At 44.5% G+C, this 55,944-nt stretch carries 43 protein-coding genes and 1 pseudogene; 19 read left to right on the top strand and 25 right to left on the bottom strand.

From position 1 onward, the window contains the following. Window positions 1-102: 102 nt before the first annotated feature. Both GNF10_RS08730 and GNF10_RS08725 read right to left on the bottom strand, forming a co-directional pair. A pseudogene (locus GNF10_RS08730) lies at window positions 103-999 on the bottom strand (DUF4351 domain-containing protein). Between the two features lie 227 nt (window positions 1,000-1,226). After that, window positions 1,227-1,622: a hypothetical protein gene (locus GNF10_RS08725; RefSeq protein WP_185582933.1), complete on the bottom strand. Its 396-nt coding sequence runs from the start codon at window positions 1,620-1,622 to the stop codon at window positions 1,227-1,229. Window positions 1,623-2,107: 485 nt separating this feature from the next. Here GNF10_RS08725 and GNF10_RS08720 point away from each other — a divergent pair, with 485 nt between their 5' ends. From GNF10_RS08720 to GNF10_RS08705, 4 genes are all read left to right on the top strand, one after another. After that, window positions 2,108-2,308, top strand: a complete 201-nt coding sequence (locus GNF10_RS08720; RefSeq protein ID WP_260445995.1) for a transposase — start codon at window positions 2,108-2,110, stop codon at window positions 2,306-2,308. 100 nt (window positions 2,309-2,408) lie between these two features. Next, window positions 2,409-2,876, top strand: a complete 468-nt coding sequence (locus GNF10_RS08715) for a transposase (protein ID WP_260445994.1) — start codon at window positions 2,409-2,411, stop codon at window positions 2,874-2,876. 148 nt (window positions 2,877-3,024) lie between these two features. Continuing rightward, window positions 3,025-3,345 carry a 2Fe-2S iron-sulfur cluster-binding protein gene (locus GNF10_RS08710; RefSeq protein ID WP_114080152.1) on the top strand — a complete coding sequence of 107 codons (321 nt, stop codon included), beginning with the start codon at window positions 3,025-3,027 and terminating at the stop codon, window positions 3,343-3,345. Window positions 3,346-3,473: 128 nt separating this feature from the next. Continuing rightward, window positions 3,474-3,653, top strand: coding sequence for a hypothetical protein (locus tag GNF10_RS08705; protein WP_094351499.1), 180 nt, complete (start codon window positions 3,474-3,476; stop codon window positions 3,651-3,653). 229 nt (window positions 3,654-3,882) lie between these two features. On the opposite strand, the gene GNF10_RS08700 is transcribed toward GNF10_RS08705, so the two are convergent. From GNF10_RS08700 to GNF10_RS08665, 8 genes are all read right to left on the bottom strand, one after another. Beyond that, complete coding sequence (locus tag GNF10_RS08700) at window positions 3,883-5,856, bottom strand: response regulator (RefSeq protein WP_185582931.1); 1,974 nt, start codon at window positions 5,854-5,856, stop codon at window positions 3,883-3,885. Continuing rightward, window positions 5,849-8,068, bottom strand: coding sequence for an ATP-binding protein (locus GNF10_RS08695; protein WP_185582928.1), 2,220 nt, complete (start codon window positions 8,066-8,068; stop codon window positions 5,849-5,851). The genes GNF10_RS08700 and GNF10_RS08695 overlap by 8 nt, the downstream gene beginning before the upstream one ends. Window positions 8,069-8,184: 116 nt before the next feature. Next, window positions 8,185-9,195 carry a SpoIIE family protein phosphatase gene (locus GNF10_RS08690; RefSeq protein WP_185582926.1) on the bottom strand — a complete coding sequence of 337 codons (1,011 nt, stop codon included), beginning with the start codon at window positions 9,193-9,195 and terminating at the stop codon, window positions 8,185-8,187. A gap of 1 nt (window position 9,196) precedes the next feature. Beyond that, window positions 9,197-9,595, bottom strand: coding sequence for an anti-sigma regulatory factor (locus tag GNF10_RS08685; protein ID WP_185582924.1), 399 nt, complete (start codon window positions 9,593-9,595; stop codon window positions 9,197-9,199). Continuing rightward, window positions 9,582-9,995, bottom strand: coding sequence for an STAS domain-containing protein (locus tag GNF10_RS08680; RefSeq protein WP_185582922.1), 414 nt, complete (start codon window positions 9,993-9,995; stop codon window positions 9,582-9,584). Before GNF10_RS08680 ends, GNF10_RS08685 begins: the two co-directional genes overlap by 14 nt. Before the next feature lie 10 nt (window positions 9,996-10,005). Then, a complete protein-coding gene (locus GNF10_RS08675; RefSeq protein ID WP_185582920.1) occupies window positions 10,006-10,857 on the bottom strand; it encodes an STAS domain-containing protein in 852 nt (283 codons plus the stop codon). Between the two features lie 85 nt (window positions 10,858-10,942). Continuing rightward, window positions 10,943-14,386, bottom strand: coding sequence for a PAS domain S-box protein (locus GNF10_RS08670; RefSeq protein WP_185607140.1), 3,444 nt, complete (start codon window positions 14,384-14,386; stop codon window positions 10,943-10,945). A 492-nt stretch (window positions 14,387-14,878) separates the two neighbouring features. Further along, window positions 14,879-15,061, bottom strand: coding sequence for a hypothetical protein (locus GNF10_RS08665; protein ID WP_185593226.1), 183 nt, complete (start codon window positions 15,059-15,061; stop codon window positions 14,879-14,881). On the opposite strand from GNF10_RS08665, the gene GNF10_RS08660 reads away from it, so the two are divergent. Continuing rightward, the gene (locus GNF10_RS08660; protein WP_185593229.1) at window positions 15,060-15,653 is read left to right on the top strand and encodes a PAS domain-containing protein; all 594 of its coding nucleotides are present in this window, start codon (window positions 15,060-15,062) and stop codon (window positions 15,651-15,653) included. The genes GNF10_RS08665 and GNF10_RS08660 overlap by 2 nt on opposite strands. Window positions 15,654-15,668: 15 nt before the next feature. Here GNF10_RS08660 and GNF10_RS08655 read toward each other — a convergent pair whose 3' ends face one another. Further along, window positions 15,669-16,376, bottom strand: coding sequence for a Crp/Fnr family transcriptional regulator (locus GNF10_RS08655; RefSeq protein WP_185582914.1), 708 nt, complete (start codon window positions 16,374-16,376; stop codon window positions 15,669-15,671). 528 nt (window positions 16,377-16,904) lie between these two features. Between GNF10_RS08655 and GNF10_RS08650 the strand changes: the two genes are divergently transcribed. The 3 genes from GNF10_RS08650 to GNF10_RS08640 all read left to right on the top strand — a co-directional run bounded on the left by GNF10_RS08650 (window position 16,905) and on the right by GNF10_RS08640 (window position 22,687). Next, window positions 16,905-20,147 carry a PAS domain S-box protein gene (locus GNF10_RS08650; protein WP_185582912.1) on the top strand — a complete coding sequence of 1,081 codons (3,243 nt, stop codon included), beginning with the start codon at window positions 16,905-16,907 and terminating at the stop codon, window positions 20,145-20,147. 339 nt (window positions 20,148-20,486) lie between these two features. After that, on the top strand, window positions 20,487-21,305 hold the full coding sequence (locus tag GNF10_RS08645; protein ID WP_185582910.1) for a carbonic anhydrase: 819 nt from the start codon (window positions 20,487-20,489) through the stop codon (window positions 21,303-21,305). Window positions 21,306-22,150: 845 nt separating this feature from the next. After that, window positions 22,151-22,687 carry a DUF1772 domain-containing protein gene (locus GNF10_RS08640; protein WP_185580272.1) on the top strand — a complete coding sequence of 179 codons (537 nt, stop codon included), beginning with the start codon at window positions 22,151-22,153 and terminating at the stop codon, window positions 22,685-22,687. On the opposite strand, the gene GNF10_RS38440 is transcribed toward GNF10_RS08640, so the two are convergent. From GNF10_RS38440 to GNF10_RS08630, 3 genes are all read right to left on the bottom strand, one after another. Then, window positions 22,680-22,808, bottom strand: coding sequence for a hypothetical protein (locus tag GNF10_RS38440; protein ID WP_260445909.1), 129 nt, complete (start codon window positions 22,806-22,808; stop codon window positions 22,680-22,682). The genes GNF10_RS08640 and GNF10_RS38440 overlap by 8 nt on opposite strands. A gap of 63 nt (window positions 22,809-22,871) precedes the next feature. Next, complete coding sequence (locus GNF10_RS08635) at window positions 22,872-23,483, bottom strand: HEAT repeat domain-containing protein (RefSeq protein ID WP_185580273.1); 612 nt, start codon at window positions 23,481-23,483, stop codon at window positions 22,872-22,874. Between the two features lie 62 nt (window positions 23,484-23,545). Next, window positions 23,546-25,525 carry a DUF4157 domain-containing protein gene (locus GNF10_RS08630; RefSeq protein ID WP_185580274.1) on the bottom strand — a complete coding sequence of 660 codons (1,980 nt, stop codon included), beginning with the start codon at window positions 25,523-25,525 and terminating at the stop codon, window positions 23,546-23,548. Between the two features lie 249 nt (window positions 25,526-25,774). On the opposite strand from GNF10_RS08630, the gene GNF10_RS08625 reads away from it, so the two are divergent. Further along, a complete protein-coding gene (locus GNF10_RS08625) occupies window positions 25,775-25,951 on the top strand; it encodes a hypothetical protein (RefSeq protein ID WP_185580275.1) in 177 nt (58 codons plus the stop codon). Here GNF10_RS08625 and GNF10_RS08620 read toward each other — a convergent pair. Beyond that, a complete protein-coding gene (locus tag GNF10_RS08620; protein ID WP_185607139.1) occupies window positions 25,938-27,725 on the bottom strand; it encodes a hypothetical protein in 1,788 nt (595 codons plus the stop codon). The genes GNF10_RS08625 and GNF10_RS08620 overlap by 14 nt on opposite strands. Window positions 27,726-27,880: 155 nt before the next feature. On the opposite strand from GNF10_RS08620, the gene GNF10_RS08615 reads away from it, so the two are divergent. After that, window positions 27,881-28,033 carry a hypothetical protein gene (locus tag GNF10_RS08615; RefSeq protein ID WP_185580277.1) on the top strand — a complete coding sequence of 51 codons (153 nt, stop codon included), beginning with the start codon at window positions 27,881-27,883 and terminating at the stop codon, window positions 28,031-28,033. On the opposite strand, the gene GNF10_RS08610 is transcribed toward GNF10_RS08615, so the two are convergent. Next, window positions 28,030-30,990 (bottom strand): DUF4157 domain-containing protein, encoded by a 2,961-nt coding sequence (locus tag GNF10_RS08610; RefSeq protein ID WP_185580278.1) that lies wholly within the window; start codon window positions 30,988-30,990, stop codon window positions 28,030-28,032. The two genes, GNF10_RS08615 and GNF10_RS08610, sit on opposite strands and share 4 nt — an antisense overlap. 258 nt (window positions 30,991-31,248) lie before the next feature. Here GNF10_RS08610 and GNF10_RS08605 point away from each other — a divergent pair, with 258 nt between their 5' ends. Beyond that, the gene (locus GNF10_RS08605; protein WP_185580279.1) at window positions 31,249-31,905 is read left to right on the top strand and encodes a DUF2301 domain-containing membrane protein; all 657 of its coding nucleotides are present in this window, start codon (window positions 31,249-31,251) and stop codon (window positions 31,903-31,905) included. Further along, window positions 31,905-32,594 carry an ElyC/SanA/YdcF family protein gene (locus GNF10_RS08600; protein ID WP_185580280.1) on the top strand — a complete coding sequence of 230 codons (690 nt, stop codon included), beginning with the start codon at window positions 31,905-31,907 and terminating at the stop codon, window positions 32,592-32,594. Before GNF10_RS08605 ends, GNF10_RS08600 begins: the two co-directional genes overlap by 1 nt. Window positions 32,595-32,708: 114 nt before the next feature. On the opposite strand, the gene GNF10_RS08595 is transcribed toward GNF10_RS08600, so the two are convergent. Next, entirely contained in the window at window positions 32,709-33,788 is a 1,080-nt protein-coding gene (locus GNF10_RS08595) for an alpha/beta hydrolase (RefSeq protein WP_311774139.1), read from the bottom strand. 379 nt (window positions 33,789-34,167) lie between these two features. Here GNF10_RS08595 and dprA point away from each other — a divergent pair, with 379 nt between their 5' ends. Beyond that, window positions 34,168-35,283, top strand: a complete 1,116-nt coding sequence (gene dprA / locus GNF10_RS08590) for a DNA-processing protein DprA (protein ID WP_185580284.1) — start codon at window positions 34,168-34,170, stop codon at window positions 35,281-35,283. Window positions 35,284-35,355: 72 nt separating this feature from the next. On the opposite strand, the gene GNF10_RS08585 is transcribed toward dprA, so the two are convergent. Continuing rightward, window positions 35,356-35,502, bottom strand: a complete 147-nt coding sequence (locus GNF10_RS08585; protein WP_185580282.1) for a hypothetical protein — start codon at window positions 35,500-35,502, stop codon at window positions 35,356-35,358. Between the two features lie 272 nt (window positions 35,503-35,774). Here GNF10_RS08585 and GNF10_RS08580 point away from each other — a divergent pair, with 272 nt between their 5' ends. After that, entirely contained in the window at window positions 35,775-36,032 is a 258-nt protein-coding gene (locus GNF10_RS08580; RefSeq protein WP_185592119.1) for a hypothetical protein, read from the top strand. Window positions 36,033-36,201: 169 nt separating this feature from the next. Here GNF10_RS08580 and GNF10_RS08575 read toward each other — a convergent pair whose 3' ends face one another. Together GNF10_RS08575 and GNF10_RS08570 are read right to left on the bottom strand one after the other, a co-directional pair. Next, complete coding sequence (locus GNF10_RS08575) at window positions 36,202-37,767, bottom strand: serine hydrolase (RefSeq protein WP_185580283.1); 1,566 nt, start codon at window positions 37,765-37,767, stop codon at window positions 36,202-36,204. A 336-nt stretch (window positions 37,768-38,103) separates the two neighbouring features. Further along, the gene (locus GNF10_RS08570; RefSeq protein WP_185583021.1) at window positions 38,104-38,844 is read right to left on the bottom strand and encodes an RNA methyltransferase; all 741 of its coding nucleotides are present in this window, start codon (window positions 38,842-38,844) and stop codon (window positions 38,104-38,106) included. A 173-nt stretch (window positions 38,845-39,017) separates the two neighbouring features. Between GNF10_RS08570 and thrB the strand changes: the two genes are divergently transcribed. Further along, a complete protein-coding gene (gene thrB / locus GNF10_RS08565; RefSeq protein ID WP_185583023.1) occupies window positions 39,018-39,932 on the top strand; it encodes a homoserine kinase in 915 nt (304 codons plus the stop codon). Window positions 39,933-39,961: 29 nt separating this feature from the next. After that, window positions 39,962-40,471 carry a hypothetical protein gene (locus tag GNF10_RS08560; RefSeq protein WP_185583025.1) on the top strand — a complete coding sequence of 170 codons (510 nt, stop codon included), beginning with the start codon at window positions 39,962-39,964 and terminating at the stop codon, window positions 40,469-40,471. A 348-nt stretch (window positions 40,472-40,819) separates the two neighbouring features. Here GNF10_RS08560 and GNF10_RS08555 read toward each other — a convergent pair whose 3' ends face one another. The 5 genes from GNF10_RS08555 to GNF10_RS08535 all read right to left on the bottom strand — a co-directional run bounded on the left by GNF10_RS08555 (window position 40,820) and on the right by GNF10_RS08535 (window position 53,276). Further along, on the bottom strand, window positions 40,820-43,510 hold the full coding sequence (locus tag GNF10_RS08555; protein WP_260445939.1) for an S-layer family protein: 2,691 nt from the start codon (window positions 43,508-43,510) through the stop codon (window positions 40,820-40,822). 185 nt (window positions 43,511-43,695) lie between these two features. Beyond that, the gene (locus GNF10_RS08550; protein WP_185583028.1) at window positions 43,696-46,191 is read right to left on the bottom strand and encodes an S-layer family protein; all 2,496 of its coding nucleotides are present in this window, start codon (window positions 46,189-46,191) and stop codon (window positions 43,696-43,698) included. A 65-nt stretch (window positions 46,192-46,256) separates the two neighbouring features. Further along, on the bottom strand, window positions 46,257-48,689 hold the full coding sequence (locus GNF10_RS08545) for an S-layer family protein (protein WP_260445938.1): 2,433 nt from the start codon (window positions 48,687-48,689) through the stop codon (window positions 46,257-46,259). A 129-nt stretch (window positions 48,690-48,818) separates the two neighbouring features. Beyond that, a complete protein-coding gene (locus GNF10_RS08540) occupies window positions 48,819-51,242 on the bottom strand; it encodes an S-layer family protein (protein ID WP_185583048.1) in 2,424 nt (807 codons plus the stop codon). A gap of 231 nt (window positions 51,243-51,473) precedes the next feature. Continuing rightward, complete coding sequence (locus tag GNF10_RS08535) at window positions 51,474-53,276, bottom strand: ShlB/FhaC/HecB family hemolysin secretion/activation protein (protein WP_185583032.1); 1,803 nt, start codon at window positions 53,274-53,276, stop codon at window positions 51,474-51,476. Window positions 53,277-53,736: 460 nt separating this feature from the next. Here GNF10_RS08535 and GNF10_RS08530 point away from each other — a divergent pair, with 460 nt between their 5' ends. From GNF10_RS08530 to GNF10_RS08520, 3 genes are all read left to right on the top strand, one after another. Then, window positions 53,737-54,297: a Uma2 family endonuclease gene (locus tag GNF10_RS08530; protein ID WP_185583034.1), complete on the top strand. Its 561-nt coding sequence runs from the start codon at window positions 53,737-53,739 to the stop codon at window positions 54,295-54,297. A gap of 119 nt (window positions 54,298-54,416) precedes the next feature. After that, on the top strand, window positions 54,417-54,608 hold the full coding sequence (locus GNF10_RS08525) for a hypothetical protein (RefSeq protein WP_174708011.1): 192 nt from the start codon (window positions 54,417-54,419) through the stop codon (window positions 54,606-54,608). Between the two features lie 90 nt (window positions 54,609-54,698). Next, on the top strand, window positions 54,699-55,835 hold the full coding sequence (locus tag GNF10_RS08520) for an AI-2E family transporter (RefSeq protein ID WP_185583036.1): 1,137 nt from the start codon (window positions 54,699-54,701) through the stop codon (window positions 55,833-55,835). Window positions 55,836-55,944 lie beyond the last annotated feature (109 nt).

Raw genomic sequence — 55,944 nt, 5'->3', positions numbered from 1 at the left:
ACCCTAACCCTCCCCTTATAAAGGTGAGGGAACCGGATTTTATTGTTTCCCCCCTTTATAAGGGGGGTAATAATTCGATTTCTCAGGTGTAGTAATAATGAATTAGATTGATTGTTGGTTTAACCAAGTTTCTAAATCAGCGACGTTAGAAAAGTCTAATAATGCTTCTCCTAAATTCTCTAATTGTTCAATCGATAAACCTTGAATTCGCTCGATTAATGACGTATCAATTTCACCAATACGGCGATTGAGTTGACGTGTAATTAAACGTTGTTCTCCTTGTTTATTTCCTTCCTGTACAGCTTGTTCTCTGTCTCTTTGATAAAGTGGTTCTAATCGCATAATTAACTCCCTATCATCTGCTTCTAATTCTTGGTTTACTCTCAAGTTTTCGCGCAAGTTGTAAACTAATTCAAGAGTTGCTTTTTAGTATGGATGATCTAATGGTAACGCTTGCAACTCGATAATCGCTTGTGACTGAACGCTTCCCCTACCTAAAAGCCTCAACCATAATGTCTCTGGTGTTTGGGGTAGTTGGTGTATCGCTACAATTGCTGTTCGCAACGCATCTGGCAGAAAATGCACTCCTGATAACCAACCTGCTTTTTGCATAGTTCCAAAGCTAGACAATCTAGTTTCAGATATGGTAGGTGTAAGAACCCACAATTTGGGAATTTCGGAGTCCTGAAGTTTGGTTTTATTGGCTTTAGCTTCTCGTCGTAAGAAAGCCTTAATTTCTAATAATTTGAGAATACAGTCGCAGATTTCATCGGTAGAAGCTGGATTGCGGTAGGGTTCTATAATTGCAGGCTGTTCGGCAAATCTTCCTAGCAAACCCAGTATTTGTATATTAGAGCTTTGCTGTTTGGCAGGAGTGAATAAAACATCTATTTCTTTAATCTCTCCTGAGACTTTTTCTGATGCCTTGACTTCTCCGTAATTTTTTAATAATTCTTCTAGATAGTCTTTGGCAAATTTATCATGGATAAACCTGGTCATTCAATTTTAATATTTCGGAAGTTCTGGGTTAATGTAAAGTCTTATTATATAGCAGTCCTGAATCATTCCTGATGAAATAGATCCCCGACTCCTTTGAGAAGTCGGGGATCTGCTAGACACCTTTAATTTTCACGGATACCATTTTAAAAAAGTTAAAAGCAGATTTTATAAGCCTTTTGACACTTCGACTTCGCTCAGTGTTAACTTTTGACTTTCGCCTTGCGGTACTAGGCGGTTATTGCATTTTCCAGTGATGTTTTATCTGTATTAGATTTCAAACGTGTCAATCTGCTTTTACGGATACGTTCGCTGTCTCTAACGCCGCCTGCAAGTTCATATTCCTTGCTGTTTTTGCCGTACTTGAAACCAACCCCAGTCAGCATTTTGTCTGAAACCTGACTTAAGGTTTTTTCCATCTCATCCAGCTTGTTTCTAGAAGAGTCAATCATAGCTATAGCAGCGTTATACTCATCAAGCATATTGTGAAAATTGTCTATTAATTGAGTCAGGTTTTGCAAGTTGTGAGTATCATCAAAATTGATCTTTGGATCGATAGCTTTTAGCCCGGCAACTCTAAACTCAGCTTTTTCTAAAATCCGGGAACTACGTTTTCTTCGAGACATAAATTTGCACCTTTAATAGCTTTACACAGCTATTGTGTCTCAATTAACCTGGATTCTAGTTCAGCAAAAAGCGCATTTTTTTTAGTAAAAGTTTTTATTTATGTCCGTGATTTCTCGGAATTTAATCATCAAAGGTTGATTTTCAGTTAAGCATTGCTGTGCCGTTACAAATAGTCTGTATTCTATGTCAACTGCGATCGCTTTAACTTTAAGCCTTAATGTTGTAAGCTTAAGCCTTTATGTTCTAGCTCTAAGCCTTAATGTTATAAGCTTAAGCCTTTATGTTCTAGCTCTAAGCCTTAATGTTATAAGCTTAAGCCTTAATGTTATAACTTTAAGCCTTAATGTTATAACCTTAAGCCTTAATGTTCTAGCTCTAAGGCTTAATGCTGTAACCTTAAGAGTCAACCTTATAACATTGATGACTAAAGTTTGTTGGTGAGTGCATTATATATAGCAAGCGTGGTATTTTAACGATTTTTTTCATGTCTCGCCCAAAACGCAATTTACAATCAGGTCTTTGCTATCACATCACGGCTCGCTGCAATAACCGCGAATTTCGCCTAACGCGCTTAGAATACCGCGAAGTCTTTCTGTATGCCATCAAGAAGGCACAGGAGAAATATCAATTTAAGCTTTATGCTTTGTGCATTATGAGAGGATGTTTTAAAAGTGGTCGGCTATAATTTTAGGTACTTCTAGATCCCCCCTAACCCCCCTTCAAAAGGGGGGAACCGGAATCAAAGTCCCCCTTAAAAAGGGGGATTTAGGGGGATCTAAAACGTTTTGCTACCGACCAAAGAACTTTTAAAACATCCTCTGAGCAATCATGTGCATTATCTGCTGGAACCCAAACAGCCAGAAGATTTACCGAAAATTATGCACTGGTTGAATTGGTATACTGCTATGTGTTTTAACCGAATGCTCAACCGCACGGGGCATGGTTCGACTTCGCTCACCACAAGTTTTTGGGAAAAACGCTATCACAGTACAGGTTTTGCCAATACAGACCAACGTCGGGCGTTAAATACTCTGCGATATATCCACGCTAACCCGAAAGCAGCAGGAATACAGCAGGGATTTTTCTACGACTTCAGCAATTATGGCACTCATGACCGTTTGAGTAATGATGGTATCACTCAATGGCATTCAGCGTTTTTGCTATTGGGGAGAACCTTGGAAGAGTGCGCTGCTAGATATCGCCAGTTTTGTAAGAAATATCGACCGAAGTCCAAGCCTGAAACAAGGGTATAGTAAATAATGTTACTAATCTATAACTTATTCACAATTAGTTGCTATAATTTTTTCTCTTTAACCTAAACTTTTATAGTAACATCTGGATATTTTTAACTAATTCAGATAAACTAATACATTTGTCCGTTGCATCACGCTTCTTTTGTATATGCCCAAAACTTACACCGTAGAAATTGATCACCAAGGCAAAATTCATACCTTGCAAGTTCCTGAAAATGAAACCATCTTATCAGTTGCCGAGGCTGCTGGTTTGGAATTGCCGAGTTCTTGCAATGCAGGTGTTTGTACAACTTGCGCCGGTCAACTATCTGAGGGAACTGTAGATCAAACTGATGGTATGGGCGTTAGTCCAGATTTACAAAAGCAAGGTTATGTATTGCTTTGTGTTGCCAAACCCCTTTCTGATTTAAAACTTCAGACAGAAAAGGAAGATGTAGTTTATCAGTTACAATTTGGCAAAGGCAAATAATCAGCGAACAGTTATTCATAACTGAATAACTGTTCGCTCAGATTACCAAATCTGATAAGTTACATAAGTATTTCATCGCCGATGAAGTCAGCTATTATAGAAACTACAAATTAACAGGATTTACCAAAATGACAACTCATTTTATTACCGCAGAAATTGATTTACAAGAAACTCCCGCAGAGTTACTAGAAGTAATTGAAACAGAGTTAAAGAAACAAGGCGAACCTCTGCGTTGGGCAGTTACTTCTGTGGATGCTGACGAACAAAAAGCTACAGTTGAAGCCGTTGTCACGACAGTTAAGAGTTAGAGGATGTTTGAAAAGTCCTCTTGTCGGTAGCAAAAATTTTAGATACCCCTAAATTCCCCGATAAATGAGGGGATTCTGCTTCCCCTCTTTGTGGGTGTAAAAACTAAAAGCTCGGAAGTAGAAGAGTGAAACCACCCGAAAAACTGACTTGTTTCACTTAGGTCTGTTTGGATGCGATCGCAAGTGTGAAGTTGAGGTAGAGATAGCTGGAATTTTTCACCAATCGTTGCTATACCCTGACTATAGTCAAAATAGCCTGCATTAGTACCTCTAGCTCAATTGGTTTAGAAATATGCTGTTGAAATCCGGCTGCTAGTGCCAATTGTTGATCGATCTCTCCTGCATAAGCGGTAAGGGCGATCGCTGGAATTTCTCCGCCTTGGTCAGACGGCTGCTTTCTAATTTGACGAATTAGTGTGTAGCCATCCATATCGGGCATACCAATATCACTGATTAGCAAATCAAATTTTGCTTGCTCCAAAGTACTTAAAGCTTCATGTGCTGATTCAGCTTCAGTCACTTGCGCCCCATACTGTTCTAGCAGAAAGGCGATGAATTCTCGTGAATCTCTGTCATCATCTACAAGCAGCGCTTGCAATCCATTCAGATTGAAGTCTGAGCCATTATAAAATGCAGTATCATCTTGATTCAGTTTTTCCGCAGCGATTGGTGGAAACTTGACTGTAAAAGTTGCTCCTTGACCTTCTCCAGGGCTTGTTACCTGAACGGTTCCGCCATGCAATTCAACCAAATGATGCACGATCGCTAACCCTAATCCCAATCCTCCAAATCTTCGGGTTGTTGTCCCATCGGCTTGGCGGAAGTAATCAAAGACATAAGGCAGAAAGTCAGCAGAGATTCCCATACCAGTGTCGCTGACAGAGATTTGAGTGTATTCCGAAGGATGAGTATCTAGTTCATTCTTGATCCTTTCTAACCGCACCTCTACTTGACCACCCTGTGAGGTAAATTTAATCGCGTTGGAAAGTAGATTCCAAACAACCTGTTGGAGACGACCAGAATCACCCAACACTTGCCCAACGTTCGGTTCAAATACTGTTTTAATCTGAATAGATTTAGCTTCAGCAGCTAGCCGCACGGTTTCCAGAGCAGCTTTGATGGTAAAAGTTAGACCAACTGGAACTGTATGCAAACTCAACTTGCCTTGGAGAATACGCGATACATCGAGCAAATCTTCAATTAGTTGCGCTTGCAGTTTAGCGTTACGCTCGATCGTTTCGAGTGCATACTGAGTTTTGGCTGCGTCCTGCTGACTCGTTTGCAAAATTTTTGCCCATCCCAAAATCGGATTCAGGGGCGATCGCAATTCATGAGACAGTACTGCCAGAAACTCATCTTTAATCCGATTGGCTTGCTGTGCTTGTTCAGTTTGTTGCTGCAAAGAAATCATTAGCTGATTGAGGCGATCGTTCTGTTCTTGCAGCAACGCTGATGCTCGTTTTCGTTCGGTGATATCGGACAGGATGAAAACGGCACCTGTGAGAGTCCCATGCCCATCAAATACTGGGTCGATGGTTTTGGCAAACCAGCGTTCTGTGGACTGAAATTCTAGAATTTGCCGTTGGTGAGTTTCTTTCGCCCGACGAAAGCAAGCACCATCACCAATTCCCAATTCTGCGCCCATCAACTCATAGTGAACACAACCTAATATTTGGTGGGAGGGCTTGCAAAAAAGCTGCGTCATCGCTAGATTACAGCGCAGAATTATACCTTCTGTGTCTACCAGACATACGCTGTCCTTGATAGAGTCAAAGGTAGTTTGCCACTCTCGTGCTGAGGAGAAAGCAGCTTCCTCGGCTTGTCGAATTCGCAGCAGCGATCGCACTGTTGCCAGCAGTTCAATGGGTTCAACAGGTTGCACCAGATAAGCATCGGCTCCACTGTCTAAGCCCTCTGCTTTATCCTGGCTTTGGACAAAACTTGCAGAAAGGTGTAGCACGGGAATAAAAGCAGTTTCGGGATTTGCCTTAATTTGGCGACAGACTTCAAAGCCGTTAATATCTGGTAATTTGACATCCAAAATCACCAGAGCCGGTTGATGTTCATTAGCTGCCTTTAATCCTGCTACTCCCGTTGCCGCTTCCATGACGGTAAAGCCTGCATTTTGCAAAATCCGGGTGACGATGTAACGATTGGCTTCGTTATCGTCAACATGCAGGATGATAACCCGTGGCTCAGACATGACTTTGCCCAGAATGATCTAGAACAAGCCCAGCTTTGATCAGTGCATCTTGAAGTTGGGCGTTCGCCGTACCCGGAGTGTTCTGCAAAAAAGGCGAAGCATAGCCCATCGTTGCGGTTTGAGAGCCTGTTTCTTTGGAAAGAATGGCGATGCTTTTTTTTGCTAATCGGCTCTGAGTTTCTGCATCAAGTTGTGCTGATGAGTAGATGATTACAGGAATCGACTGAGTGACAGGATTGCTTTTAAGCTGGTTGAGTACATCAAACCCACTCAACTCTGGCATCTCCAAGTCAAGGACGATCGCAGTCGGTTGCTCGCGTTGTGCTAAATTTAATCCTTCCCATCCGTTCATGGCTTCTAAAATACTCAATTGTGTATTTATTAACAACTGCTTCACCAAATACCGATAGGCAGGGTCATCATCAATTAACAAGATTTTTTGAGGCTTGTTCTGATTAATTAGCGTATTAAGTTTATTCAACAACTGCAATCTGTCTACCGGCTTAATTAAAAAACCGTTGGCTCCTAGCGCTAGTGCTTGCTTTTCGTTATCAATGATCGTAATAACTAGTACAGGTATGCTGCGGGTGGTTTCATCTCCTTTGATTTCTCGCAAGAACGTCCAGCCGTTTTGCCCTTCTAGCATAATATCGAGCATAATCGCCGCCGGTTGAAGCTGTTGTAAAGCAAGCCTAGCCTGAGCTAAAGTGCGGGTAGCAATTAATTGATAGGCTGACTCCTGAAGGTGCTTTTCGTAAATAAATAGTGTTTCCCGATGATCTTCAACTGCCAGAATTGGCAGGCGAGTTGGTTCAAGTGATATGATGGTCTCCGACCGACCGTCAGTCATCGGTTGCAGTAGGGTAGGAAATTCGGTTGCATAAGGGTAGACAATCGGAATCAATGCCGTAAATGTAGAACCTTCACCCAGCTTACTTGTAACTGAAATGCTGCCGCCCAGTAGCTCCGTTAGCTTGTGCGATAACGGTAATCCTAACCCGGTTCCCTTCACCTGCTTTTGCAGAGAAGACTCAATTTGGACAAAATCCTCAAAAATGCGCTCCACATCGTCTGGAGCAATGCCAATGCCCGTATCAGACACGGAGAAAGTCACGGTATGACCCCTTTGCACAGCGGTTACACGCACTTCTCCCTGCTCGGTAAATTTGAGGGCATTGGAGATAAAGTTTCTCAGAATTTGCGCGACTTTGCCCTCATCGCTATATATCTGCCCAATGCCTTCAGGTTCCTCGACAATTAGTGCGACAGAGGAGTCTTGAACCAATAATGGGCGCAGCATTCCCCGCAGTGTGGCAAACAAATCACTAACTTCAAAGAAACTGGGACGCACTTCAATTTTTCCAGCTTCCACCTTTGCCAAATCCAGCAAATCGTTGACCAGTTCTGATAATCCGCTCGCCCCCTTTTGAATAAATGTTACCTGCTTTTCTTGCTCGACCGTCAAATCACCATCCATCCGGGCCAGCAGCATCCGAGATAGGGACAGAATCGAGTTAAGCGGTGTACGAAACTCATGGCTCATGTTCGAGAGAAAGCGGGTTTTTAGCTCGTTTGCTTTTTGCAGAGAGTCTGCTTTTTCATCCAATTCTGCATAGAGGGCAACCACACCGCGATTGGTATCTTCCAGTTCTCGGTTTAGCTGGGTCAGTTCTTCCTCCCGCTTCCGTAACTCTGCCATTGCCCGCAGTAACTCCTGATTTTGTCGCTGGATCTCTTGATATGGATTTTGGGGCGATCGCTCCATTACACTTTCTCGAATCTGCTGCAATTGCAAATCAGTGAAATTAGGTGTGCGCTTTGACAACCTTTTACTCATCACCACCGTTGTTCCCTGTCCCGGCAGCGATTCCATCTCAAAGAAATCCATCAGCTTGCGGCTACCCATGATGCCTAGCCCCATCCCGGTGTTAGAGGTGTAGCGTCCTGCCAAAACGTCTTCCAGATGAGGAATGCCACTACCCGAATCCTGAATCTGAATCAGAAACGCTTGAGGCTCTCCTGCCACAGAAAATTCAACGGTTCCACCTCTGGCATACTGAAAGGCGTTACGGGCAATTTCTGAAACTGCCGTTGCCAATCGTGCCTGATCTTGGGCATCAAAGCCCAATTGCTCGGCGATCTCACGAGTTCGCTGCCGAGCTTGCACAACATCCTGTTCGTACTGGATTTCGAGGGTGAAAATAGTTGTCAAGTCGCTTCCCTCCAATTCAAAATTGCACTTTCTTTCGTATCTTTAATTACGAATTACATTAGCGACGCAGGAGCGTCATTACGAATTACGAACTTGTGCCGAGCGAAGTCGAGGTATTACGAATTATTTCCCATTCCTTTAGCCACTAACACTGTCACATCGTCCCGGTCTCGATTAAAATCTCGGTATAAGACACCTGCAATCAGACTGGGATGTTTTTGACTCAAGCCTGGATAGCGATCGAGCTGCCACTTAGTTTCTAATCCGTCAGAATGCATAATTAAAAGTCCGTTGGCATACCAGGGATAGCTAAACTCTTGAATTTTGCGGATTTCATGTCCCACTGTACCGTTGTTAGATATCAGATGGTGGCGTTCAGTAAAGGAGAAAATGCTGGCAGCGATATTACCAATGCCGGCAAAGCGGACAGACTGTTGTTCAAAGTCAATTTCAGCAATGGCGAGTGCTGCTCCTCGCGTACTTCGCAAGGCGGCGTGGGTAGCTTCGACGATCGCAGCAGGAGAGCGATTGTGTTCTTGAAAAATTCTTACGGCTTTTGAGGAAGCAGTAGCTGCCGCAGGCCCATGCCCTAAGCCATCGGCTACTAGCAACAGGCTGCGGCAACGATCAACTTGATATGCCCAGGCATCTCCTGAAACCTCCTCGCCTCGTTTGGGCAAACAAATCGTCCCAATTTCTAAGGTCTTATCCGGCGGATGGGGTGTTGAGTCTGACCAGAGGTGAGCAAGGAGCGCTGTCCCTTGGTTACGAATGGAGTAAATTTCTAATAAACCAGAGAGGCGAGAAATTGCGCCCAGTCCATTGCCTAAAGTTCCGCCTGTGGAAAAGCCATCTTGCAAACACTCATCCACATCAACCATTCCCCGTCCTTTATCTAGCGATAAGACTTCAATACCGATTGCTGAATCGTGTTCGAGCAATCTTAGCAACAACACTCCACCCTGACCGTGCTGGATCAGATTGTTCGCAATCTCTGTCACCACAATGCCAACCTTGCCCCGTTGCGTTTCCTGAAAGCCGAGCCGAGTTGCCAAAGCGATCGCTACCCGTCGCGCTTCCCCGGTCTGGCTAGATTCAGTAATTGTAATGGCGACAGATTCTCTCATTTTATTTCCATCGTACAATTATTACCCGTGTTCCTTCTCCCACCGCAGACTGAATCTCAAACTCGTTAGCAAGTCGTTTAGCACCGCTCAATCCCATACCCAATCCGCTACCCGTGGTAAACCCATCCTTCAGCGCCAGTTCAATATCGGCAATGCCCGGTCCCCAATCTTCAAAGGTCAGCCGGAGTCCTCTTCGTCTCCCTTCCTGAAGCGTTTCTAGTTTTACTGTGCCACCTTCCCCATAGTCTAGGGTATTGCGGGCTAACTCACTGGCGGCGGTCACAATTTTAGTTTGGTCTACTAAGCCAAAGCCAATCTCCACGGCCAACTGGCGCACGGCTTGCCGAACTAAGACTACATCACCAGAAGATTGAATGTTGATTGTTTCAGTCTTCTGCATCGCCATCTGCACTCCATTTGGTGGCAGCGACCTGATTTGTGGTTTCATTGAGTGGCGATCGCAACAATGCCATTCCTTTTTCTACATTTAAGGCAGTGCGAATGCCCGTCAGCGACAGCCCCAATTCTACCAGCGTAATTGCCACAGCAGGCTGCATCCCAACAACAACTGTTTGGGCATCCAGCACCTGTGACATTCTGGCAATGTTGCCTAAAACCCTACCAATGAAGGAATCAACAATATCTAATGCAGAAATATCGATCAAGACACCGTGAGCGTGAGTTTGAACGATGCGGTTAGTCAAGTCATCCTGTAGCGTCATGGCAAGGCGATCGTGCATATCCACTTGGATCGTCACCAGCAGGAAATTACCCATTTTGAGTATAGGAATGTGTTCCATTGGTTCCTACCTATTTGGGTTGAGAGCGGGTAATGGTCGCTCCCAAACGTTTTAACGCTGTGAGAAAGGCATCGGCTAAGGTTGCCTTCGTTGTGATATTAGTCAAATCAATGCCGAGATAAACGATCGTTTGGGCAATTTGAGGACGAATACCACTAATCATACAATCGGCTCCCATAAGACGGGCAGCAGTAACGGTCTTGAGCAGATGTTGAGCGGTGAGGGTATCCACGGTGGGAACCCCGGTAATGTCAATAATGGCAATTTCTGACCCGGTTTCAACAATTTTCTGCAACAACGACTCCATCATCATTTGCGTGCGGGCACTATCCAGGGTGCCGATAATGGGTAATGCTAAAATTCCGTCCCAGAGTTTAATCACTGGGGTAGACAGCTCCATCAACTCTTCCTGCTGTCGCAAAATCACCTCTTCCCGCGCTTTTTGATATACTTCAACTGTTAGCAATCCCAGCTGATCCAGTAAGTTGGTGGCTAACCAAATCTCTTCACCCAACTCAATGGGGTCTTGCAATTGCTGACGCATTCGGTTGAAGAGGGGTTGCTTGAAGGAAAAGACGAATGTAGCTGTTTCTGCTGGTGTGAAGCCTTTTTGCGATCGCGATCGAGAAATGCTACTTAGTATTTCCCGCATCTCTTGCCACGCCGCTGCCTGAATATTGGTCAACTTGCCATGCCCAAGAGCGATCCGAAACAAGCTCAGGAATTCCCGGCACTCCTCCTTTAGCTCGGCTTCTTTAATCAAGCCTCTGCGAATATTGATAGTGGCTAACTCCTGAGTCCACTCTGATAGCAAGTCGACTTCGAAGGTTTCCAGGATCTCTGGTATCTTACTTTCGCTCATTGTTCCTATTAAGGGCAACCACTTTGATTAGTCCAAAATCAGTGTATGCTGATTCCGACCAACGCGAAAGTCGTTCGTTGGCAGCTTAGATTAAACTAGCGATCGCTTCTACTAGTTCTTCGGGATCAATCGGTTTGGATAAGTGTCTTTGAAAACCTGCTGCGAGAGCCTGTTTTTGATCGGATTCTCCAGCATAAGCTGTCAGTGCGATCGCTTTTATCTGTCCACCTTGTTCTTTTGGCCAACTTCTTACTTGACGAATGAGCATATATCCGTCCATCTCTGGCATGGCAATATCGCAGATGAGAATATCTGGCTGAGATTGTTTTAATATCTTTAATGCCTCACGACCGGATGCGGCGGCTGTCACTTCTGCACCATACTGCCCAATCATGAATACCAGTAGTTCTCGTGTATCTTGCTCATCCTCTACTGTCAGCACCCGCACACCGCGCAAATTTAACGAGATTTTAGGTAAATTTTGATTTTGATTTGGTTGTAAAACTGTAGTGATGAGTGGTAATTTAACTGTAAAGGTTGCTCCTTGGTCTTCTCCTTTGCTGTTTGCGTAAACTGTACCAGCGTGCATTTCTACAATGTGCCGGACAATTGCTAATCCTAATCCCAAGCCGCCAAACTTGCGTGTTGTGGCACTATCAGCTTGGCGGAATGTTTCAAACACGTAAGGTAAAAAGTCTGGTGTAATGCCCTTGCCTGTATCGCTAACTTGAATCTGAGTGCAAGTATTAGTAGACTCTAATTTGATTTTTACCTCGCCGCCAGTTGGGGTAAACTTCACCGCATTAGTCAGCAAATTCCACACCACTTGTTGCAGGCGACTAGCATCACCCATAAAAAGCTGGACATCTGGTGCAATCTCAGTGTGAATTTGAATCGATTTAGCTTCTGCTGCTAAAGCGACTGTTTCATTGGCAGCTGCAATAGTTGCCGCTAAATCAACTGAAGAAATGTTCAGCGTTAATTTGCCTTGCAGAATGCGGGATACATCTAATAAATCAGCAATCAGTTGAGTTTGTAATTTAGCATTGCGTTCGATTGTTTCTAAAGCGATCGCTTTTTTCTCCTCACTTAATTGGCGAGTCCGCAGCAATGTTATCCAGCCGAGTATCGGATTTAGCGGCGTTCGCAATTCATGAGACAACACCGCCAAAAATTCATCTTTAATGCGGTTGGCATTTTCGGCTGCTTCTCGTGCAGCTTGTTCGCGTAGCAGTAATTCTTCGCGTTCTTCTTCGGCTCGCCTGCGATTGCTAATGTCAATGTTGACTCCTAAAAACCGCTCGGCTTGTCCGTCTGCATCTCGGATAATTTGCCCTTTCGATGCTACCCAAATAACTGTATTATCTCTGCGGACAATGCGGAATTCGTCGTAATATTCCTTACCTTCAGCTAATACTTTTTCTACTCCTTCCATGACCTGTGGGCGATCGTCAGGATGGATAAAATCAACCCAAGGTTTCACGCCAGGTTCTTCTGTACCTATTTCCAACCCCAAAATCTCCCAGATTCCTTCCGACCAAGATACCTCACCAGTAGTTACATCCCACTCCCAAGTCCCAATTTTTCCTGCTCTTTGTGCCATTCTGAGGCGTTGTTCGCTTTGTTGCAGTGCTTGTTCTGTTTGCTTGCGATCGCTAATATCACGAGATATAGCAATTACACCTGCGATCGCTTGCTCAGGATTATATAAAGGAGCCAAAATATATTCGTAACAATGTATTCCATCAGCAGTGTTATATTCAATCTCGGCTCTGATGGGTTGCCCGGTTGTCATTACTGTTTTTCGTTCGCTGTCTACCCGACGCATCGTCGCAAACGTTTCTGGGGCAAAATCAAGTTCTTGCCAAGCTTTACTGACTATATCCTCTGGCCGATAACCTAAAACCGCAGCGCCGCCTTTACTGACATACTGATAACGACCATCCTGATCAAAAATATAAATATGATCCACTGAGGCAGAGAGAATTGCATTTAAGATATTGGCTTGATGTTGCACCTGACTCATCAACTTACGGGTGCGTTCTTCTGTCTGCTTGCGTTCAGTAATATTCAAAAATGCAGCTACCGCTCCTCTGGGATTACCCTGCTCATCAACTAGGGGAGCAGCATAACCAAATAAATTAAATATACTGCCATCACCGCGAACAATATCAACTTCTGTGCCTTTGACTTCTATATTGTGAATAGCTGCATAGCGTAGCGGATATTCTTCTGGTGAGAGTTCCTTTCCCTGCCGCAAAATTTTGTAAGATGGACGCGGGGCATTAACGGGAGTAGAGGAAAGATTAACTCCAGGCGAGATACCTAAAATCTCAGCAAGTGCTGGGTTAGATTTTACTTCCTTAAATCCCATATCTTCCGTGATCAGAATGCCAATGGGAATTAACTCAAATAAAGTTTGCATATTTTGGCTCAAAGAAGCGATCGCCATTTCCCGTGCTTCTAGTGCTGCGGCCATTTCGTCAATCGCTTGCGCCAGTTGACCAAGTTCTCCCGATGTATAAGAAATTCCAGTACGTGTGTTGAGTTGACCACCACCCAAGGTCTTGGCTGTTTGCACTAAAGATTGTATTTGGTTGAGAAAAAATACATCTCCACCTACCCAAGCAGCTGCGATCGCTAAAAAAGTAACTGCACCTAAACTAATTAAGTTTCTGAATAATAAACTATCAGCATTAGCAAAAACTTCAGACTTGGGAATACCAATTCTGATATATCCATCGGGGTTGACTGGATTATCGCCCAAAGGAATAAAGGCAAAGATTCGCGGCACACCATCAAAGCTAGTCACTTCATCAATTCCCTCAACCTGAGCGATTTTCATTCTGGCGAAAGCATCTGGTGATAAAGATTTGCCTACCCAATTTTGCGTATTGGGATAGCGGACTAAAAGTGTTCCTTTCTTGTCAACCAAACTCAGCACCGAGCCTTGGGGCATTTTTACTTGCGCCGCCAACTGATTTAACTGAGCTAAATCAAGTGCAGCTACAACTAAAGTTTGCACTCGCCCTGCCTTGTCTAAAATTGGGTAAGCAAAATTCAGGGTAGCTTTTTTAGTGACGCGATCTATTTGATAATCACCAACCACAAATTTCCGGGTTTGCAAAGCACGTTGGAAATAACTGCGGTCTCTGAGATTCACAGAGCCAGAGTAGGCAATCCCAGTACAAATCGGGTTTCCTTGACCATCAAGTACGGCAAAATTCGCATAAGCTGAATGTTGTTTCAGCATATCGGTCAGCAATTGATTACACTCTGCTGAATTCCCCTGACGGACAACTGGCAGCTGTGCCAATATGATCAGCAGTTGACGGGTTCCTTCTACAACCTGTTTTTGGTTATTAGCCGCCAATCTCGCCAGCCGTAGTGTCTGTTCTTGTGCTTCTGCTGTAGCGGTACGCCGTTGTTCGGAAGCAGTATACAGAATTAATCCTAGTGCTGGAACAACAGCTAAAAGGACGAGAAATACTAAGCGAATGCGAAGTGTACTGTTTAACCAAGAACGCATTATGATTTAGTTCGGCTTGCTACACATAATTTTGAACCAAAATCTAAAATCTGAAACTGTTATTAAACCTCATCTACCTTGAGAACCGTAGTTTTGTAGGTTGGGTGCAGCGATCGCGTAACCCAACATAAAATTTGGTGGTAATGTTGGGTTACGTTTCACTCCACCCAACCTACATAAATATATCTTTTAAAAAACTCTAGGTTTCAACATAGATGAGGTTTAACTGAAGCAATGAGCAAAATCAAGGCTTTGGACAAGGGGTATAGGTCAAAAAACTCTTATAATCTTATAACCTTACACCCAATCTCGACAGACAGTTTTTCTGCGTATTTTTATTGGTGTAGTCTTTCAAGACGCGATAAATCGCGTTTCTACATGAGGATTTTGGGCTTATCTTAACTGTATTGGGTTTTAGCCTAGTTCATTTTTTTACAAAACGACGCGATACACTTTTCGCTGCGGTATTTATAGTAATTCAGCCAGACTGACTTAATTGTTGCGATCGCGGTTTTTTTTGTTGAGCTTTGGTAAAAGCATTATGCTTATACGCTCAATAGGTACGGTATCGGACGGACTCTCAACGTCAAATAACCCATTATAAATTGAGTAATTTTTCTTGTATTCAGGAATTTCAACTTGGATGTCACCTGAATTGAGCGTGAACCTAGACATGTTTACCCAGCAATTACAGTCATTACAAGGGTGTTTAGCTAATTTGTACCAAGATACGAACACCGCAGTACAGCCAGAAGCTGATTTGCTGTTAGCAGCCTTGAAGGAACTTGAGGCTACTTCAAAAACCTTAGAAATAGCTACAGAGAAACTGTCCGAGCAAACTCAAAAATTGGTAAATGTACAAGCGCGGCTGAGAGAGGAATACAAGCGCTACCAAGACCTATTCGAGTTTATCCCAAATGCTTATTTAGTGAGTGACACACAAGGGAAAATTCAGTCAGCTAATCATGCCGCTGCCATACTGTTCAATCTTCAACAGCGATTTTTGGTAAACAAGCTGTTAGTCTGTTTCATCGCAATAGAAGAACGTCAAGCGTTTCGTTGTCTACTAAGCCAGATGCACGAGTGTGAATGTGACTATGTACAAGAGTTGATATTACACATACAGCCCCGTAAATGTGAGCCTTTTGAGGCTGCTATGACTGTAGCTCGTATCCGCGACGTTAAAGGTAAGTTAACAGGCTTGCGCTGGATGGTGCGCGACATCCATCATGTATCGCAACAGCCTTTATTAGGGTTAGAAAGGTGAGAAAAACTTTATCCATTATTTCTCTAGCTTAAAGTTTAGCAAGCGATCGTATTCCTGTTTGATTACCCCATAACACTCGCAGGAAGTCTCTTCTAGTCCTTGCCGATCAATGGTTTTGATTTGATTTCGGCTGTATTGAATTAGACCTTTGTCTTGTAAATGACTGGCGGTTTCGCTGATACTAGCGCGGCGCACGCCCAGCATGTGAGAGAGGAACTCATGCGATAGGAACAGTTGATCTGAGTTGAGACGATCGCTGGATTCGAGCAGCCAACGGGCCATGCGTTGTTCTATAGTATGAAGGCGGTTGCAGGCAACGTTCTGCGAGATTTGCGCCATATAAGCCTGCGTGTATTTCAGCATCACATCGCGCAGCGACTTATTGGTATCGAACTCATTGAGCAGCAAATCTGCTTTCATTCTTACCGCTTTTCCCGGTACCTGGACAATATACTCAGTCTGCGTCGTTTCCCGACCGCCCATGAAGGCGTTGATTCCGACCATCTCACGGCTTCCGACCACTCCGGCTTCAACTGTCATGCCATCCATCATGGTGATGGTGACTGAGATCAGGCAGGTGAGAGGGAAGTAGACTTCTTCTATGGTTTCGCCAGGTCGGTTGAGGATCTCGCCGTATGAAAGCTCGACCTGCTGCATATTTTTTTCGAGCTGCTTGTACAAATCAGGGGGCAAGGCGGCAAGTAGAATGTTTTCAGTAGTCATATTTATGTTTAAGTTTGTTTCTTACCTATTGTTGATCCTCCTAACTTTCACAATAAATAATGCAGCAACTTCCGTTACACTATCCGGCGTGGGATTTCATCGAATATGCTTTAGGTGAAGGGGAAAAACCTTTTATATATCATGCCTTCCACTCCTTTTCCCTTTAACCTAGCAGTATTGAAGAGGCAATAGGTAATAGGAAAGAAGGCTTTTTGAGTTGTACTGAGTTTTTTCACGCAATCAAATAAATATACTGCACTCCTATGCAATCGCGTCAAATCTCGCCACGTTTTGGTTAGCCGAATAGTTCATACACCTTCTCCCGGATTTCTCATGCATAGTGTGCGGAGTGTGCGGGGTCAGATTTCTTCCCCATCCTCCCACACCTCCCACACTCCTTGATTTCTCACTTGTGAGAAATCAAGGCTTCTGCCCCCCTGGGCTTCATAAAATCTACATGTAGGGTGGCCCAAACCAAAATGGCGGTAAGCAATTTTGGGTAGAAATCCGCTACTATAGTTATTTATTATGGAGCAAATGCGTTTGTGTGAAGCAGATCCTCCTTTAAAATCGCAAAGCTTCCCAGCCGTGAACACTCAGGAAGATGGCGATGTAGCATCGCCATCTGAAGAAGCCTTTTTCTTTGAGCGATCGCTCGATCTGCTGTCGGTCATTGGACTGGATGGCTACTTTAAACGGATCAACTCTGTCTTTACTCAAACCCTCGGTTACTCAGAAGCAGAATTCTTAGCCAGTCCTTTTCTGGACTTCGTGCATCCAGATGACCACTCTGCCACACTGCGAGAAATGGAGAAGTTGAATACGGGAGTACCAACGCTCTATTTTGAGAATCGTTACCGGACGAAGAATGGTAGCTACCGATGGCTGGCATGGACAGCATCACCGCAGATTGACCGAGGAGTGATGTACTGCGTTGCCCGTGACATGACCCAGCAAAAAGAGACGGAAGCCGCCCTACAACGCGCTAACCAAGAACTAGAACAGCGCGTTGCCGAACGAACTGCCCAGTTAGAGCAGGTAAATACAGCACTGCGGGAGAGCGAAGAGCGCAACCAATTGGCAATGGAAGTTGCCTGGATGTTTACCTTTGAGTGGCAGCCAAACCTCGATGTGGTCAAGCGATCGCCTCAATCTGCTTCCATCCTGGGGTTAAGGTCGTCATCGGCACAACAGGACACAGGTACTAATTATTTTCAACGAGTCCATCCTGACGATCGCGATCGCCTTTTGGCAGGCTTACAGGCACTTGCACCTGAGAACAGTACTTACAAAATCACCTATCGATTCGTGCGCCCGGATGGTCAAATCGTAATATTGGAGGAAAGCGGACGTGCGCTGTTTGACCAGCAGGGGCAGTTAACCCGATTGATTGGGATGACAGCAGATATCACAGAACGTCAGCAACTGGAAGCCGAATTAGAAGAAAGTCGGACAACCTTGCACAGACAACTGGCTGAAATTGAAACCATCTACCAGTCTGCTCCAATCGGGTTGAACGTTCTCGATACCGACTTGCGCTTTGTGCGGATTAACCAGCGATTGGCAGAAATCAATGGATTTTCCGTAGAGGAACACATTGGGCGAACAATTCGAGAGTTGCTACCTAACATCGCAGATACTGCCGAAGAGTTGCTGCGCCCGATCTTAGAAACGGGAGAAGCACTACTAAACGTCGAAATTCGGGGGGAAACTCCAGCACAACCAGGAGTACAGCGTGTCTGGCTAGAAAGCTTCTTGCCGTTAAAGGATGGCGATCGCGTAATTGGCATTAATACCGTCTGTGAAGATATCACCGAACAGATTCAAGTCGAGGAAGCCCTACGCCAGAGTGAAGAACGATTCCGCAGTATGGCAGATAATGCACCTGTAATGGTTTGGGTCACGGATGCCACCGGATACTGCACCTACCTTAGTCAAAGCTGGTACGAATTCACAGGGCAAACCGAAGCAACGGGACTGGGTTTTGGTTGGCTGGACGCGTTGCATCCAGAGGATTGTGCATTTGCTAAAGAAACATTTGTAAGCTCTAATACTCGTCACGAAGCCTTTCGAGCAGAATACCGTTTACGCCGTCAGGACGGAGAGTATCGGTGGGCGATCGATGCAGCAAGTCCCTGGTTTGGGGCGGATCGTCATTATAAAGGCTACATCGGGTCAGTTATTGACATCACCGATCGCAAACAGGCAGAAGAAGCCCTGCGGGAGAATGAAGACCGTTTGCGTATGGCAATCACCTCCGCCCAATTGGGAACCTGGGATTGGAATCTCATTACAGGAGAATTGAAATGGGATACAGGCTGCAAAGCCATGTTTGGGCTATCGCCCGATGGTGAGAGTAGCATTGAGTTATTTTTTGAGGGCTTACATCCCGATGACCGCGATCGCCTTCAGGAAATTGTTCAAGCGGCGCTCAATCCAGTATCAGGTGGCTTTTATGACACTGAGTATCGGACGATCGGCATTGAGGATAAAGCTGAACGCTGGCTTCGGGCAAAAGGGCAAGCCTACTATGATGCAATGGGAAAACCACTACGCTTCAGTGGCACGGTATTGAATATTACGCAACAAAAACAAGCCGAAGCCCAACGGGAACAGCTACTTCGGCAAGAGCAAGCCGCACGGGAAGCAGCAGAACGTGCCAACCGTATGAAAGATGAATTTCTGGCTGTTCTCTCCCACGAACTACGAACACCGCTTAACCCGATTTTGGGCTGGGCAAAACTACTACAATCACCCCTTGTCAATTCCGACAAACTCCAGCAGGGGTTAAGCGCGATCGAGCGCAATGCCAAGCAACAGGCACAACTAGTTGAGGATCTCCTCGATATCTCTCGGATAATTCGTGGCAAACTCGTCCTTAGCTTTGGAGCTATCGATTTATCTGAGCCGATTGCGGCGGCTTTAGAAACTGTTCGTTTAGCCGCAGAAGCAAAAGCGATTCAGCTTGAGGTGTTGCTTGACCCATCGGTAGGGCAGGTGAGAGGAGATGCAGACAGGCTGCAACAGGTGGTTTGGAATTTACTATCGAATGCGATTAAATTCAACTCTACAGGGGGACGGGTGACGGTGCAACTCACCTCTGTCGATCGCTATGCTCAAATTCAAGTTAGTGATACCGGAAAGGGCATCCAACCCGGATTTTTGCCCCATGTATTTGAGTTATTCCAACAGCAAGACAGTTCTACGACTCGTTCTTTTGGCGGATTGGGCTTAGGGCTGGCGATCGCTCGTCAGGTGGTCGAAGCGCATGGCGGCACCATTACGGCTGTAAGTACCGGCGAAGGGCTTGGGGCAACCTTTACGGTGCAGTTGCCATTAATGCCTATACCAAGTCCCGATGCTCCTGATTACCTCAACAATCAAACGCCGAATTTAGAGAATCTGCGAGCGATAGTGGTAGATGATGAGGCAGATTCTCTAGAACTGGTTAAGGTTGTACTGGAGCAGGAAGGCGCGACCGTGCGGGCAGTCTCCTCTGCTACCGAAGCCCTACGGTTACTGACCCAAGCTCAATTCGATCTGCTGATCAGCGATATTGGGATGCCAGAAATGGATGGCTACACCTTCATTCGTCAGGTTCGCGCTTTACCGCCTCAATTCAACCGGGATATTCCCGCGATCGCCCTGACCGCCTATGCCGGTGACACAAATCGACAGAAAATCCTCGTTGCTGGATTTCAAGCGCATCTGGCAAAACCGCTCTACCCGCAATGCCTGCTGGATGCGATCGCAACGGTTATCATCCCATGACAACTTATCCTGCTCTCTTCGGTGAAATTTCCGCAGTGAGCGATCGCTTGTGTAGATAGAGAATGTGAAATTAGATGAGTGGAAGGATAAAAATACCAAATTTATGACTAATTGTAGATATATTTCACATTAAAAATGTGGCTAAAGAGAGTAGTTTTATAAGACTGCTTAAACGACACTAGAATGAATCCCACCTTTTTACTAAGCCGATAGTGCAATGGCAAAAGCCTATCAATTAAGCCAATCTGTTTATATATAGAACCCGTCCCTACTTCCTTAATTTTAGAATTCAATTTTCATCAAAACTTCCAAGTATTACTTGTTTATTTAGGTACTTCTATGAAAAAATTGATTAAAGGTTTGCGCGAATTCAAAAGTAGCTATTTTTCCGCCAATGAAGAACTATTTGAACAACTTTCTCATGGTCAAAAGCCCAGAGTCTTATTTATTACCTGTTCAGATTCGCGTATCGATCCAAACCTTATTACACAAGCCGGCTTAGGCGAATTGTTCGTTATCCGTAATGCAGGCAACATTATTCCACCATTTGGTGCGACTAATGGGGGTGAAGGGGCAACAATTGAATATGCTATTCAAGCATTAGATATTCAGCAAATTATTGTCTGTGGCCACTCCCATTGTGGTGCTATGAAAGGGTTAATGAAGTTAGACAGTTTGCGGGTAGAAATGCCGCTTGTACATGACTGGCTCAAGTATGCAGAGGCAACCCGGCGGCTGGTGAAAGACAATTATAGCCAGTACGAAGGGGAAGAACTATTAGAAATAATTATTGCTGAGAATGTACTCACCCAAATAGAAAATTTGCGGACTTATCCGGTGATCCGCTCTAAGCTTCACCAAGGTCAACTCAGCATTTATGCTTGGATTTATCAAATCGAGACGGGAGAAATTTTGGCATACGATCCACAAAAACATGCCTATGTCTTGCCCCAAAATCAGCTTCCTCCATCGGAAATAGATGAGACATCACTTGGCCAACCTTTAACTAGCAATGTGGAAATACATTTCACTAAAACTCAACAACGACCGTTTCAATCCTCCCAAGAACTCCCTATTTCTACACATGAATGGTTTCCAATGACAGTTCTTTCTCCAGAGCAAATGGAGCGAATTTATCGAGGCTCGGCAACAAAGTAAAATGTATTGTATGGGGTTAAAATCAACATCTCTGTCAAACCTAGACACTTGCAAATGGACAAACTGAAGATGGTAGTATTATGAAGTTCTTCACAATATTATTGAAATCATCAGTAAACTACATTATCTGGACAATTTATTCCAGATAATGTAGCTTTAAAAATATCTGTTTTTGGCATTTTATCTTTAGATAAACCTTGATTTATAAGTATCAAGATCATCGAAAAATAAAAACAAATTACAAGTAGCACAACAATAGGAGAAATCGAGAGAATTTACTACAGATGACTTCACAAAAAATAGTAGAGGAATAAAATTTCCTGTAGAAAAGAGGTTATTTTAAAAAATCGTTAACATAAAATACTCCGTTATAAAACAATTTACAAAATCTCAGAGGATGTTTGGAAAGTAGTTGGCTGTGATTTTAGGCACTTATTGATCCCCCCTAACCCCCCTTAAAAAGGGGGGAACCGGAATCAAAGTCCCCCTTTTTAAGGGGGATTTAGGGGGATCTAAAACGTTTTGCTACCGACAAGAGGACTTTTCAAACATCCTCTCAGAGGATGTTCTAAAACTATGGGGATATCGTAATAAATATCACAGGTGTTATGCTGCTATTTGTAGACAAAATCATATCCGAATGATCTAATCGGGAACAGTGAGAATTAGTTACTGGCCTGTTTCCAAAAGCAAAATCCAGTGGTCGTCCTGGAACTAGAGCGATTCTAAAGAATACCAAATTTATTTGGTATCAGTATTACAACAAAGTCTTTAGAAAGTAGCTGGCATTTAACAAAAGCCGTCCTGGAAGGACGGGGCTTCATACCCATTTTTTCGGTGAGGCGATGCTGCAACATCTGATAACTCAACAATATTATTTCGCATTAAAGCTTTTGTCGGTACTGGGCTGCGGGCTGATAGCCGGAGTCTTCTTCGCCTTCTCGACTTTCGTGATGAACGCCCTTGCTCGGCTGAAACCACCGCAGGGCATTGCCGCTATGCAATCCATCAATATCGCGGTAATCAATCCATTTTTTATGACAGCGTTTTTGGGAACTGCTGCGGCTTGTATCTTTCTTTTAATATCCTCGCTATTAAAGTGGCATCAACCCGGTGCCGCCTACTTGCTTCTCGGCAGTTTGCTCTACCTCGTTGGTACATTAGGCGTGACAATAGTTTTCAATGTGCCGCTCAACGAAGCTCTAGCGAAAGTCGAGCCAGACAGCACTGAAGGTGCGAGCTTATGGTTTAGCTATTTGACCAACTGGACAATCTGGAATCACATTCGGACGGTAGCGGCGCTAGCAGCAGCGGCATCGCTCACCATCGCCCTTTGTTTAGGTTCAAGAATCGTCGGGGGACTCGATAATACGGTTAGGTAATTCCGCTACTAATGGGTAAGTAGGTCGGCGAAATTAAAGCTAACTGGCTAAGGGGCTGTCCTTTGTCACTTGTACTGAGCGTAGTCGTTCGCGTAGCGTCTCGCAGAGAAGTATTGGTCATTAGTAAGGGTTTTAAGTTTATTTACATTTCGTAACATACTTAGTTTTTTTGTGAATAATTCAATTATTTGCTCAACCATTCCTGCCATTGTTGAGCAGCCTTGTCACGTTCTGCTTTTTGGCCTGCGGGATCATAACTTCCCAAACTCTGCCACAACTGATTCCAGTCTTGCCCTTGGGGTAGCTTACTCACTACAGCCTTAACAATCAAAAAAGCCCGCTCACGAGTGAGATCGTTTGGTGCTTGCAAAAGAGGAATTACCAAAGGTAAAACTTCTTTTCCGCCTCGCATTAAAGGATACATCGAAGCTGTGTAGGGATTGTGCAGAATGTCAGGGTAATCATCAAGGGTAGCGACCAAAGCGGACAATGAGCGTTTATCTCCTAATTGGTGTAGGGCAGTGGCAGCACGGGCACGCACTTCTGGATTAGTATCATGGGTGGCTTGGAACAAAGCATCGGCACTAGCGGGATCGGCAATTTCGCTCAGTCCCTCGGCTGCAAGCCGACGGGTACGGGGGTTGGGGTTAGTCAAGGCTTCCAACAAAATCGGGGTAGCTTTTTTGCCTAAACGGATCAATTCACCCAGGGCTAAAGCGCTAGTGTCTTGATCTGTAGAGTAGAGACGTGCTTTGATCTGCTCCATAGGTGTCGCGGTAGCGTCTTGATTATTCATATACAAATTTCCTCCAATGGCCAGCATCACAACTATCACGAATATTCCTATTGTTCTCAAGATCAAGGTGTCCCTCCTCCCCCTGCTGGTGCTGCTGGTGCTGCTGCTGGCACATGCTGAAAGCTCAAGACAACCCGGCGATTACCCCGACGATTCGCTTCTGTATCTTGGTTAGTTGTGGCATCAGGGGTAAAGTCTTCGGTTGAACCAGAGCCGATAGTAACAGCACTAATTTGAGCTTCAGCTACACCCTTAGCACGCAGGGCTGCTCCCACTGCCTGCGCTCTGCGTAAAGATAGATCCAGATTATGCCCAGATGCGCCGCCGCGCCTGTCGGCGAAGCCTTCGGGAGTTACTTTGACATCAGGGAATCGCCGCAAGTAATCTAAGAATGTATCAATCTTGCCTGTTTCGCTGGAACTCAGTTGATCGCTGTCGAAATCATAGTAAAAAATGACTGGTTCGTGTACGTAAAAATCCTGATGCTTCTGCAAAGCTGCATCGAAGGTGGCGGATTGACCATCCTGTGCTGAGGCGCGATCATTCTCAACTTTGCCAGCACGGATTTGGAAGCCCCAATGAAGCGCTCCGTAAGTTGTCATGGTGTCTTCTCCTTTAGCCACCGTCTGAAAGTCGAAGTTGAACTCACCAGCGCCTCCGGGAGCATCGGTTAGTTCTGCTGCTTTGATATCAGTGGGGTCATCGGAGCGTTTGTAACCAATAGTGGCTCCGCTTGCACCACTAGAAGAGGGTCGTGAAAGTCCAGGGATTGCGGGATTGGGTTGGGCTGGGTCGTTGCCAAAGGGGTACTGGGCAGGTAATGCACTTCCGGCTGCGGCATTGGTTCCTGTACCACCGTGGGCAGGTGCATCATTATGCAGCGCATCAGTGAAATATCCGCCCTCAACTCCCGTGGTGGCATCAGCAGTGGTACGGAGGCTAGCACCACTAGCAGCAGGTAAAGACTGAGGTTCGACATTTGTACCTGTAGCATTTGTCAGACGCACAATCTGAATTAGTCCAATCTGGTTAGAGTAGGGAGCGGTGGTTTTGGGTTTGAAACGAATAGTAATCGGTAGACTCGCGCCGTTTGGTGTGGCATTTACTTCAAAAGTACCGTGTGTCAGGTCGTATGTGGGGTTAATTGCCCGTTGAATCAATTTTCTCTGGGCTGTTCCTGTCTGCTGCACCACATGAGTCAGTTCATGGGCGGTTAATGCATCATTACCTGGTGACTTACCCGCACCAAAGAAAATGTTTTGCTGGTGGGTAAATGCCTGAGCATTTAAATCCTGATTCATTTGCACCGATTGAGTGCCTGTATGTACCCGTACTTGACTAAAATCTGTACCAAAACGTGGTTCCATGAAAGAACGCACAGTATCTGGTAACGGGCTTCCTCCACTTTCACTGCTGTTTAGGCGACTCTCAAAGTTATCCCCAGTTTGGAAGCTGTCATTGGTAGCGAGTTGTAGCGATCGCTTCGTTTGTAATTCTTCTTCCGGTAAAATCTCTCTTTGGATAGGTGCATTAATAAGTTTAGTTTGTAGTTCCTCTTCCTCTTCTGGCATTGCCTCCCGTTGCACTAAGGGAGTTATGGCAGAGGCTAGAGGCTTAGTTTGCAATTGGTCTTGAGTCTGTGTATTCTGCAAACCTATTGGCTCTGGTTCAGTCATTCGCATAACCTGATCGGCAACTTGATCGGCTTCCTGCTCATAATGGTCGTCTGCCGCACCAACTGTGAGTTTTGCCTGGGGACGATGCAAAGATATGCGACTAATATCATGACCAAGGGGCTGTATGACCGCTTCTGGTTCCAAGAATTGCTCATCAACACACTGCGCTTCTTGAAGGTCAGTTGATGCCTCAGTTAGTCTTTGGATTGGAAGATTATTTGTTTGTAAACCAAAGCCACGCATTGGAGAAGCCAGTGTGGGAATAGTTGATGAGGTAAGGGACGGATTTAGAACAGTGGATATACCTGTTTTCTGGCGCTGAACTATGCGTAGATGCCCAGAAGCTTGTTGTCCGTCATTGCTCATATCACCCTTCCTTCATTTATGGCTCAACCAAGGCATATTGATAACACACATCATAAAATTTATCTAATTGCGATCACTATGGACTTAAGTGGAAATTATCTCGCCTAACCTTGAGGGATAGTTAACGTTTGTAACCACAGCTTAAGCTCTATTAATAACAACTTAAGCGTAACTTATAAGAACTTGAACGTTTATACCTACAGTTTCTTCTGTGGTAACTAAATAATTTTTTGAGGGAAAGTCTTTAGTGTGGTGACAAATTATCATCCAATACTAACAATAGTTGCTCATGAAATCGTCATTCTCTCTAAAAGCGATCTGCTCTCCCGATTTTTGTCGAAAAACTTGATTGCTCTTTATTTAAAATATCAAGAGCGATCGCAACGATGTGTTACACGGTTAGGCACTAGCGTTAGCGCTGCATAGTTAGACCCAACGAGTTCGATAGCACAGAGCGCATACCCTGTACCGTCTGACGCATCTGCTGTAGCTCCTCTATTGTCTGGTGAACGATCGGATTCGCTGCCCCCTGTCCACCGTATGCGCTGCCAGGTATCCGCCCCACAGTGATGAAGTAGATTTGGTTCGGTGATGCTTTGTACACAAGCCCACCTGAACGTCCAAAGTTGGCAAGCTGGAAGGTCTGATACGGAATGTAGTAGGTGACACCACCCTCACGCTGACCCGACTTCTGGTTGCGCCTGCCCTCAACGCGCTCTCGTGCTTGAGTAGCATGTCCAGCTGCCTCCTCTTCCGTTCGTCCCAATCCGATGGTGGTGTCGATTTGCACGGTGAGCACATCTACATCGCCCAGTAAACCTGCGATGATTGAGTAACCCTGTCCGCCTTTCTGACGGTCGGCAGCAGCGCCTAACTGGTCTAGCGAGTTGCGTAGTGTGTCGCGAGCCTGTAGATACTCTCTCATTTTGGCTTCAAGGATCTGTAGCGCGTTGAACATCGCCGTTTGCGCTCCGCGCAGTTGGGATACATTGACGCTGATCGCGGCCTCGCGAGTCTGGGCATTTGCCTGAGCGATCTGGGACTCTATCTGGTTGGTTTCCTCACGGTACCACTCTTGGCTGATTGCTGTGGCGATGGAATCCGGGCTAATGGTGTCCAGTGCCTGCTGCCCCAAACTAGTCAACCCTTGACCTAAGGTATTACTGGCAGCCGCCGTTGCTGCTGTACCCATCCCTGCTACACCGCCGATTGCTGACAACACCTTTAGTCCGGTTGACAGTCGGCTCTGCATTGTCGAGACCCTGGCCGAGATGGCGCTCCGCTGGGCAGCTAATTCCGGGTTCGCCTCGCGTGGGATGATGCCGGAGTTAAGGTTACTCAATGCAGAATTCAGCTCGTGTACAGCTTGCCTAGCATTACCCTGAGCAGCATTGAAATCGTTGCCTTTCTGTATCAGGGTGTCGTGATTCTGCTGTACATCTAAACGCATTGTTTCAGCGTTGCCTCTGACTCCCCCTGCCGACTCCTGAGCGCTTCTAGCACCAGTGGCCGCACCGACAATCTGCTCGGCACGGTAGGACGCTGACTGGTTAGGGTCTACAACCCCCATAGCTTCAAGGTGAATCATTTGCCCTTCAACGCGACCATAGTCTAATCGGACTTGCTGCAACTGTTGCTGAAAGGTCGAGAGCGTCCGGCCCTGCTCGCCGATATTGACAAGGTAGTCCGATAGCGCCGCGATCGCTGTTTCATTGGCGGAGATTTCGTCCCCGGAGACGGTACCAGTGCGCCCGCCGTTCTGCATGTTCTGGCGGTATCCTTCGATCTCGGTCATTTTGCTTTGTGCAGCGCTTCCGTCTGAGATATTGTTGACCTGCATCGCTGGCGGTGGTTGCTGCTGCATCTGCTCACGTTGGTCTTGCTCACCAAAGTCGGCGAAATCCCTCAGGTCTTCGGCCTGATCGCGCTGGATACTATACCCCTTCTGCTGCACTACATGAGTTAACTCATTATTTTCTGGTGACTTCCCTGACCCAAAGTAAATATCACTTTGAGTCTGTTCTTTTGGTAAAATCTCCCGTTGCACAGCAGAATCAGGCATCGACATGACTTGATTTGCCATCATCTCAGCTTCTTGCTCATACTGGTCTCCTGGTTCTCCAACCGTGAGTTTTGCCTGTGGACGACGCAACGGTATGCTACTAATGTCGTGACTAAGGGGCTTTTCTTTGAGCGCCAAGGATTGCTCATCCGCAGATTGCACCTCTTGAAGGTCTGGTGCTACCTCAGTTACTGTTTGGGGCACAGTAGTATTGATTTGTGAACCAAAGCCGCGGATTGGATTCGCTAGTGTCGGAGTATCTTGCGAGGCAAGGGAAGGATTCGTAAAACTAGATGCGGCTGATTTCTTACGCCCAATTATGCGATCGCTCATCTCACTCTACCTTGGATATCACAAGGCTTGTTTTTGAAGCAAATTATACACTTTATCTAATTGCGATCGCTATGGACTTAAGTAGAGATTATTTTGTAATGCGATCGCACTAATAATTTCCTAGCTTTCCTTTGACTGCACCACCGATGCGGGCTGTTTTTAACTGTGCTTTAAAGTAGCTTCGCCAATAGTCACAATCTGCGGGGTGAGCAAAATACTGCTCCACAACTTTATCAATTTCGGCAAGTTGTTGTGTCGAGGGCGTACCGCCAGCATCAACGACATCCCAAGATGCCGCAACTTTCTGCCCAATAGCAATTGAGGCTTGCTTTGCTAGTCCGGTTGCCAGAGGTGCTAAGTAAGTGGAGATGTGGTTGTGTCCGTGTTCATCATCAGTATGATCGTGATCGCCATCTTTGCGATCGTGATCGAGTCCTTCATCTGGGTTGTCAGCTTTACTATCTTTAACCGGATTTTTGATATCGTCATGGTCTTTAGCTATTTCTGTATGGCTCGGTGGTGTATAGCTCTTTGGTGCAATTCCTTCCTTGGGGCCGTTTTCATCATACAGGTCACTCACACCGCCTAATTTGCCAGGTGTACCTGTACCGGACTGTTTCTTCTTTTTCTGGATGTTAGTTTCTTCACGAATTTTCGCGATTACTTTATTGATCTTGGCGACGATTCTGGTAACTGCTGCATTCCAAGCTGCACCTAGGGTGTCTTCTAGGAGTTTATTAATTTCCTCTTCCAGGCTTTCGATTGCAGCAGCTATCTTTTCACCAATTACCGGAATCTTCTTGGCAGCTGCCTTAATCAGCTTCAAGGGGTTATTTTCGTAAGCCCACTGATATGCTGTTCGCAAAATATGACTCTTACCCTCGAAAGCTTTAGCAGCCGCTTCCAACTGAGTGTTAATATTGCGAATGCCTTCAGCTAAACTATCGGCTGTCCCTTGAATTTCACCCGCGGCCGTTTTACCTGCTCCTTCTAGTGCTTTTTTGTCACTATCAAAATAGTCCTTATCGCCGCCTAATTTCTCGTTGGCGCTATTGAGTACATCTAAAACCCCAGAACCCAAAGAAGCCCCTTTTTTGACTGCACTAGCACCCAAATCGCCTGCTTTTTCTGCGATCGTGGCGGCAGTAGGTGCTAGGGCTGAAATGGTAGGAATTGCTTTGTTAATCAATGAGCTGACTGTCTTTCCTAAAGCCGAGAAATCTGCTGGATTGGCTTCATCCATTTCCATATAATCGAGACAAGCCATAATCATTTCGTTGGGGCCTTTCTTCGATTTGTCAAAGGGATTCATCTCTTTGACTTTATCAGCCACTTCTTCTAAAACACTAGCAGCTGTATCTGTCAGGTTGAAAGAACCAGTGGTCATCACTTCCCGCACTTGTTTCTCACCACTTTTACTAGTTGCATTGGGATTTACCAAATTTTTCTGCTCAGGGCTGCCATCGGCTTTATTGGCATGGACTTGCGTATTTAAAACCTGATCTTTATTTAGTGTTTCAGTCTTTTTGTTCCCCTTACCGTCATCCTCAACAACAACTTCCAAGCCGCCTTCTCGAATTAAAATGTTGATGCCAATCTCACAGAAATTAGAGTGAGCATAAAAGTCTTGCATCGTGTGGATACCACTGGAGAATTCCCGTGGTCCTAGTCCATCTTCTTTTTTCCGTCCCAAATTTGCTGATTGACGCAGCTTACCGGTTAACCATTTCTTACTCGTATTCATATAACGTGGAATGGCACTTTCATCCACCTGGAAGGCTTTGGCATCCTGGGGATTCATAATTTTGCCTTTGGTTTCGGTGGCTGCATAACGGCGATCGACATTGGCATAGCCTTTATCGCTGGGCCCCTCAGTACCCTTGAGCTTACTAGTCACACCAACATCTGGATTGGTCGGATTGGTAAAGTCATTTTGGGGATTTGCTGGATCAACCTGGTTAAAAACGTCGCTACCCCGCAGATCCGTAGGGTTGTCAATATGCTCAACAGGATCGTATGTTCCAAATTCTGCGGGTTTAAGTCCACGCCCAAATTCTTTGATTGCCAGAATGTTGAGGATGGGCATAATCCCTTCGGCTGTGAGCAATGCTACTGTTCCAGGAGTCAGAGCTTGAGACATATCGCGTTCCCAGTTTCCCATACGTCCCTTGCGCGCCTCGTCTGCATTCAACCCCATCCCGTGGAGTGCTTCTTCTGTCATCCCGGCGTGACCTGTGCCCCCCTTGTATTGCCCAACACCTTTGTCATCTTTGACAATATCAGTAGTGCCCTGAGCAAATCGCATGATTTTTGTGGGTGCAGCCGCGATCGGCATTACCTTGGCTTGCACTGTGCCCATTTGCTGCACTACATGAGTCAATTCATGGGCAGTCAACGCATCCTTTGCAGGAGCTTTCCCTGCACTAAAGTAAACATCCTGGTTGTGCGTAAATGCCTGAGCATTCAAATCCTGATTCATCTGCACCGCTTCGCTGCCTGTATGCACTCGCACTTGACTAAAATCGGCACCAAAGCGCGGCTCCATAAAGCTTCGGACTTCATCCGCTAACGGACTTCCTCCACCTTTACTACTATTGAGCCGACTCTCAATATTATCCCCAGCCTGCAAACCACCATCCGTAGCCAGTTGCAATGAAGGCTTGGTTTGTATTTTCTCTTGAGTCTGCTCTTCTAGTGCTATCTCTCGTTGCACAGCAGAATCAGGCATCGATATGACTTGATTTGCCATCATGTCAGCTTCTTGTTCGTATTTGTCTCCAGGCTCACCAACAGTAAGTTTTGCCTGTGGACGACGTAATGATATGCGACTTATGTCGTGACTAAGGGGCTTTTCTTTGATCGCTTCTGGTTCTAATAATTGCCCATCAGCAGACTGTGCCTCTTGAAGGTCTGGGGCTACCTCAGTTACTGTTTGGAGTGGGGCAGTATTGATTTGTGAACCAAAGCCGTGTATTGGGTTCGCTAGTGTCGGAATACCTGGTGAGGCAAGCGACGGATTCGTAAAAGTTGATGCGGCTGATTTCTTACGCCCAATTATGCGATCGCTCATCTCACCCTACCTTAAGATTCACAAGGCGTATTTTTGAAACGAATTATACACTTTGTCTAATTGCGATCGCTATCGACTTAAGTGGAAAGTATTCTGTAATGCGATCGCTCATCTCACTTTTAGCTATACTAATACGACAAAAATTGCTTAAATTTTAGCGATTGTGCCACGAAGCTCGTCTTATTATCGATAATAAAAGTAACCCTTCAGCAATTTCCCATTGTACTCTATTAGTAAATCGTAACAATATTTTTAACTATGACTACACAAACACTACCTCCACCAGAAGTTTATCAAGGTCAGTTTGGGGAATTTACAATTACTCAGAGCGATCGCACTGGCGTAATTATCTACCGCGCTGGCTTAATGATAGCAGCCCTCAGCTTTGCTATAGGCAGCGCTTTGATTTTGTTCAACAATAACCCGACTGTTGTAGCTGCACTTACACCTTTATATGCTTGTTTTAGTCTCGCTCTTGGTGTAAGTTTATTTACCATTCATATCTACATGGCATCACTGCATCGAATGTTGCAAATTTTTTGGGCGATCGGTAGTATGGCATCAGTTATTCTGGCAATCTCTAGTACTGAACCTTTAGCTCTGACTGTTTACAATCAACCTCTCACCTTATTTGGGGTTGGTTTTATTTTCGTTGCTTTGACAGGGATTTATTTTAAAGAGGCTTTTTGCTTCAATCGCTTAGAGACTAAAGTATTAACCCTAATAGTACCGCTACTGTTATTAGGACATTTAGTGGGAATTTTACCAACTCAGGGCGAAAGTGTTTTATTAGGAATTTGGGCAGCGTTGTTTTTGATATTTGCCCTGCGAAAGACAGTGCAAGCAATTCCTGGTGATATTGGAGATAAATCTGTATTTACTTACTTGGAAGAACAACGTCTAGCTAAAATTTAATGCAGGCAAAAAACCGTCGGCGTAAAAATTTTCCAAAAATCAAACTAATAAAACGCCAAGAAATGTGGACACTTACGGCTCAGGGGTGGGCGATTGCGATCGCTTTGATTGCTTACTTAATATTTTTTGCTATTACTCATGTACACTCATTTCTCGCCGTGACTTCCCCGATTAAATCAGCAGAAGTATTAGTTGTTGAAGGATGGCTACCAGATTATGCCATACAACAAGCTTTAACTGAATTTAAAAACGGTTCTTATGATCTAGTAATTACTACAGGAGGATCGATAGAAAAAGGAAATTATCTTAGCGAATATAAAAGCTTTGCAGAAGTATCAGCCGCTACCTTCGAGAAACTCGGTTTAGAATCGGAGAAGGTAGTAGCTGTTCCGACACCAAACGTAATAAAGGATCGTAGTTATGCATCTGCTGCTGAATTTTATCGCTGGCTATCCGATTCCAATTTAAAGCTACAATCAGTTAATGTTTTTTCTTTGGATGTTCACACCCGTAGGAGTTGGTTGCTATTCAGAAAAATACTTACACCTAAAATCCAAGTTGGTGCGATCGCAGCTAGAACTCATGATTACGATCCAAACAAATGGTGGGTTTCTAGCCAAGGTGTGCGAACAATTATTGATGAAGGCATCGCTTATATTTATGCGCGGTTTTTGAATTGGAAAGCCTAAAGGTGTAATTCGTAATTCGTAATTCGTAATTCGTAATTTCGAGTTACGAATTAGGGACTTCCAAGCAAAAAATATTTAACTTAACGAGGGCTTTTAGCAATACACAAAATCATATTATTTTTCCAGTATTTGTAATAATGCTTGTCGATAAATTTTTAGACCCTCAGCATTGAGATGGTCGCCATCACTCGTCAAATTTTCTTTAAGAACATTATTCTCATACAATGGTGCTAGCCCTGCTGCTGCAACTGGCACTTTTTCTTTTTCAGCGACTTGATTAATCAGAACATTTATTTGTTCAACTTTAGGAAGTGGGGCTGATACAGTTGGATCTAAGCTGGCTGCAACTGTTGAATAAAAAGCCGGAATCAGAAAAATCTCTTTATTTCCCATTGTTCTAACAAGCGTGATCGCCTCTTGGAGATTTTTGCTAAACAACTCATCACTAATTCCATACCAAGCATCATTCCCACCTACGGCAATAATAGCTTTTTCGCATTTAACTTTAGTAGGAATTAAACTTTTTAGTTGTTCTAGTAAAGAGATTGTGCTTAAGCCATTTAACCCAAAATTAAAAGTACCACTCCCAAGGGTATTACCAAGCCCAGCCGAAATAGAATCGCCAAATAAGCAACCTGAAAACTGTTTATCTTGGGCGGCGAGTATTTGATATTGCAGTGCAATTTTTCCAAAAGATGAAGAAATTACATTGTCTTTTGGTGGTGCATCAGCAGAATTAGAAGATGAATTTGCTAGTCCAACTAGCTTAGAAATTTTTGACACATCAACAACTAGTTGATTACTAGGATATGCTTCTAAAAAGCTGATTAATCCTAGACCTTCTGGTGATTTTGCTCCGATGATAATGGCAGAACGTAGGGCTTGTATACTGGCTTGATCGCGGCGGGCGATCGCACCAGAAGCAAAAGATAAAATTTGCTTGCCCATTCCTGTATTTAGCAGTTTATCTAAAGCCACAATATCAAGCGACATTTTCACTTGAAGGGCTTCTTGAAACTTCTCTTTCTCTTTAGCGCTGAGGTAATCTAAGAAAGATTGCAAATCGCTAGAAGCCTTTTGTGTCTCGCCATAGTTGCGTATATCTGCTACCGGGATCGATTGCTCAAACAATCCGTATCTGACAGTAACTTTCTCGGCTGCCAAACTAGGCAATAAACCAAGGCCACTATGCACCAGTAAAAATATTAAGCACCCAGATAGGCTTATTAAAAGACGATAAAAATATTTCATCACAGAAGATAGATAAGAAGATAGTCAATAGTTAATAGTCAAGAGTCAAGAGTCAAAAGTCAAGGGGTTAGTCATTTGTCATTAATTATTCTTCCCCTGCTCCCCATCAACCTCATCCCCATCAACAAACCAATACGGTTCGGTTAAGATCCCCCAGCCTACGGCGACTCCCTTAAAAAGGGGGTAAATAGCAGCAAAAGCCCCCTTTTTTTAAGGGGGGTTGGGGGGATCTCCGAGAGCCAAACATACTAACCGAACCGTATTGATCAACAAACAACCCCAATTTGGGAATACTCAATCGAGTAGGCGTGAGGATGGTACGGTGGTAGAAGAAAGCGCATATTGGTTAGCTTGGGCGCAAATTTCGGGAATTGGGCCGGTATTATTGCGACGGCTGCAACAGCATTTTGGTACGCTAGCAACAGCTTGGAACGCTACCAAGGTGCAGTTAGGAGAAGTGGAGGGTTTTGGTTTTCAGACACTAGAAAAAGTAGTACAACAGCGATCGCGTTTGCACCCAGAACAACTATTCACCAAGCATCAGCAAGAAAATTCCCATTTCTGGACACCAGCAGATGCAGATTATCCCCGCTTACTGCTAGAAACTCCGAGTCCACCGCCGATTTTGTATTATCGCGGTGAAGTTGAACTCCAAGAAAATCTCGGACAAAAACCGATGGTTGGGATTGTCGGCACACGCCAACCCTCAGAATATGGCATCCGTTGGACTCGCCAAATTAGTACAGCTTTGGCTAAAAATGGCTTTACCGTCGTTTCTGGGATGGCTGAGGGAATTGACACAGAAAGCCACAGTGCTGCAATGAAAGCAGGTGGACGCACGATCGCAGTTTTGGGAACTGGTGTAGATGTTATCTATCCACATAAAAATCGGGATTTGTACAAGCAAATTTTGACGGCTGGATTAGTTGTGAGTGAGTATCCCACAAAAACCCCACCCGATCGCACGCACTTTCCCCGCCGCAACCGGATTATTGCAGGTTTAAGCCGCGCTATTTTGGTAATGGAAGCGCCTTTAAAATCTGGTGCGTTAATTACAGCTACCTACGCAAATGAATTTGGTAGAGATGTCTATGCTTTACCTGGAAGAGTGGACGATCATCCATCTCAAGGGTGCTTAAAGTTACTGAGTCAGGGAGCAAGTTTTATTCTTAAGGAACTAGACGAACTGTTAACAATGCTGGGAGCAATACCACAAATTGATGGAGTTGAGGTTTCCACAGCGCCAGAAAAGTTAATGCCAAGTTTATCGCCAGAATTGCAAACGGTAATGGATGCGTTTACAAGTGATGCTTTACCCTTCGATTTTATTGTCCAACAAAGCGGCATGGCTGCTGGCTCAGTTTCCGGTGCTTTGTTGCAGTTGGAACTTATGGGTTTAGTTTTGCAATTACCAGGAATGCGGTATCAAAAAAGTTAAGAGTTAAAAGAAAACTATGTATGAATTAAAGGAGATTGTAAAGCATAGAGAAGGTATTTACCCAAAAGATTTTTATTGTCTGCTCGGAGCAGCATAATCCTCTGTCCCATACAACGTGTAAGGTGCAGTTTTGTTGTGACAGTTAACTACTTTAGAACAAGCTTCTATTGCAGCAGCCCACACCCAACTTCCAGGCAATTCTATTAATTCATCACTCATGTAAACTACAAACTCTCTAACTCTTGTACAAACTTTTCTAAAGTTAACTTCTTCCTCCGTGTTCTCTGTGTATCTGCGGTTTATAAATCATTTATTTAACCACAGAGGCGCAGAGAACGCAGAGAAAAGAGGTTAAAGAGCAACTTAATAAACCCTAGCTTTCTAAAGGGGATAATTAGACTTGTGTGTCTTTAGAGGAGAGGTGTTAGAGACTTTTGCAACAAATCTAATGACCAATAACTAATCAATTCATAAGTTCATTACAACAATTGTTGCAATCATTTAAACGTTTCTTATACATTGAAGAGTATTTGTTGCAAAGTATTAAGTATTTGCTGCAACTGATTATACCTTTGCAAGAAATACTTAAGCGTTTCTTATACATTGAAGAGTATTTGTTGCAAAGTATTAAGCGTTTGCTACAACGGATTATACATTTCCAAGAAATGCTTAAGCGTTTCTTATATATGGAAGAGTATTTGTTGCAAACGTTGGAATTTTGGCAATTAGTGTTTGAATTTGAGCAATGACTATTTGGTTAATAGTTTCGGGTATAGCAATCCGATTTGATTTGCAAATAGAAATTGTAACTTTAATTGCGATCGCCAGCCTCTACGGGGTATAATTTGCGGTTTGCAGCGCTTGCGTAGCGCTAGTTCCCCCAGCCCCCTGTCTTATCCAAACGATACGCCGACCTACTTATCTTGGAGGATAATACTGAGGATTCATAACTGGAGGCTGATAACCATTTGCCGGTACAGTACTTCCCATCGCATTAGGTACAGGACTGATAACAGGGGGCTGATAACCACTCATGGGTAAAGTACCTGTGGTACTGTTGGGTAAAGCAGGATTCCCAATCTGCGGCTGATAACCATTTGCAGGTATAGTGCTTGTGGTACTGCTGGGTGTAACAGCATTTTGGCTAAACTCTTGGTAAGCAGCACGAGAAATTGAGCTAATCAGTTTTTCGGCGCGAGGGTCGTTTTCGGGGCGTTGTACCATAACGCTAGCTATATAGCGCTTGCCAGTGGGAACAACAATTAAGCCTGTATCTGCCAGCATAGTACCGATATCGCCCGTTTTGTGGAATGCTCTTGCCCCTGTTCCCAAACCTGATGGTAGTAAAGTGTCCCTTTGGGTGCGACGCAAGATATCGAGCATGAGATCGCGTGATGGCATACTAACTAAATTCCCCTGGCTCACAATAGCCATCAAATTCGCCAATTCTTTGGGACTAGTAGTATTTGTCCCTTGCAAATCTGGCAGGTTATTACGAATTGTTGTGGTTGTCAATCCCCAAGTGCGGAAACGCTGGTTTAACGCCTCTATCCCTCCTAGTCGAGCAATCAGCATATTTGTCGCCGTGTTGTCGCTGATTGTAATCATTTTAGTGACGACTTCCAGGGCATTGTACTTGGTTCCGGCTGGTTTTGACCCCATATCTCCAGAACCGCCAGCTACCATATCCTGTTGCATGGTCAGCATTTCATCAAGGCGAATTTTCCCCGCATCCACATCCTGGAAAAAGGCAAGTAGGATCGGCACTTTAATTGTGCTTGCTGCTGGAAAATTGTTAGAGCCGTTGACATCTACATAATTGCCAGTGTCCAAATCTACCAAGAAAACACCGGGTGCAAGATTTGGGTAGTTCGCTGCCAAATTTTGCACAGCATTTTTCAAGGAGATAATTTCCTGGGATAGATATAAGCTCGAAGATGCAGTTGGGGGAGCTTGGGTAGGTTGTGGCTGCGATCGCGCCATATTACTATTAGATTGAGGTGCAGAAGTTGTACTGATGCGATTAGCCGGGTCTAATACTGACAATACCGTGCCCACAATTGCACCCATCCCAATACCCACAATCAACAAGCGCACAACATACAACATAGTTTTGGCCATTGGCTTTAATCGCGTTTTCCGCGATGAAGGCAGGCCTCTTTTTGGTTTTTCCATCCGCACTGTTTTCACCATTACAGCACCTGGTCGAAAGGGAGGAATTTTCCCCTTTACAGTTGGTATTGGTTTTACTGCCGTTGGCATGACTAATCCCGATTTTACCCTACGTGTAGTACCAGGGGTTGGGGGGGGAGCAACGCCTTTTTTGGAGCGTGCTAGCGCCGCTCCTCGTCCATTGGCAGCTTGCTGCTGGCTATTAGCTTTAACTTTCTTTTGCGCCACTTTTTGAACTTTTTGTGGACGTTGGCGGCGATTTAGGGGTTGTCGCCGCGAGAAAGCTGTTAGTTCGTCACTTGACTCTGACACAGTTACTCCTTGTGACCGACTTGACTGAAGAGGTAGGGGGCAGGGGGCAGGGAGCAGGGGAGCAGGGAGCAGAGGGTAGGGGAGACAAATGGAGAGATTTATTCAATAATTCTCCCTTGTCTTCCTTGTCCCCCTTGTCTTCCTTGTCTCCCTTTCCTCTTCTCCCTTTCCTCTTCTCCCTGCCCCCTGCCCCCCTGCCTCTTCTCTGACCCAAAACTTAATCTTTAAGCAATATTAATACTCAAATTCCACTTTGCCACTAAGTAGCGTTTTTGTGTTTAGTTTAAGCCATATTAAATATTTGGGGGGGTGATTGCGTATATATTAAACGAATAATTACAAGTTTTCACTATCCCTCTGGTTTTTCAAAGCCCATTCTACCTGCTGCAAAATTCCTCGCAGCATGGCTACTTCCCCACTTTTCAGGTGAGCGCGATTATATAGTTGGCGAAATTTTCCCATGCGACTAGCTGCTGTATGGGGATATACATAACCAATTTTCAGTAATAGTGATTCTAATTGTTGGTAGTATCCTTCTAAAACATCTAAGGGTGCGAGTTCAGTTTGGGTTATGGTCTGAGTGTCAAATTGTTGGGCAGATTGTGACAATTCATAACAGCAGATTGCCACAGCAGTAGCTAAATTTAGGGCTACATAATCTTTACTGGTGGGAATACCAACAAACCTCTGGGCATAATTTAATTCTTCATTGCTTAATCCCCGGTCTTCCCTGCCAAAAATCAGTGCTGTGGGTTTTTCTGGTTCCTCCAGTAACCAGGGTAGTGCAGTGCGTGGGTTTTCTAAAGGTGTTTCTAAACTGCGAACGCGACCGGTGGTAGCGATCGCCCGTACACATCCATGCAATGCTTCTGGTAAGGTCGCTACATATACGGCAGATTCTAAGATTTCTTGACCATGAACAGCCATCATCAAAGCTTCCGTCGAGAGCGGATCGCATTGGGGGTTCACTAATACTAAATTATATAGCCCGAAATTTTTCATTACCCTGGCGATCGCGCCGATATTTATCGGCCCAGCTGGTTCTACCAACACAATTCTTAATCCAGCCAAGCCCATTTTTTGCCTCCTGCGATCGCACCATAAAATATTTTTAGGCTAACTCTCAGCGTTGTAGTTCTGCAGAAGAGTTTTCTTGAAATCATTTTACCTGTTTGATGCACTCACCCCTCGAAGGAGTGGAATTCAACCATTTATATGAGATGCTGATTGATGATTAGTGAGTTTTGCCAATGTCTGTTGTTTCTGCCATCACTGTTACCGTTCCCGCCACAACTGCTAATTTGGGGCCTGGTTTTGATTGCATCGGTGCAGCTTTAAAGCTGTACAATGAGTTCAAATTCACTCGCCTAGAAGAAGGTGGGCTAATTATTCATGTCACTGGTACGGAAGCTGAACGAGTCCAAAGTGATGAAAGCAATCTTCTCTACCAGGCGTTTGTCAAATTCTATCAACATATAGAGCAAACGCCGCCAACTGTGAAAATAGAGATTAAGTTAGGTGTCCCACTAGCGAGGGGTTTGGGTAGTTCGGCAACAGCGATTGTTGGCGGATTAGTTGCGGCAAATCAACTTGAGGGTGCTACTCTTTCTCAGTCGCAGGTGATGGAGTTAGCGATCGCAATGGAAGGACATCCTGATAATGTAGTCCCAGCTTTGTTGGGAGGATGTCGTCTGGCTGCTACCAGTGGCACAGCTTGGGAAATTTGTGATGTTCCCTGGCATAAAGATGTTGTACCAGTTGTGGCTATTCCTAATTTTGAACTTTCCACTTCAGAGGCGCGGGGCGTTTTGCCAACAGAGGTGAGTCGCGCTGATGCGATTTTCAATACGGCACATTTGGGGTTACTGTTGCGCGGCTTGGAAACTGGTAACGGACAATGGTTAAAAACAGCTTTGCAAGATAAATTGCATCAGCCCTATCGGAAAGCTTTGATTCCTGGTTATGATGCTGTCAACATTGCCGCTGTTAGTGCTGGTGCTTATGGTATGGTAATTAGTGGTGCGGGGCCGACACTGTTAGCTTTGGCGGATCAATTACACTCAAAGGCGGTGGAGGCGGCGATGTTAGCTGCTTGGCAAGAAGAAGGAATTACAGCCGAGGTGCGATCGCTATCTCTCGATACCCAAGGCGCAAAAAGCTTTTAAGATTTTACTCAGCACTTAAAACTCGGTTTATGGAGCAAATTCAGGCTGAAATAGCGGCGCTTAACTCTCAAATTGAAATTCTTTTAGAAGAACGCGCTGCACTCACTATTAATAATGTCATCTCTAGCGAGAATGATTCACCCCAGGCAATGGTTGAAGCATATCGCCGTCAAGCCAGGGAAAATGCCCAACTATCAGTTGAACTCCAGGGCATTGATGCTGCGATCGCAGCTTTGGAATTTCAGATCAAACAAAAACAAGGTAAGTTAGTGCGATCGCAAGTTGCATCAAAACAACTTATCCAACAGCAGGAGTTAGAAGAAGCGAAAGAAGTGGCACAGGTTCATGCTCAACGCATTAATCAACTGGCTGGAGAATTGGCGGCAGAAGTCCGTTTTCTTAAAGCTTGTGCCAATGAACTGAGTCCAATGTATTGGCAGATTTATTACAAGCCTTTCATTACTGGGTTCAAAACAATCTCCGTTCCTTATGTCCGCTCTGATTTAGAAGTGTGGACAATTGTCAACCGGATTATTTAATTCTGTGAGCTACAGCATTAAGCTAAAACACATCTAATTTGCATAACCAAATTTCATCAAACTTTTGTGGGTTAGGCATCTTGCCTGCCCATGATTGCAAATTTAGCAGTGGTTCTCCCTTAATAGTCATTGTCAGCTACACAAATTCCTTTACATTTAATACCGTTCGTAGCGGTGCGCTGACAATGAGAACAGAGAACTTTTTCATTTTCTATTTCTTGATTTATCTTTATACTGATGCTTGCCTGTAAATTATCGTTTTCTGTCTGGAGTTTTACAGTCATAAATCACAACAAATCTGCCAATATATCGGTTATTTCATCAGTCTAACTTCTGCCCATTACCATCTTAACTTTTGGGAACAGCAGCACAGTTTAATGCCTGTTGCACCTGAACGGGAGATTTATCTGTGATTAACTCAATTTTGCCGTCAGCATTGCGATGCCAAGAAGTGGCTTGGACAAGAACTCCTGATGATGCTGGGGGCATTTGGGCTTGTACTGTCTGTGTACTGCGGTATGCAGAGATGTCGCGGATATCAGACCAAGTGCGATCGCTCCTAATTTCCTGAGTTGGATTTTGTGGCACACCACCCCGTCCTGTTGCCACAAAAGTACTACCTTGGTTTGCAGAACAACCACTGGCTATTTGTTGAGATGAATCGACGACATTTGCTGGTAGTTCAACTAAGCCAGAATTTGGATCGACACCGATAGTATTAACTTGAACAGTGCCGCTGACCCCAAATTGCGAACTGGCAGTGATATCACTATCGGTAGTGAGTTGGTCACGGAATTCCAATCCGAAGATGCCTTGAGTAGTGATTTGGATGTTGCCGCCTTGTCCGAGTACAGCATTCGCCGAAATGTCGCTGTTTTCTTTTGGGACAGCGACAATAGACCCCGCACTGATTTCAATGTTGCCTCCTGTAGAAGCACCATGAGCATTAGTGATGATGCTACTGCCACGCCGCAACAAGAGAAAATCACTTGCCTGGAGACGGATATTACCACGACTACCTCCATTCACTTCCGCTCGTAGGTTTGCTTTATTATCCAAGAAGATATTACGGGCGTTAATATTGAGATTACCTGCATCCCCTGTTCCAGAATTGCTGACGGTAATTTCTGCGCCATCGCGAACGCTCAAGCTGTCAGTTATGATATTCACTGACCGAGCAGTAAAGGCATTGGCTGCGGATGCGGTAATAGTACTGGGCAGTATCCGACCATCAGCTAAAGGTTGAGAGATGCCCTGCACGTCAATGTTATTAACCCGTAAATTAACACTGCCAGCAGATCCTTGGCCCAAGCTGGATGAGGTGATCTGTCCACCGTTGAAAACACGCAGGCGTTCAGCTTGCAGGTTAATATTTCCACCCTGACCAACTGCATCCTTAGCTACTGCAACAGTGATACCACTAAATGTATTGCTAAAACTATCGATCATAGGGTCGCTGACTTCTACATCTTTTGCATGAATCTCGATATTTCCAGCTTTGCCAGTACCTGATAGCGCACTAGATATAGCCCCACCATCTGCTACTTGCAAATATCCAGTATCGATAGTGATATTGCCGCCTGAACCTTTTGCAAAACCTTGAATTGCACTGATGACAGCACCAGTCAATCCAGAAGGTGTCACCCCCTTAATTTCGAGACTCTCAGCAGAGCGGATCGAGATGTTCCCTGCATTGCCAGTAGTCATGAACTCAAAACCAGGGAAGTTAAAGCCAAGGATATCTGTACTGATGCGACCTCCATTGAGCAGATGAACTCGATCTGCCTCAATGGTGATACTGCCACTATTATTCCTGTCACCACCATTTACCAAAGTAGTAATAGCGCTAGGTCGAAAATTAGCAATACCAGTAAAAGGAGAAGGAAATGGGTTGTATCCGTTCACTTCCACATCTTTAGCACGAACAGTAATATTTCCAGTACTAGTATCGTTGATTCCGGTTAACTGAAAAGTCGAAAAGTCAAAGGCAAAGCCATTATTAATGGACTGCAACCAAGCTCCATTCAGAATCCGTAAACGTTCAGTTTCGATGGTAATGTCTCCTGCTCTTGCCCCAGTTCCCGATACACTAGTGAATAATCCAGGGGTATCATAATTCTCTGGCACAGAGGCTCCTAACAAATCTACAAATTCTGTGGTTTTGACGGTGATACCCTGCCCTTGTCCAAAATTACCAGTAGCAGAACTAATTCCTGAACCATCGGCAACCGTCAAACCCCGCCCCCGAATGTTGATTGCTCCGCCATTAATCCCACTTGTATCGATGAGTGAAGATTGTCTGAGCGAAACTGTTCCCCAGTCAGCCAAAGCAGGGCTAGTTAGTTGCAATCCAGCTTGATTATTCAAACCAACCTCAGCATTTCGCAATGCCCATAATTCAACTCTTCCGTCAGGATTAGCAAGGCTGGTCTGATTGATGTCGATTTCACTACCCACCAACGCCACAGTTTTAGCCTTGAACATTTGTGATGGGCGAAAAAAGAAGTTGAGTGCTGGGGTTCCTTGGGTGCGAATTGTTCCGGCATTAGCTCCAAGTTGCAATCCAACTGGCACACTCATAGTTAATAAAGCGGGTGGTGTGGCATCATTGGCATTAAACTTGAATCCGTCCGCAAATTTTATGCTGTCGGCAGTAGTCCCAACAAATGACCCACTAATATTTAAGCTGGCATTAGAGCCAAAGAGAATGCCGCTAGGATTCAGGAGAAATAGGCTAACAGGGTTGGTGCTATTAAGAGTCTGAATCAAGCCATCTATATTAGAAACACTACCCCCTGTGACTCGGCTGAAAATTGTAGAGATGTTCGGGGTATTAATTAAATTGAATGTGGCTGAACCACCAGTGGGAACTGAAAACTGCCCAAAGCTGTGAAAGAGATTACTGCCTGCGGCACTACCATTGGTAATCGTGAAATTATTGCCATTCTGGGAGACGGTGGTATTGAGGCTGCCATCTGAGGTGACTTGAGCATTGACAGAGCCACTCCAAAGAAATATTGTTCCTAATGGCAATAGCATGACACTTGCCAACATTCCATTAACCAAACCCAATCCAACAGAGCGTGTTTTCATCACTTAGTCTCATTTCATCTAAGTTTCATTATTCCCTAGGCGCGATCGCCCTTAACATCAGCAAAAGCTTAATCTTTAAGTATTTGGAATACTTGCGATCGCTATTAAACCGTTGGAATTTCTGGGGCAAATTAACTTTTGCGAATAGCAGCACAATCTAATGCCTGTTGCACCTGAACAGGAGATTTATCTGTTATTAACTCAATTTTGCCGTCAGCATTGCGATGCCAAGAAGTGGCTTGGACAAGAACCTCTGAGGATGGGGGAATTTGGGCTTGTACTGGCTGTGTTTTGCGGTATGCAGAGATATCACGAGTATCAGACCAAGTGCGATCGCTCCTAATTTGCTGCGTTGGATTTTGCGGCACTCCACCCCTTCCCGTTGTCACAAAACGACTACCTTGATTTGCAGAACAACCATTGGCTATTTGCTGGGATGGATCGGTGACATTTGCTGGCAATTCCACTAAGCCCGAATTGGGATCGACACCAATAGTATTAACTTGAACTGTACCGTTAACACCAAATTGGGAACTGGCAGTAATATCGTTCTCTAAGGTGAGTTGAGGACGGAATTTTAGCCCGAATATGCCTTGGGTGGTGATTTGGATGTTACCACCATTACCTGCAACTGCATTGGCGATAATATCACTATTTTCTAATCCAGCAATAATCGGAGAATTGATATTAATATTGCCACCATTGCCTATACCTCCTGCCTTGGCACTGATCAGGCTATTGTGGCGCATTAGCAGAATATCTCGCACAGCAAGTTTCAGGGAACCTCCTAGCCCAGATGCTGCGGCAGTTCTAATTTGACCTTGTTGATCTAAAACGATTGAGTCAGCTTGAATTTGCAAGTATCCACCATTTCCACTACCCACATTTTCAGCCGCGATATAGCCTTGATTGCTAACTTTAATACTGGGAGATGTAATAGTTAAGTTACCCCCATTTCCAGTCGGGAATGCAGACAATCCAGTGTTTTGTAGAAATCTGGGTCGAAATTTTTGCCCTGATGCAGTTATCCGACTATGTTCCGCCAAAACTGAACCTGAACCGTCAATTTCAATGGATTCACGCGCATTAATGGTCAGACTACCAGCATTACCAGAATCAGAAGTACTGGCAGAAATTAACCCGGATGCCTTTAGTAGCAAGCGTCCTGTATTGATGGTTATCGCACCTCCATCCCCGCCAAAAAAGGTCGATGTAGAAATAGCGGAAGCTCCACCAAAGCCTGGATTCTCACCCATTAAAGTAATCGTATCTGCGATCGCATCAATATTTCCACCACCTGCTCCCCCCTGAACCAGCGATGAGATTCCTCCACCTTCTCTACCAATTAAATTTTTGGTGGTGATAAAAATATTTCCACCCCGTCCCCCTCCCTGAAAGGATGGGCTATTGATGCCACTACTGCGAAAATCGAAGGGAGAAAACCCCAGGATGTGGATTGATTCTGTGGCATTTATAGCGATATTTCCACCATTTCCCCTATTGAGGTAAGTAGTAGAGAGAATTCCACCGCCATCTTGCACCACGATCTGTCTGACTGAAACATCTATATTCGCTCCAGATCCACTACCCAGATTTTCAGACATAATCAAACTTTGATCCTTGTTTTGCAGTGCGCCAGTCATCTCTAATAAGTCTGCGTTAATCTTGATCCTACCTGCATTTTGCTCTCCTTGATGTTGAATAAATACAATAGAACTGTCTTGAATACGAATGTCTTTTCCTTGAAGATAAATCGAGCCTCCAGGATTTCCACTTGCATCTATAAGGGCTGCGCGAGTTATATGAATATCTGATAAATTTTGATTAGGACTGTAGCCAAATTCCCAATTGGGAGTATTTGTATTCAAATTGATGCTTCCTGTACCCACGCTGCCGAGTTCAATGTGTCCGCTTTCAGCAATTAAAACCCCTGCATCTAATTGAATACCGTTACCAATGAGGGCTAATGTTTTGCCTGGAAACACACGCAAACCAGCCTGTTGGAGATTGCGGGTAACAGGGTTTAAAAAATTGGGTGGGTGAAGAAGATCGTGTCCTTGTCCTCGGATTTGAATACTACCCGGATTTTGTCCCATCTGCAACCCCACAGGTACATTCATTGTCAATAACGGTGGACTAAGGAGATTCGTGGCACTAAATTCAACACCATCGGCAAACTTAATACTATTTGCTGTCGTCCCCACAAATGAGCCACTAATATCCAAACGGGCATTTTGTCCAAAGACAATTCCCGCCGGATTCATTACAAACAAGCTTACAGGATTATTACTATGAAGCGTGCTAATTAACCCATCAATCTGAGAAATATTTCCCCCAGTAACTCGACTAAATATAGTTGTAATATTTGGGGTATTAGTTAAATCAAAAGTTGCTGAAGTACCTGTAGGTAAAGAAAAATTAGTGAAACTGTGAAATAAATTATTACCTTTTTCTCTGCCATTAAGAATATTAAAATTATTACCGCTTTGGTTGACAATGGTGTTAGTTGTACCATCAGATGACACCTGAGCGTTGGCGCAGCCACTCCAAGGGAGTATCGCCGATGGCATCATTCCTGGAGTGAATAACCCACTTATTAATATAAATAGAAAGGGTACGACTCTCATCACCAAAGACTTCCTTTACTGATTTAAAGTTAGAGTTCCCATTCAGGGCATTATTCATAACATCATTAACTTTTAGGAACAGCAGCACAGGTTAATGGTTGTTGCGCCTGAGTAGGAGATTTATCTGTAATTAACTCAATTTTTCCTTGTGTATTACGTCGCCAACCTGTAGCCTGGACAAGAACTGCCTCTTTTGTGGGTATTTGGGCTATCACTTCGCCAGTTTTGCGGTATGTAGAGATATCGCGGATATCAGACCAAGTGCGATCGCTGGTAACATCTTGACTGGGATTTTGCGGTATCCCACCTCGTCCCGTGGCGACAAAACTACTACCTCGATTTGTAGAACAACCTGTAGCAATTTGCTGGGATGGATCAGTTACATTTGCTGGCAATGCCGTTAAGCCAGAATTGGGATCGACACCAATGTTATTAATTTGCACTGTACCGTTGACATTAAATTCGGAACTAGCGGTAATGTCATTGGTGAGTTCTTCTCTAGGAATCAGGGTATTGTGGAATACGAGACCAATAATACCTTGAGTGGTGATATCAATATTGCCGCCTCTTCCTTTCACTGCATTAGCAACAATGTCACTGTTTTCTAGCCCAGCGATCACAGGAGCATTAATGCTAATATTGCCACCATTACCCTTACCCCCGGATGTCGCACTAATCAAGCTATTGTGACGTAGTAACAACAACTCGCTGACTTTTGAGGTAATATTACCTCCCTCACCCGATGTCGTTTGAGCTTGAATGCTACCTTGACGATCTAAAAATATCGTGTTGGCAGTAATGTTTATATGACCCCCATCGCCTGTGCCCTGATTAGTTACACTAACTGCGCCGCCATTGCTCAACGTCAGGGTAGGGGTGCTTACATTCACAGTTCCGGCATTCGCCGAAAGAACATTGGGCAAACTGAATAACTTTTGAATTAATGCTTGAGGGATAAGGACGGCTGAGTTAATACTGCTATTGTTAGCCTGGCTGTGCCCGTCAATCAGAATCGATTCCGTCGCGTTAATGTTTAAATTTCCAGCTTCACCAATCAAGAAGGATGTGGTAGCTACTACTCCCCCATTGAGCAGTTGTAATCGGTTTGTATCTAACGTCAAGGTTTGGGCATCGCCTGTGCCATAGGTGATTGCGCTAATGTTGCTATAGAGTCCTGCCGGATTGTCTCCCGTGACAGTGGTATTATTGCTGTGAATGGTGACTTGCCCCGTTGAACCAGCCCCAAATCCCACTGAAGAGATGGCTGCTCCCTGAGAAACCAGTAGATTATTACTGTTAATGAAGAGATTGCCTGCTGATTTAGCTGTTCGGGAAGAGGTAGTCAGGGAGGTTACTCCTGTAGGATTGATGGGAGAGAAACCAGATAACTCCACTGTCTCTGCATCAATCCGAATATCACCACTGGCTGCCAATCCAAAAGCATTGTTGTTGACTCCTGCACCTTGAGAGAGGGTTAAGTGAGGAGTGATGATATGGATGGGTGAACCCGTGCCAGTATTCAACCCTTCAGAGCGGATACCACTGCGAATTTGGGCATTGGCAGTTGTACCCATAATATCGATCCCCTCCGCAGCCTGTAAAAGAATATCACCTCCAGGGACATTTCCCAGATGTTTGGAAAACACGATTGAACCATCACTGATTTGAATGTGCCTTCCCTGCAACTGTACAGAACCGGCATTTAATGCACCAGCACTTAGCAATGCTCCTACAGTCAGCAAGGATTTTTGGGTGAGTTGGATATCTGCAAAGTTTTGCCCGTTCTCGTAATTTAACTGATAACCCTGGGCGATGGGGTTCAAACTGACCATTCCGACTCCGCTTAAACTCCCCAATTCCAAATGTCCTTCGGGCGCGTTCAAGGTTGCCCCGGTGAGATTCAAATTACCCCCTACCAATGCCAAGGTTTTTCCTGGCTTTACCCTCAATTGTGAGGAACTGGGGTTTTGAGTGATGGGGGCGAGGCTACTGACAGATGTTAGGGCATGACCTATACCTTGAACTGTGATGGAGGTTGGATTACTGCCCATTTGCAAGCCAATGGGAACACTCATTGTCAGTAATGGTGTCGCACCAGGATTAGTTGCACTAAATTCCGCTCCATCCGCAAATTTAATACTTGAGGCTGTGCTACCTATAAATGAACCGCCAATATTAAGTTGGGCATTCGCACCGAAAATAATCCCACTGGGATTGAGCAAAAACAGATTAGCGCTACCATTGGCTTTAATTAAACCATCAATGTTGGAAACACTGCCTCCAGTAACGCGACTGAAGATATTTTGCACATCTGCGGCATTGTTGAAAAAAGCCGAGCCGTTGCTAGGAATTGAAAATTGGCTGAAGCTGTGAAATAAATTGTTGCCAACTCGATTACCGTTGGTGATAGTAAAGTTATCGCCACTTTGAGAGACAGTGGTGTTGAGGGTGCTATCAGGAGTTATCTGGGCACTCACAAAGCCGCACCGAAGTGGCATTAATATTAACGGTAGTATTCCACTACACAGAACTAACCAAAGAGGGGTCGTACTCATCGCCAAACCTTTATTGATACTTTGTATTTTAAAATACCCAAAAATCTCTGCTTGTTTTGGCTTTAGGACTGATTAGTTTGGCATTGCAGCACAGGTTAACAATGATTGTTGCACCTGAGTGGAAGATTTATTTGCAACTAACTCAATTTTTCCCTGAGTGTTACGATGCCAACCTGTAGCTTGGACAAGAAGCTCTGAGGATGCAGGGGTTTGTGTCGTGATTTCGCTATTTTTCCGGTATGCAGAGAGATCGCGGATATCAGACCAAGTGCGATCGCTCGTCACTTCTTGCGTTGGATTTTGTGGTATTCCACCCCGTCCCGTGGCGACAAATCGACTACCTTGACTTGCAGAACAACCACTGGCTATTTGCTGTGATGAATCAGTGACATTCGCTGGTAGTTCCACTAAGCCAGAATTAGGATCGACTCCGATAGTATTAACTTGAACAGTGCCGCTGACCCCAAATTGAGAACTGGCGGTGATGTCACTTTCTGGAGTGAGGCGGTCGCGGTACTTCAGCCCAAAGATGCCTTGAGTAGTGATTTGGATATTACCACCTCTGCCTTGTACTGCATTAGCAATAATGTCGCTGTTTTTTAAGCCGGCGATGATCGGTGCATTAATGTTTATATTACCTCCATTACCATTACCACCTGCTGTTGCGGCGATCGCACTATTGTCGCGCAGCAGCAATAAATTCCCAACTTCTAAGGCGATATTACCTCCATTACCTGATTCTGTTTGTGCCTGAATACTTCCTTGACGGTCTAATCGAATGGTATTGGCTGTGATCTTGAGACTGCCACCATTTCCACTGCCTTGACTAGTGACACTGACTGTCGCGCCATCTGTCACCGTCAGGTTCGGCGTGGTAATGCTCACACTACCCGCATTTGCCGTGAGTTTATCTGGCAGACCAAATCTCTGCCGCAGTATTGGAAGTAGTCGAGTGGTAGATGAGTTAATACTGCTGTTATTGTTCCGACTGCGACCACTGATCTCGATGGATTCCGTAGCGTTAATACTTATATCTCCCCCATTACCGGCAAAAAATGTGGTTGTCCCAACTGCTCCCCCATCCAGAATTTGCAACTTGGCGGTATCTAGGGTCAAAGTTTTGGCGTTTCCGGCCGCAAATGTAGTTGAGCTAATGTTGCTATATGGCCCGGCGGGGCTTTGTCCCATGACAGTGGTGTGATTGGTGCGAATTGCCACTTTACCACTGGAGCCACTGCCAAATGTAGCTGAAATCAGTGAGGCACCATTTGATACTAGTAAACTATTGGCATTGACGGAGATATCGCCAGCGTTCCCAGAAGCATAAACAGAAGTAGAAAGGGTCGTAACATTATTTGGATTGATTGGTGAGAAGCCAGACAGTTCAATTGTTGTTGCATCAAGGTGGATATTCCCACTGGGAGCCACTCCAGCTGAAATGCTATTCAACCCCGCTCCCTGCTGGAGGGTAAGCCGGGGAGCAATTACACTGATGTTCCCACTAGCTGCGATACCTACAGCTTCAGTACGCACCCCACTCCGAATTGTGGTATTAGCTGTTGTACCAATCAGATCAATTGCCTCTGTAGCCTGAAGGCGAATATCGCCACCAGGGAGATTGCCTAAATTTCGCGCCAGCACCAGAGAGCCATCGGTGAATTGAATGTGTCGCCCCCGAATTTGAACGGAGCCTGCATTCACTCCGCTTATATCTAATAGCGATCGCTGTGTAAGCTGAATATCACCAAACTTTTGCCCATCTTCATATCCTAAAGTATACCCCTGTGCAGTTGGGAGCAAACTAACCAATCCTGCACCACTCACACTGCCTAATTCTACTTGCCCTTGCTTGGCGGTCAGAGTTGCCCCATTCAGATTCAGATTGCCACCCACCAAAGCTAGGGTTTTTCCCGGCTGTACCCGTAATTCTGTCGCACTCGGATTTTGAGTGACAAGAGGCAGTCCAGCGATATTAGTCAAGCGGTGTCCTGTGCTTTGAACGGTGATTGATGCGGGATTACTACCCATCTGCAATCCAAGGGGAACATTGATGCTCAACAGTGGGGTAGCTTGAGAATTAATCGCGCTAAACTCAATCCCATCGGTAAATTTAATACTGTTGGCAGTTGTACCAATAAATGAACCCCCTATATTCAGTTGGGCATTGGCTCCAAAGATTATTCCATTAGGGTTAATCAACAATAGACTAACGGAGTTGTTGCTGTTAATCGTCTGAATCAAGCCATCAATGTTAGATATATTACCACCAGTAACACGGCTAAAGATGGTGGAAATGTTGGGTGTGTTTACTAAATCAAAGGTAGCCGAACCGCCAGTGGGAACCGAAAACTGCTGGAAACTGTGAAATAGGTTACTGTTGGCAGCACTACCATTGATGATAGTGAAGTTATTACCGCTTTGAGAGACAGTAGTATTTAAAGTGCTATCAGGAGTTACCTGGGCATTGGCAAAGCTGCACCAAAGTGGCATTACCATCAACGGCACTATTCTACTGCACAGACACAACCAAATAGAGTTCGTTGTCATTGCCAAGCCTTTATTTATACCTTGCATGTTAGGTTGCCCAAAACGGTATAGTTTTGAAACATCGCCTCAAACCCGGATTTATCACGATACTGTAGGCAGAGGAGTGTGCGGGGTCAGATTTCTTCCCCATCCTCCCACACCTCCCACACTCCTTGATTTCTCACTTGTGAGAAATCAAGGTCAAAATGGCGAATAACGCAGTGAGAAGTACAAACCATTTTCTTGGAGCGATCGCTTTTCACCATCCACCGAGATTAAAGGAATGCCCCAATCTAAACGAGCCGATAAGTCATCACCCTGTTTCCACAACAGCCCCAACCCAGTACTAACAAGAGTGCTAGGCGATGGATTTTCGCCGTTGACGTTCCAACCTTTACCCACATCAATGAAGGGTGTGAGTTGCAGCACCCCGTCAATCTTTTTCGCGCGGACAATGGGGACTCGAAATTCTGCTGAAAACAACAGACCATTATCTGTAAGTAATGCGTCTTGACGATAGCCCCGGACACTTAGTTGTCCACCAAGACCAAATTGCTCTAAAGGCACCAAGGAATCTGCCGCTAATTGGAAATCGCCTCTAACTAAAAATAATGTGTCTGCTGCTAATTGTCGTACCCACTGCGCCTGTCCCCGCCATGCGAAAAAGCGGCTATCTGGTTCACTCTCACTGACATTGGCATCGAACCAATCTACCCCAAAACTCAATTGCGATCGCGCTGCAAACACAGACTGGTTACTTCGCTGGGTATATTCTTGAAAAAAGCGCAGAGCCGAAATATTCGTTTTTCCCTTCTCATCTGCACCAGGGGAGAGGCGAAACGGCCCAATATTATCAATACCCAACTCAGTTTGGCTTGATTGGCGCGAAAATGACAGCCCGACTGCCAACTCTTGGGTTGGTTTTTGCACTAATGGTTGCCGATATCCTAATTCATAAGATTGAGAATCTGACTGGATATCAAGGACACTGAATGGTTTTTCAATAACGTGGTTCCATCCTTGGCTAAAGCCAAAGGATATAGTGCCATTGTGGGCATTAATCGGTAGTGTGTAATTGGCATTAATGCTATTACTGCCATCAGTATTGGCGTATCCCACACTCAGGGTATCGCCCAAACCTAATAAATTGGCTTCTTGCAGATCCACTCCTCGGCGAAAACTACCTACACTTGGCGATCGCCCATTATCTAGGCTGGCCGTCAGTTTAAAAGTGTCTGCTTCTTCAACCTCAACTTGCAATACATTGCTTCCCGGATGTACGCCTGTTTGTAATTCGGCTGAGAGGTTTTGAATCCGTGGATCGAGGCGCAATAGTTGGAGTTTTTCTAGGAGGCGTGGTATATTTAGGGGTTTGCCAGCACCTAGTTGGATGCGATCGCGAATGTATTTACTACCTAATCGTCTGTTACCAATGATTTTGATTTCTTGCAGACTGCCTTCGATTACCTGAATCTTTACTGTTCCCGCTTCTAGTGTCTGCGGTGTAATCAATGCTCCTGTGGTTACATAACCGTTCTCAATGTAAAGCTTGGCGATCGCATCTTTGATTTGCAATAATTCTGCAAATGTCACTTCTTTGCCGACAAAGGGATTGGTAATCGTGGCAAATTGCTCTGGTTTGAAAACTGTACTACCTACAACTTCAATCCGATCTACCCGAAATTTCGCATTCGAGTTATCCTGACTTGGAATTGACTCATCTGGTATTGTGGGCAAAGGGACTAATTGATTGTTATCTGTTGGCTTTGGCAACACGTCAGTGGGTAAGGGTGTTACCGGAACTTCTTCTAAGCGACCAGGTGGTAAGGTATCAGGATTTGGAGTTTGGGCAATGACCTGCTGATAATTACATAATACTGCTGCTAAAACAAAGCCGAATGCCAGAGGTCGTAGTCCAGAGATTATACTTACAGGCTTGTTTAATATTTGTTTCTTAGAAAATACTGAGCTAATAATAAAGTTCTCAATAATGACTTGTTTCACTGACACCCTTCTCCTTAAATTTACTAAATAAGAATTCAGGAGTCAGGAAGGGAGCCGAATGTCTTCTTTGGTCAGAATTCAGTTGTTTATTCTGACCAAAGAAGCAGTAGCAAGTCCGCTATCCTCTGAATAGAGAGGTTTAAGACCCGCACTAAATAGGAAGATTTAGTGGTCTCGATCTAACCGGAGTAACGGAAACGTCTCCGGCTTCGCTCCTGAATCTAACTTCTGAATTTTTCTTCAATGATTCTTTCTTTACATTCAGTCCATCCCCGATACTTTGGTGTAACGAGCGATGTACCACTATTCATAATGGCTGTATTTTTTACAGCTATCATCAGCGTAAATACTGCTTTTTGTCAAGAGTGATCAAGCGAAGAGACAATTTAATTTAGTGAATCAATACTCTAGGTGATCGCCAACGCACATAATTAAACCATCCCCTCTATGCTATTTGCTGATGGCGATCGCAACTCAACCCCAACTAACTTTAGACGAGTTCCTCAAACTGTCAGAAACTGAGCCAGCATTAGACTTTATCAACGGTAAAGTTACTCAAAAACCAATGCCTCAAGGGGAACATAGCTTACTTCAGGTTACTCTTTGCGAAACAATTAACGGTATAGTTAAAAGGCAGAAAATTGCTATAGCTTTTTCAGAACTACGCTGTACCTTTGGCGGTGCTTCTATCGTCCCTGATGTGTCTGTGTTTCGTTGGGATAGAATTCCTAAAACTCCATCTGGCAGAATTGCTAATCGTTTTGAAATTCATCCCGACTGGGCAATTGAGATTCTTTCCCCAGACCAAAAGTTAAAAAAAGTATTGAGTAAATTATTGCATTGTTCGCGTAATGGTAATGAATTAGGCTGGTTAATTAACCCCGAAGACGAAAGTGTGTTGGGGGTGTTTCCTGGACAGAGGGTGGAATTATACGAAGGTGCAGATAAATTACCCATCCTAGAGGGTATCGAGTTGGAACTGACTGTAGAACAAATTTTTGGCTGGTTGAGTTTGACCTAAAAAAGCGAACGCATTTCCTAAAGAAAGTTGGAAAGGATTGTATCTGTAGGTTTATTGTAGAAACTGAACCGTACAGCGCAAACTCGTATGTACCACAAAAAATTTTATGCCGTACTTTTATGGGAAATCAACTAGGATTTGTTCTGAAACTGCTTTTACTGTCGGCTTTGTTATCAGTATTAATTAAGTATGTGGGGCCAAGTCTATCAATTCCGGCGACAGGAACCAACGCGCTAATTATAGTATTGTTGCCGATTGTGATTATAGCGATCGCCCTACTGTGGCGATTTCAAGCACAGAAACAAAATTAACTTAAACGATCTACGCACAAGTGACTAAAATCAGCTAACCTAGCTGAATTACAACAAAATTGCATCTTGCCAACCGTTGGGAGTTAGCCTGTGAACCTCGGTCAATGGATCGGCTTAATCGCCATAGTTCTTTCTTTATACATCCTGTGGCAAATCCGGGAAGTGCTTTTGCTTATGTTTGCCGCAGTTGTGTTAGCCACAACCTTGAATCGGCTAGCAAAACGCTTTCAACGCTTTGGGATGAAGCGTGGATTCGCCGTTCTCCTGGCAGTAGCGATCTTTTTCGCAGGCATTGTGGGTTTTTTCTGGCTTATTGTCCCACCATTTGCACAGCAGTTTCAAGAACTAACCTATCAGGTTCCTAAAGGGTTTGGACGCTTTAATAGTTGGCTTGATGCCCTGAGAACTCGTATTCCTGACCAATTAGTTCCTTATATCCCAGATATCAATAGTCTCATCCAACAAGTACAGCCCTTCGCCAATCGATTACTGGGAAACTCCTTTGCTTTTGTATCTGGCTCTTTAGAAGTCGTCCTCAAGATTTTGCTAGTGTTGGTTTTAACAGGAATGATGTTAGCCGACCCAATAGCTTACCGCAAAGTATTTGTCCGGCTTTTCCCTTCATTTTATCGGCGACGGGTAGATGGGATTTTAGATAAATGTGAAGTCTCTTTGGAGGGATGGATTACAGGCGCTTTCATTGCCATCTTTGTAGTAGGGCTGATGAGTCTTATTGGCTTATCAATTTTGCATGTCAAGGCAGCACTAGCTTTAGCGGTTTTAGCGGGATTTTTTAACTTGATTCCCAACCTAGGCCCAACAATGAGCGTAATCCCAGCAATGGCGATCGCCTTTTTGGATGAACCTTGGAAAGCGATCGCTGTCTTGATTCTCTACTTTATCATTCAACAGGTTGAGAGCAATTTCATTACGCCCATTGTAATGGCACAGCAAGTTTCGTTGCTGCCAGCCATAACCTTAATTGCTCAACTATTTTTCGTAACTTTCTTTGGCTTTTTAGGATTATTTCTAGCACTACCTCTGACTGTTGTGGCTAAGATTTGGTTGCAAGAAGTGTTAATCAAAGATGTTTTAGATGAATGGGGAAATAATCAGAAAAAAGAGACTGAGTTGGTGATGGTTTCTGAATCTCCTGAAGTAGAGGACTATTGGAAAGCAGATAATCCCGATGTTCATCGGGAGCAACGGATTGATGATGATATTTGACAAAAAGAATATTAATCAATAAATGTGTTTCTTAGTCTAAGAGGTTGTTTGAAAAGTCATGATTGATGTATAAGATTTTTACCCCACCCTAACCCTCCCCTTATAAAGG

This window comes from Nostoc sp. UCD121, from assembly GCF_014222285.1.
In the GTDB taxonomy this organism is placed as follows: Bacteria; Cyanobacteriota; Cyanobacteriia; order Cyanobacteriales; family Nostocaceae; genus Nostoc.
Note: the sequence above shows the minus strand (reverse complement) of the source record. Positions and strands in the feature narration are given on the sequence as shown.

Excerpts from the sequence above, each read along its gene's own strand:
- GNF10_RS08725 (WP_185582933.1), bottom strand. The coding sequence starts at position 1,622 with ATGTCTCGAAGAAAACGTAGTTCCCGGATTTTAGAAAAAGCTGAGTTT.
- GNF10_RS08720 (WP_260445995.1), top strand. The coding sequence starts at position 2,108 with ATGTCTCGCCCAAAACGCAATTTACAATCAGGTCTTTGCTATCACATC.
- GNF10_RS08710 (WP_114080152.1), top strand. The coding sequence starts at position 3,025 with ATGCCCAAAACTTACACCGTAGAAATTGATCACCAAGGCAAAATTCAT.
- GNF10_RS08705 (WP_094351499.1), top strand. The coding sequence starts at position 3,474 with ATGACAACTCATTTTATTACCGCAGAAATTGATTTACAAGAAACTCCC.
- GNF10_RS08700 (WP_185582931.1), bottom strand. The coding sequence starts at position 5,856 with ATGTCTGAGCCACGGGTTATCATCCTGCATGTTGACGATAACGAAGCC.
- GNF10_RS08690 (WP_185582926.1), bottom strand. The coding sequence starts at position 9,195 with ATGAGAGAATCTGTCGCCATTACAATTACTGAATCTAGCCAGACCGGG.
- GNF10_RS08685 (WP_185582924.1), bottom strand. The coding sequence starts at position 9,595 with ATGCAGAAGACTGAAACAATCAACATTCAATCTTCTGGTGATGTAGTC.
- GNF10_RS08680 (WP_185582922.1), bottom strand. The coding sequence starts at position 9,995 with ATGGAACACATTCCTATACTCAAAATGGGTAATTTCCTGCTGGTGACG.
- GNF10_RS08675 (WP_185582920.1), bottom strand. The coding sequence starts at position 10,857 with ATGAGCGAAAGTAAGATACCAGAGATCCTGGAAACCTTCGAAGTCGAC.
- GNF10_RS08670 (WP_185607140.1), bottom strand. The coding sequence starts at position 14,386 with ATGCGTTCTTGGTTAAACAGTACACTTCGCATTCGCTTAGTATTTCTC.
- GNF10_RS08660 (WP_185593229.1), top strand. The coding sequence starts at position 15,060 with ATGTTTACCCAGCAATTACAGTCATTACAAGGGTGTTTAGCTAATTTG.
- GNF10_RS08665 (WP_185593226.1), bottom strand. The coding sequence starts at position 15,061 with ATGTCTAGGTTCACGCTCAATTCAGGTGACATCCAAGTTGAAATTCCT.
- GNF10_RS08655 (WP_185582914.1), bottom strand. The coding sequence starts at position 16,376 with ATGACTACTGAAAACATTCTACTTGCCGCCTTGCCCCCTGATTTGTAC.
- GNF10_RS08650 (WP_185582912.1), top strand. The coding sequence starts at position 16,905 with ATGGAGCAAATGCGTTTGTGTGAAGCAGATCCTCCTTTAAAATCGCAA.
- GNF10_RS08645 (WP_185582910.1), top strand. The coding sequence starts at position 20,487 with ATGAAAAAATTGATTAAAGGTTTGCGCGAATTCAAAAGTAGCTATTTT.
- GNF10_RS08640 (WP_185580272.1), top strand. The coding sequence starts at position 22,151 with ATGCTGCAACATCTGATAACTCAACAATATTATTTCGCATTAAAGCTT.
- GNF10_RS38440 (WP_260445909.1), bottom strand. The coding sequence starts at position 22,808 with ATGACCAATACTTCTCTGCGAGACGCTACGCGAACGACTACGCTCAGT.
- GNF10_RS08635 (WP_185580273.1), bottom strand. The coding sequence starts at position 23,483 with ATGAATAATCAAGACGCTACCGCGACACCTATGGAGCAGATCAAAGCA.
- GNF10_RS08630 (WP_185580274.1), bottom strand. The coding sequence starts at position 25,525 with ATGAGCAATGACGGACAACAAGCTTCTGGGCATCTACGCATAGTTCAG.
- GNF10_RS08615 (WP_185580277.1), top strand. The coding sequence starts at position 27,881 with ATGCGGCTGATTTCTTACGCCCAATTATGCGATCGCTCATCTCACTCT.
- GNF10_RS08610 (WP_185580278.1), bottom strand. The coding sequence starts at position 30,990 with ATGAGCGATCGCATAATTGGGCGTAAGAAATCAGCCGCATCAACTTTT.
- GNF10_RS08605 (WP_185580279.1), top strand. The coding sequence starts at position 31,249 with ATGACTACACAAACACTACCTCCACCAGAAGTTTATCAAGGTCAGTTT.
- GNF10_RS08600 (WP_185580280.1), top strand. The coding sequence starts at position 31,905 with ATGCAGGCAAAAAACCGTCGGCGTAAAAATTTTCCAAAAATCAAACTA.
- GNF10_RS08585 (WP_185580282.1), bottom strand. The coding sequence starts at position 35,502 with ATGAGTGATGAATTAATAGAATTGCCTGGAAGTTGGGTGTGGGCTGCT.
- GNF10_RS08570 (WP_185583021.1), bottom strand. The coding sequence starts at position 38,844 with ATGGGCTTGGCTGGATTAAGAATTGTGTTGGTAGAACCAGCTGGGCCG.
- thrB (WP_185583023.1), top strand. The coding sequence starts at position 39,018 with ATGTCTGTTGTTTCTGCCATCACTGTTACCGTTCCCGCCACAACTGCT.
- GNF10_RS08560 (WP_185583025.1), top strand. The coding sequence starts at position 39,962 with ATGGAGCAAATTCAGGCTGAAATAGCGGCGCTTAACTCTCAAATTGAA.
- GNF10_RS08555 (WP_260445939.1), bottom strand. The coding sequence starts at position 43,510 with ATGCTATTGCCATTAGGAACAATATTTCTTTGGAGTGGCTCTGTCAAT.
- GNF10_RS08550 (WP_185583028.1), bottom strand. The coding sequence starts at position 46,191 with ATGAGAGTCGTACCCTTTCTATTTATATTAATAAGTGGGTTATTCACT.
- GNF10_RS08545 (WP_260445938.1), bottom strand. The coding sequence starts at position 48,689 with ATGCCACTTCGGTGCGGCTTTGTGAGTGCCCAGATAACTCCTGATAGC.
- GNF10_RS08540 (WP_185583048.1), bottom strand. The coding sequence starts at position 51,242 with ATGGTAATGCCACTTTGGTGCAGCTTTGCCAATGCCCAGGTAACTCCT.
- GNF10_RS08530 (WP_185583034.1), top strand. The coding sequence starts at position 53,737 with ATGGCGATCGCAACTCAACCCCAACTAACTTTAGACGAGTTCCTCAAA.
- GNF10_RS08525 (WP_174708011.1), top strand. The coding sequence starts at position 54,417 with ATGGGAAATCAACTAGGATTTGTTCTGAAACTGCTTTTACTGTCGGCT.